Source organism: Bacillus sp. 5B6 (assembly GCF_000259405.1).
Lineage (GTDB): Bacteria > Bacillota > Bacilli > Bacillales > Bacillaceae > Bacillus > Bacillus velezensis.
Window position 1 is genome coordinate 2540531 of sequence record NZ_AJST01000001.1, and the last position, 57671, is coordinate 2598201.

The following is a 57671-nucleotide window of genomic DNA, read 5'->3' on the forward strand; positions in this document are numbered from 1 at the left end:
TTATTTTTCCGAGCATGTCTCCGAAGCCTGCGGCTGTCATTGAACGGGGCGCTTCTTTTAATACATTCGTATCGGCAAATAAGGCGATCGGCGCTTTCGTTTGGATCGTCGTTTTGATTCCGTTTAATATGAGCGGCGCTCCCGCCGATGTAAAACCGTCGACTGACGGAGCGGTGGGGAATGATATAAACGGCAATCCGCGCTGATAAGCGGCAAACCGCGTAATATCGTGAATCGTTCCTGAACCTGCTGCAATGATGACATCCGTCTCTTCCGCGAGATTGATCAGCGTATAGACCAGTGTCCTCTCATCAGCCGCGGCGGCCCCGGCTTCATGCTCCGGAATGATGACTTTTGACGCTTTGATCCCGCCTGCCCTCAATTCGTCCGCAAGCAGACGTCCCGCCGCCTCGTAAGTGTTCCGGTCACAGACGATGACCGGATGATTCCAGCATTTTTTTTGCAGAAATCTGAGAAGCTCTTCTTTTGCATTCGCCCCGATCACGATATCTTCTATTTGAATCGGTGAGCGGCTGGCCCCTTCCTTGTCAAACTCGGATTGAATGTCCTCAGGAGAACGTTTCATAAAAGGATTCCCTCCTTCGCTAATCCTGTCAGGTCTTTAATAGAATCAAGGACGATGTCAGGTTCATATAGACGGGGCTCCCCAAGTTTGGCCGACCCCGTCAGAACCAATACGCTTTTCATTCCGTACAGCCTGCCCATTGCGATATCAGATTCGAGGCTGTCTCCGATAATGGCGCATTCCTCAGGGGGAAGTCCGAGCGCTTCACATGCCGCCTCAGCCATCAGCCAAGACGGTTTGCCGATGACAAGCTCCGTTTTTGCTCCGGCGGATGCTTCAATGGCCCCGATCATTCCCGCGACGTCCATGGCATGGCCGCCTTCATTCGGAAAGGAGCGGTCCCGGTTCGTGGCGATGATGCGCGCGCCGGAGGAAGCCGCCTTAAAAGCGAGATTCAGATCCTCATAGGTGACGGTTTCATGCAGGGAGATGACAAGCCAGTCTGCCGCCTGCGGGTTTTGCGCCAGGGCGACACCCGCTAAAGCGAGTTCATCAGTCAGCCCTTTCTCTCCTAACACCCACACCTTTGACATAGGATAATGCTTCTTTAAAAATGATGCCGTCACACTGGAGGACAGCACGATGTTCCGTTCATACGTGCGGATACCGGCACCCAGCAGTTTCTTTCGGCACATTGCTCTTGATAGATTGCCGCGGTTGCTTAAAAAGACAACGGCTTTGCCCAGTGACTGAAGGGTATGAACGGCTTCTTTTGCGCCGTCAATCAGCTCCCGCCCCCTGAATACGGTTCCGTCTAAATCAATCAGAAACCCGGCTGCGTCAAGTTTGGCCATAATAAGCATTCGCCCCGTGTTTTCTGTAAAAATGCTTATCATGCAGCACTCTGTCGATCGGACTGAGCTGTTTGTTCAGCATAAGCGAATGGTAGGCCATTTCCGCTACCGTTTCGAGCACAACGGCGTTATGCAGGGCATTCAGCGCGTCCGTTCCCCAGCAGAACGGGCCGTGGCTGTGGACGAGGACACCCGGATTTTGTTCATACGGTTCGTTTTGAAAGGTTTCGGCTATGACTTTGCCTGTATGATATTCGTAATCTTTCACAATTTCTTCTTCATACATTTCCCTCGTACAGGGTATAGCGCTTTCAAAGTAATCCGCGTGAGTCGTTCCGAGAGCGGGTATGTCTCTTCCGGACTGTGCCCAGCTCGTCGCCCAGCGGGAGTGCGTATGAACGATTCCGCCGATAGCCGGAAACGCTTTATACAGATAAAGATGGGTCGGCGTGTCAGAAGACGGTTTCAGCGAGCCTTCGAGAATGTCTCCGTCCTCATTCAGGACGACCAGTTTGTCAGCGGTCAGCTCACTGTAATCGACACCGCTCGGTTTAATGACGATTCTCCCGCTCTCTCTGTCGATGCCGCTGACATTCCCCCATGTAAACGTGACAAGGTTATGTTCCTCAAGCTTCAGGTTGGCAGCGAGCACTTCTTCTTTTAACGCTTCAAGCATGGCGGCTCCCTCCTTTCGCAAAATCACGGTTTTTAATGGCTTTCAGGCGTTTCATGACATTGTTTTCTTTGCCGAAGTAGTGTACGAGCTCTTTATATTCCGCATATAAGCTGTCATAAATCTCAGCTCTTTCCCGGTTCGGGGCATAAAAGCCGTCTTTTAATTTCCCCATATGCGCACATGCTTCAGCAATATTGGAGAAGCCCCCGTTTTCCCGTCCCGCGGCGAGCGCTCCGAAAATCGCGGAGCCCAGTGCAGGCGCCTGCGGAGACCCGGATAATTTAATATCCATATTTGTGACGTCTGCATAAATCTGCATGACAAACGGATTTTTTTCGGCGATTCCTCCGGCTGCGTAAAGCTCTTCGACCGGAACGCCGTTTTCCCGAAACGTTTCGATAATCATCCTCGTTCCGAACGCTGTCGCTTCAATCAATGCCCTGTAGATTTCTTCCGGCTTCGTGTGCAGCGTCATGCCGAGCATCATGCCCGTCAAATCGGCGTCCACCAAGGTTGACCGGTTTCCGTTCCACCAGTCAAGCGCGAGAAGGCCGCTTTCCCCGGGAACAAGTTCAGCTGCTTTTTTGCTGAGCAGCTCGTGAATGTCTATTTGTTTATCCTCAGCTTCCTTCTCATAGTCTCTCGGAACACACGTTTTGACGAACCATTCAAAGTGGTCGCCGACACAGGACTGCCCCGCTTCATATCCCGCATATCCGGGCAAGATACCGTTATTGACGACCCCGCACATACCGGGGACGATATGTTCTTCGTCGCCGAGCAGCACATGGCAGGTAGACGTTCCCATGATCATCAGCATTTTCCCCGGCTCTGTAATACCGACCGCGGGCACTGACACGTGAGCGTCGACATTGGCGACGGCAACGGCCGTCCCCGGCAGAAGCCCGGTCAGCTCCGCCATTTTTTCGGTCAAACCTCCTGCTTTTTCCCCGACTGAATAAATGGAGCCGCTTAATTTATCCTTTGTAATCGTTTTCATTAACGGGTTGAGCCTTTCGAAAAAATGATCCGGCGGATACCCCGTATCCTCATTCCAGATTGCTTTGTAGCCGGCCGTGCAGTTGCTTCGCTTCAATGAACCGCACAATTGATAGACGATCCAGTCTGCCGCTTCCACAATCTGATCTGCCGCCTTGTATATATGCGGCGCTTCTTCCGCGATTTGCATGATTTTCGGGATCATCCATTCGGAAGAAATTTTACCGCCGTATCTTTTAAGGAATGTTTCATTTGTGTCTTCGGCAATCGTGTTCAAACGGTCTGCATGTTTTTGAGCCGCATGATGCTTCCACAGCTTCACATAACTGTGGGGCTCCCGTTCAAATTCCGGCAACATACAAAGCGGCTGCCCCGCGCCGTCTATTGGCAAAATCGTGCAGGCGGTAAAATCAATTCCTATGCCGATCACGTCTTTTGGATCAGCGCCCGCCTGCTCAAGCAGGTTCGGAATCGCCGTTTCCAGAACTTCGATATAATCGGCAGGATGCTGAAGCGCCCAGTCCCGAGGAAGTTTTTCACCCGTCTTCGGCAGCGTGCGGTCGATGACGGCATGAGTATATTCTTTTACCGCAGACGCGATTTCTTCGCCCGTGCGGACATTGACAAGCACCGCCCGGCCGGACAATGTGCCGAAATCAACACCAATCGTATACGCCATATTAATTCCCTCCCAGCCGGTATAATGCGTCGTTCCATTTCAGCTCTTTTTTCAGCTCATGAATTTCGGTATCGCGTGAAATAAAGATGCTTTCAATGCCTGCCATCTCAGCCCAGTCAAGCATCTGTTCAGCCGTAAGCCGGAAGGACATACAAGTATGATGGGCGCCTCCCGCCAAAATCCATGCTTCCGCAGCTGTTTTCAGCGATGGCTCCGGCTTCCACAGCACCCGCGCCACAGGGAGATTCGGCATATCATGATCAATTTCCCTGCCTTCCGCTTCATTCAGAATGAGACGGAATCGCCCGCCGATATCAATGATGCTGGCGATGATGGCTGAACCGCCGATTCCGTTAAAGACCAACCGGGCCGGATCTTCCTTCCCTCCGATTGAGAGAGGATGGACTTCGATTTTCGGCTGATCAAGGGCGATCGTCGGACATACTTCAAGCATATGTGATCCGAGAATCATCGCACGCCCCGGTTCAAAATGGTACGTATAATCTTCCATGAAGGAGGTTTGTTCTCCGTCCGCCATTATTTTCATCATTCGCACAAGGGCAGCCGTTTTCCAATCGCCTTCGCCGGCAAATCCGTACCCTTTTTCCATGAGACGCTGAACGGCAAGACCCGGAAGCTGCTTCATTCCGTGCAAAACTTCAAAGGAGGTCGAAAACGCTGTATATCCGCCCCGTTCGAGAAAGGCCGTTAATCCGAGTTCAATTTTCGCCTGTTCTTTAATGGAAGCAACTTTTGCTTCATCCCGTTTTGTTTCGTCGCTGATGACATACAAGTTGTCGTATTCCTCATAAAGCGCCTCAATTTCTGCGTCGGTGACGTTGTTCATCACCTCGGTAAGATCGCCGATTCCGTACCCGTCAACCTGCCAGCCGAATTGAATGTGGGCGCCGACTTTGTCTCCGTCAGTAACCGCAACATTCCGCATATTGTCGCCGAACCGGGCTACTTTAATATTCCTGCTTTCATTCCAAGCGGCAGCCGTGTTCATCCATTGCGAAATGTCATGTTTGACTTCCTCATCATCCCAATAGCCTGCGATGACTTTTCTCGTCTGCCCCATTCTTGACTGGATATATCCGTATTCCCGGTCTCCGTGAGCGGATTGGTTGCTGTTCATAAAGTCCATATCAATCGTTTCCCACGGGATGTCGCGATGATACTGGGTATGCAGATGAAGCATCGGCTTTTGAAAAGCGGAAAGACCTTCAATCCACATTTTCGCAGGGGAAAATGTATGCATCCACGTCACGACCCCGGCACAGTTTTCTTGATACTGCGCTTCCCGCAAAACCTCTCTGATTGTTTCAGATGACGTGACAACCGGTTTATGCCTGATCTTGTATCTTGATGACACCCCGCTGAGGCCGTCACATATTCCCTTTGCGTGTTTATCGACAAGCTGTAGCGTTTCCTCTCCGTATAAGTGCTGGCTTCCCGTTACAAACCAAAATTCATATTCTTTGTTCTGAAGCACATTCATTTCCCCTTCCCATCAAAATAAAGCGCTTGCATTTTTTAAAAATATACGTACGAATATAAACCACAAAACTTTAATCCTTTTATTTGTACGAACAATTTTATTATAGTTAAGGAGGAATCAAACTGTCAATCTTTTATTGCAAGTAAAAAAGCCGGACACACATGCCCGGCTGCTCAATTAATAGGAAGGCCAGCCTGAACTCCAATCGATATCATTGATGAGCATCTTCGGAATTCCGCTGTTTTCGGCATCATACGCATGACGCACTAAAATATTACCGTTCACAATGTCTTGACCGCCCGGGCCTTTCCAGCGGTCATTACCGGAGTCAAGAATCGTCCCTCCGCCTTCTGACATGCTTTTCCCGCTTTTATCGAGATATGGGCCGGTGATGCTTTTGCTTCTTCCATAAGCGATTTTGTACGTACTATTCACGCCTGAACAGCATTTATCAAACGACACCATTAAGTAATAGTAGCCGTTCTGGTAGGTGATGGCCGGCGCTTCCAAAGCTCCGCCGTTATTCGGTCTGGCAGCGATGGAATAAAGTGATCCCGTCGGTTTCATTGTATTTTTATCAAGCTTTGTCAGCTTAATGCCGCTCCAAAAAGAACCGAAGGCAAGCCAAGGGTTTCCGTCTTTATCAATTGTCAGCTCCGGATCAATTGCATTGTAGTTATTGGCGCTTGTTGAACGGATGACGAGCCCTTCGTCCTTCCAGTTTCCCGAACTGAGGCTTGCAGATGATGCAAGACCGATCGCGGAGGTATTTTTGCCGAATGAAGAAACGGCATAATAGAGCCAATACTTTCCGTTAAAATATTGAACATCGGGGGCCCATTGATTCAGCCCGTAATTCGGCACATAATTGCCCCACCATGACAGCGGGGAAGTAAAAATTGATTTCTGAACGGTCCATACGCCGCCGCTGCCCGCCTTTAAGACGCGAAGCCCCCTCTCCCCTTCCAAACCGGTTCCGAAAGCGTACCACGTGTTTCCTTCCTTCGCCATTGTCGGATCGTGAAGCAATTCATTTGATGCCCCCCAAAACGCGGCAGATGCCGGAGATGAAGACATCAGCAGCAGCCCGGCTGTAACGGCTGCGCACGAAAAGCGGATCATGCGTCTGAATCTGTTTTTCATTTGTAAATCCTCCCCTTTTTAAAGCGCTTTCAAAAACGTGTTGTCAGATTTTTCTATGTCTTCTCTTATTGTAGACGCAGGGCTCATATTTGTACAGATAAAAAAAAGAATCTGCTTAAAAAAGCAGATTCTTCCGTATCTTTATTGATAAGTAATACGGTCAACCGTTTCCCGGTCTAATTTTTTAATCACTTCTGTGATCAATTTTACCGTATTCTCATAATCATCCCGATGCAAAATAGCGGCATGAGTGTGAATGTAGCGCGTCGCGATCGTAATGGACAGCGCCGGCACTCCGTTTGCGGTTAAATGAATGGAACCTGAATCCGTGCCCCCTCCGGCAATGGAATCGAACTGATACGGAATTCCCGCTTCTTCCGCCGTGTTCACGACAAGGTCGCGCAGCCCTTTGTGAGATACCATTGATGCGTCATACAGAATAATTTGCGGCCCTTCGCCGATTTTGCTTTGCGCCTCTTTTTCAGAAATTCCCGGTGTATCTCCGGCAATTCCGACATCCACACCGAACGCGATATCAGGCTGGATCGTATGTGCCGCTGTTTTCGCCCCGCGCAGCCCGACTTCTTCTTGAACGGTTCCGACCCCGTATACTTCATTGGGGTGATCACTGTTTTTCAGATTTTTTAATACATCGATGGCAATCGCACAGCCGATACGGTTGTCCCATGCTTTCGCCAATAAATGCTTTTCATTGTTCATCACTGTAAATTCAAAATACGGCACAATCTGGTCACCCGGAAGAACGCCCCATTCCATTGCTTCTTCAAGGCTGGACGCCCCGATATCGATGAACATCTCTTTAATATCGGCGGCTTTTTTTCTGGCGTCAGGAGGCAGAATGTGAGGCGGTTTCGAACCGATGATCCCCGTGATGTCCCCTTTTTTTGTCACGACGGTGACGCGCTGGGCCAGCATGACCTGAGACCACCAGCCGCCGACGGTTTGAAAGCGGAGAAAGCCTTTATCAGTGATTTGCGTCACCATAAAACCGACTTCGTCTAAATGCCCTGAGATCATGATTTTCGGACCGTTTTCTTTGCCGGTTTTTTTTGCGATTAAGCTTCCCAGCCGGTCTGTTGTGACATCATCGGCAAATGGTTCTATGTATGATTTCATCACTTGTCTGACTTCTCTCTCATTTCCCGGTATCCCTTTTGCATCCGTTAACGCTTTCAGCATGGTGAGCGTTTCATCTAATTTTGTCATCAATAAACCTCCTTTTTTTCACTACCCTTCTTATTATACAAAACCAATGCTGAAGCATACGATTAATTCGCCTGAAAAACGGGTAAATGTTTTTATCTATTTCTTTTAAAAAAATGAAACCTTTTGTTTTGTTTTTCGTATTACATCAGATCATGACAAAGGTGAGGAGGTGCCTTCACACATATGGCCATTACAGTATTGAGGATTGTCTTGCTTGCACTTCTTATTTATTTTATTTACATGTGCGTCAAATTCTACGCAAACCCGAAAAGAAGGCTCAGACTGGCGCAATCAAAAGAGAATTTTTATTTTATTGACGAACAGAAAAACACGCGAAAAAATCTCCAGCTTACTTATAAAGGAGTGCTCTTTGAAGGAGAAAAGCATATCCCTTCCAAAGATCATCCGCTGTTTATCCATACAATATTTGTATGGACCGAAAATCCGGAAAAGCTGAACCGCTTTTCTGCAGGTGATTTTGAAGAAGTCGAAAAAAAGGTATTGGAGCGGTATCCGAATTGCAAGATTGATTGGGACCAGCCCATCAAAAAAGCGAAAAAAGCAGGCGAGCGATAAGCTCTCCTGCTTTTTATGTTTTATACATCAAATACATCAGCACAAGGGCGGCTTCAGTGAGAAAAAGCAGCGGCACCCCGTATAAAAAGGATTTGTGTTTCGTCTTATGCCTGAAGGTGCGCATGCCGATCCATACGCCGAGTGAGCCGAACATGGCGGCTGTGAGCCATATTCGTTTCTCTGATATTCTCCACCTGTGCGCCTTTGCTCTTCTTTTATCAGCGCCCATGATCCAAAAGCCGTATCCGTTTATCAATACGGCGTAAATGAAGAGAGCCATTGATTGTCACCCTTTACGTAAAAAAACCGCTCCCGGAAAGAGAGCGGCTTTTTCAACTTACTTGTCTAACTGAGCTTTAGCAGCATCAGCAAGCTGATTGAAAGCAGTAAGATCGTTTACAGCAAGATCAGCAAGCATTTTGCGGTTTACTTCGATGCCTGAAAGCTTAAGACCGTGCATTAAACGGCTGTAAGAAAGACCGTTCATACGTGCAGCAGCGTTGATACGAGTGATCCAAAGCTTACGGAAATCACGTTTTTTCTGACGGCGGTCACGGAATGCATAGTTTCCTGATTTCATGACCTGCTGGTTTGCTACTTTGTATAATCTATGTTTTGAACCGAAATAACCTTTTGCTAATTTAAGAACCTTTTTACGACGCTGACGCGACACAGTTCCGCCTTTTACTCTTGGCATTATATTTCCCTCCTAATTGTTCCTTGTCCGATTACTTGATGTTGGCAAGCTGTTGTTTGATACGTTTGAAGTCTCCTGCGCTTACAATAGCACCCTTGCGAAGCTTACGCTTTTGCTTTTGGGATTTGTTGGCGAATAAGTGACTTGTGTATGCATGAGAACGTTTTAACTTCCCAGAACCTGTCTTTTTAAAACGTTTAGCAGATCCGCGGTGAGTTTTCATTTTTGGCATGGGATTTCCTCCTTATTGCTTTTCGTTTTTCGGCGCGAGCATTAAGAACATGCTGCGGCCGTCCATTTTTGGTTTTGTTTCGACTGTCGCAACTTCCGCACATGCTTCAGAGAAACGGTCCAATACGCGCTGGCCGATTTCTTTATGAGTGATTGCGCGCCCTTTAAAGCGGATAGAAGCTTTCACTTTATCGCCTTTTTCAAGGAATTTAATCGCATTGCGCAATTTCGTGTTAAAGTCATGCTCATCGATCGTCGGACTTAATCTAACTTCTTTTAAGTTAATGATTTTTTGATTTTTGCGTGCTTCTTTGTCCTTTTTCTGCTGCTCGAATCTGAACTTACCGTAGTCCATGATGCGGCAGACAGGCGGTTTTGCATTTGCTGCAACTAACACAAGGTCAAGATTTGCGCGGCCGGCGATTTCAAGTGCTTCCTGACGGGACTTGATGCCGAGCTGATCGCCATTTTGTCCGATCAGACGAACTTCACGTGCACGGATACCCTCATTAACCAATTGATCTTTGCTAATAATGAGCCACCTCCATAGTTTCTTCGAATTGATTCACAACGCTTTTTGACTGCATTCTGCAGGCAAACAAAAAGTGCGGGCATGACAACACACCCACACTACGAACATCTGCATAAATAAAAATGTACGGTCAACCTGCCAACTACATGAATGTGTCAATCAGGTGAGAAGCGGGTGCCTCTGCTTGTGATTTATATTCAATTCAATAACTATTCTACACAATACCGGATCATTAGTCAAGAATGACTTCTCCGGATCAACTTTTTCATTTTAACACGATGCCGGGGCGAGCGCAAGGAAAAATGTGAAATTTCGTTCTTTGCCGCCCGCAGATGCTGCCGGACAATAAAAAACCCGGGTCTATGACCCGGGTTTATCCTCCGATGAGCTGAACGAATACCGGAATGACCAGCACTGTCACCACTCCTACGACGACAACCGCGATACTTGCCATTGCCGCTTCTACTTCCCCCATCTCAATACCGACCGCAACACCGAGTGCGTGTCCTGATGTGCCGAGAGCCAGTCCTTTAGAGATTGGGTGCTTTACTTTAAACAGTTTTAAGAATAGAGCACCCAGAGCATAGACGATAACGGCGTTGAAAATAACGGCGAAAGCGGTGATATCGGTGATGCCGCCGATTCCTTTTGACAGCGGAAGGGCAATTGCCGTTGTCGCCGCCTGCGGAAGCATGCTTTTCATAACGGCCGCGTCAAGATGAATGCCTTTTGCGATCAAATAGACAATCGTCACTGAGCAGATAGAGCCGACAATGATAGAAGACATGATCTGCCACCAGTATTTTTTCAGTTTGTCACGCTGTTTGTATAAAGGGATGGCAAAAGCGATCGTCGCGGGCTCCAGGAAGAATTTAATAATGTCTCCTCCGTTTTTATAATCTTCATATGAAAAACCGCCGAGCTTCAGAAAAAGGATTCCAAGCACCATCGCGACAAACAGCGGGGTGAAGAGGAAAAAGCCTCTCGTTTTTTTAAATAAATACGTGCCGATGCCAAAGGCCGCAAGTGAAACGACAATACCGAAATATGGACTCATCCGATTTCCCTCCTAATGCTGCACAAGTTCTTTTTCCTGATTGGAACGGCGCACCGTTTGTTTTTCAGGAGCAGTCTTCTGACGTTTTTGGCTGACAGACAAGATCAGCTGAGAAAAAAGGCCCGTCGCCCCTAACAGAATGATGGTGGCGAGTAAGATGACGAGTGCGATCTGCACGCCGTACTGCTGCATGACGCCAAGTGAATTCATCACGGAGATGCCCGACGGGACAAATAAAAATCCGATCAGTGACGTTAATGATGTTCCCAGCGTTTCTACTTGTTCAAGCTTAATCACTTTCAGGCATAAGAGGACAAATAATAACACCAAACCTACTACGGAAGCGGGTATAGGAATGGGGACAATCGCTGCAATCCCATTAGATATGAGCATAATTACGGCAAAAATAAATGCTTGTGTCAGAAATCCGTACACTTTTTTCGCACTCATTTTCTTCACCTCTTTCTCTTTGTTAGTTCCATTATAAAAGAGAAATCGATTTTTAAAGCGCTTTCATAATAAACGGCTGAATATTCATTCTGAAATGCAAAAAACGGCTGCTGAAATGCAAAAGCCGCCTCATATAATATGAAGCAGCTTTTTTAAGTCCTTGGCGTATGTACGGCTGACGGGAATTTTAGAGCCGTCTTTTAAGATAAGATTGTACGTCGAATTAAACCAAGGATGAATTTCCGTAATATGCTCCGTATTCACGATGAACGCGCGGTGCACTCTCAAGAAACCCGTCTCAGGCAGTTTTTTCTCAATGACCGCCAAAGTTTCATGAACGGAATAAGACGCGGCAAACGTTTTGACGGAAACGTGTCCGTCCTCCATGCCGGCGAAAATAATATCCTTCGTATCTAAAATGACAATAGATTCACCGGCTGATACAGCCAGTTTATGCGCTCCGGCTGCGGACGGCTGCTCTGAGACGGCTCCTGCCCTGTCCTGCTTCACTCTTTTAAACTTTCTGATCGTCTGGCGCACTCTTTCTTCATCAAAAGGCTTCGTTAAATAATCGAGCGCGTCGACTTCAAAGGCTTTTAAAGCAAATTGGTCATACGCCGTCGCAAAAACGACGGCCGGCGGATTTTTCATGTTTTTCAGCCGTTTGGCAATGTCAAATCCGTTTTCTCCTGACAAATCAACGTCCAAAAACAGCAGATCCGGTTTTTGATCCATCATACTGTCAAAAGCGGATTCAATATTTTCAGCTTCGTTTATGTCACTTACTTCATTCGTCCGTTTCAGCAAATAAGCTAATTCATCTCTTGCCAGCATTTCATCATCAACGATTAACACCTTCAGCATGTTCTTCTCCTTTAGTCATCAGTTTCAAAGGCAGCTCAAATGATACGTCCGTACCTTTGCCGGCCTCACTTTCCAATCGCAGGGCTGCTTTGGGGCCGAACAGCCCGATCAGCCGCTGATTTAAATTGTAAAGCGCGGTTCCCGTCCCTTCTTTAGACGGGAGCGGACGGTTTCCGAGCACGGACAGCAATTCCGGATCAATTCCCCGCCCGTTATCTCCAACCCGCATTAAAACCGATTGACCGGCGGATACCACGCTGACATTGACGGCACAGCTGTCCTGCTTTCTTGAAAATGCATGGCGGAGCGCATTTTCGACGAGGATCTGCAGCACAAAAGGAGGAATTTCGATGTCCTCCAAACCGCGTTCGATTTCAAGGCTGATTTTATATTTCCCGGGAAAACGGGCCTGCTCCAATGATAAATATGCCTGCAGATGGTTTAGTTCTTTAGAAAGCGGGATGAGCAGCTGCCTTGCCCCCTGCAGATTGGAACGGAAATAGACGCTGAGCTGCAGGAGAAGCTTTCGTGTTTTTTCCACATCCGTACGGCAAAGAGCAGAAATCGTATTGATCGCATTAAACAGAAAATGCGGATTGACCTGTGCTTGAAGCGCCTTTATTTCTGCGTCTTTCAGCAATTTGCTCTGCAGTTCCGCCTCGCCGAGTTCAAGCTGGGTGGAAAACAGCATGGCGAGTCCTTCTGCAAGCTCTTCTTCAACCCGGCTTAAACCTGACGGGCTTTTAAAGTACATTTTCAGCGTCCCGATCGTTTTGCCGTTTGACGTCAGCGGCAATACAATCGCCGCATGCAGCGGACAAGGATCGTGCGTGCATTCAATTTCTTCCTTTGATGTCGCTTTCATAATATGACCCGTTTTAATGACGCGCTTTGACAATCCGGTGATCAGGCTTTCAGACGGAATATGATGGTCGGCACCCGCGCCGACGTGCGCCAAAATCTTTTCGTTATCCGTAAGCGATACCGCGTCCGTTCCTGTTTGCCTGTGAATGATGGCGGCGACGCTTTTGCATGAGCTTTCATTCAGCCCCTGGCGGAAAAACGGAAGCGTCTGATCGGCAATCATCAGCACCCTATGGGTTTCAAGGGCTCTCGCCCGTTCTTCCTTCCTGATAATCGACTGAATGATCGAAAGAAAAATAAAAGTCCCTGACCCGTTTACCAATATCATCGGGATGCCGATGATGCTCACAAGCGTCCAAGCATCAGAAAACGGCTTGGCCATCAAGAGGATGAGCAGCATTTGCAGTGATTCCATCCCGAGTCCGACAAGCGCGGCCACCCGCGGTGTCGGCATCGCATAGCGTTTTCTGAAATACCGTCCGATCCAGCCGGACAAAATGCCCGCTAAAACGGATGAGACGGCACAGCTGACTGCGGTCGCGCCGCCGAGTGATAGACGATGCAGGCCGGCCAGTATGCCGACGCCGATCCCCACATACGGGCCGCCTAAGAGTCCGCCGATTTCAACGCCCATAATTCTTGTATTGGCAATTGAACCGGACGGATTAATTTGAAACACCCAGTCATTATTCATGATTGTATTCCGCTGAATTTCTATTCCCGTATAGTTGCTGATGATACTGAACAGCGAGAAAATTGAAATCAGCACCGCTTTGCCTTTATAGCTCTCAGGCTGCTGGAGCGCCTGTCTGAACAATCTGGTATGAGCCAGAACAAATCCCAATATGACGATAATTCCGACTCTCTCCAGCATCATGATGATCAAATGCAGCATACTTTTCACCTGTTCTTTCAAATTTTATTTTATCACGTTTTAGAGCCTGAGACAGAATCTGACACAAACCTGCCTGTTTTTTTCAAATCATCTGAAAACAAATCTTTCACAGTCTATATATCTATTGTAGAATAAACGGGAGCCTTGCGGCAGAGAGTTTCAGAATATAACAAAGAGGAGAAGATCATGAAAGCCGTATTTTTTGATTTGGACGATACACTGTTATGGGATGAAAAAAGCGTCAGAACAACATTCAGAGAAACATGTTTACAAGCGGAAAAAAAATATGGCCTTGACCCGCATACATTTGAAGAGGCGGTTCGGAAAGCGGCACGGGAATTGTATATGTCATACGAAACCTATCCTTATACGGTCATGATCGGCATTAATCCGTTTGAAGGATTGTGGGCGAATTTTTCCGAGCCGGTCAGCGAAGGATTTAAACAGCTGAATCGGATTGCGCCGGAATACAGACGAAACGCCTGGACGAACGGCTTAAAAAGCGTCGGTATAGACGATGCGGCTTACGGCGAATATTTGGCGGAATTTTTCGCGGCGGAACGCAGACAGCGTCCGTACGTGTATGATGAAACGTTTGCGGTGCTTGATAAGCTGAAAGGTGTTTATGAATTGCTTCTGCTGACAAACGGCGATCCCAGCCTGCAGAAAGAAAAACTCGCCGGCGTTCCTGAGCTCGCGCCTTATTTTAATGAAATCGTCATCTCAGGCGCTTTCGGAAAAGGGAAACCCGACGCCTCCATATTCGAACATTGCCTCGGCCTCCTGAACCTGAAAAAAGAAGACGCCATTATGGTCGGAGATAACCTCAATACTGATATATTGGGAGCGAAACGGGCAGGTATTACAACAGTCTGGGTAAACCGGACGCAAAAGAAAAATGATACGGACATTGCGCCTGATTACGTGATCAGCGATCTTCACGAGCTGTTTGCGATTATAGAGAAACAAAAAGAAAGATAATTTTATACGCAAAAAAACCCCATTCTGAATGAACGGGGTTTTTTGTATTTCCGATTATTTTTTCGCTTCGGCTACAGCCTTTTTCACAAAATCATCCAATGAGACGGTTTCTGATTTCTGCTCGCCGTATTTCCGGACGTTTACCGCGCCGTTTTCCGCTTCTTGGTCACCGACCACAAGCATGTACGGGATTTTTTGCATTTGCGCTTCACGGATTTTATAGCCGATTTTTTCGTCCCGGCTGTCAAGCTCGACACGCAGGCCTTCACGCTGCAGACGCTCCTGCACTTTTTTCGCATAGTCAAGATGCACGGACGGTGATACAGGAATGACTTGGAACTGCACCGGCGCAAGCCATGTCGGAAGGGCGCCTTTGTGCTCTTCGATTAAGAAAGCAACGAAACGCTCCATCGTTGACACGACGCCGCGGTGAATAACGACAGGACGGTGCTGTTTGCCGTCTTCCCCGACGTAAGTGAGATCAAAGCGTTCCGGAAGAAGGAAGTCAAGCTGTACAGTTGACAATGTCTCTTCTTTGCCGATCGCCGTTTTCACCTGCACGTCAAGCTTAGGGCCGTAAAACGCCGCTTCGCCTTCCGCTTCATAATAGTCATGGCCGATTTCGTCCATTGCCGCCTTCAGCATGGATTGCGCTTTGTTCCACATCTCATCATCATCAAAATATTTTTCCGTGTCTTCAGGATCGCGGTAAGACAGGCGGAATGTGTAATCACTCAGGCCGAAGTCTTCGTATACGTCTTGAATCAAACGGACCGTGCGGATGAATTCTTCTTTAATCTGGTCAGGGCGGACGAAAATGTGCGCGTCATTTAACGTCATGCCGCGTACGCGCTGAAGACCTGAAAGCGCCCCGGACATTTCATATCGATGCATCGTTCCGAGCTCTGCGATGCGGATCGGAAGCTCGCGGTAGCTGTGAATGTCCTGTTTGTAAATCATCATATGGTGAGGACAGTTCATCGGACGGAGCACGAGTGTTTCATTGTCCATTTCCATCGGCGGGAACATGCCCTCCTGATAATGTTCCCAGTGCCCTGATGTTTCGTACAGGTCTTTGCTTCCGAGAACAGGCGTATAGACGTGCTCATAACCGAGGCTCAGCTCTTTATCCACAATGTAGCGCTCGATCACGCGGCGGATGGTTGCGCCTTTCGGCAGCCAGAGCGGCAGGCCTTGTCCGACTTTTTGAGAGTTGGCGAACAATTTTAATTCTTTGCCAAGTTTTCGGTGGTCACGCTCTTTCGCTTCTTCAAGCATCCGCAAATGCTCTTTCAAGTCATCCTTTTTAAAGAAGGCTGTGCCGTAAATGCGCTGAAGCATTTGGTTTTTGCTGTCGCCGCGCCAGTATGCGCCCGCAAGGCTCAGCAGCTTAAATTCTTTAATTTTGCCTGTAGACGGCACGTGCACGCCGCGGCACAGGTCAAAAAATTCGCCCTGCTCATAAATGGAGACCGTTTCGTCTTCTGGGATGGCATCCAGCAGTTCAAGCTTCAGATTATCGCCGATTTCCGCAAACATGGCTTTTGCTTCATCACGGCTCACTTCTTTTCGGATAATCGGCAGATTTTCACCGACGATGCGTTTCATTTCTTTTTCAATCTTCGGAAGGTCATCCGGCGTCAGCGCCTGCTCCATTTCAACGTCATAATAGAACCCGTTTTCAATGACGGGGCCGACACCGAATTTCACATCTTTATAAATGCGCTTAATCGCCTGGGCCAATAAATGCGCCGTGCTGTGCCGCATGATGTTCAAGCCTTCTTCTGTGCCTTCTGTAATGATTTCTACGGCACCGTCCTCTTGAATCGGCGTTCTTAAATCAATTTCCTGTCCGTTCAGTTTTCCGGCTAAAGACTTTTTCTTTAATCCCGGACTGATGGATGCCGCGATATCTTCTGTTGTTGTTCCTTTCGGAAATTCCTTTACCGCTCCGTCCGGAAATGTGATGTTGATCATATCTGACATCTTCGTCACTCCTTTTTTTATGCAAATCAAAAACCCCGCCCCCTATGAAAGGGACGAGGTTAAATAAACGGAATCGTGGTTCCACCCTTTTTTCCGCGCAGCCGATTGTTTCGGCACCTGCGGCTCTAAACTCTGTAACGGGAGTTCCCGTCAGCTATTACTGGCGCTTCTTCCGGCGTTCACAGCTGAAGTTCAAAGGCGGTAAAGACAATGATCCATAGCTGGAAAGCTTTCAGCCTAGGGCTCTCCTCTCTTATAAAGCCGGTATCAATGCTTCATGTCCTTATCAATACGTGTAGCAATCATTAATCTTTTATGTATTATAAAATGTCTGTGAGAAAAATGCAACTCGGTTTTCCGTCTGATTTCGCACAGACAGCCCTGCCGCCTACACAAGGCCGTCCGTGCGGCTATCCTTCCGTCTTCTCGGCTGCAAACGCGCCCAGCGGAAAAAGGCGCACCCTCTCCTGAAACACGTTTTGAATCGTTCTGGACATCATATGCTCCGGTTTGTCCGTATACAGTTCTACCGTCTCAGGCGCAATGGAGATCAGCGGCGCAAGGAGATGGGAATCTATATACATCGGGTGCTCCCGCACAAACCGTCTGTCTATGTATTTTTTCTGTTCCCGTTCTGACAAATAGCGCAGCTCCCACAGCGTAAAAGCCCGGTCATGTATGATGCGGACTTTCTTCATCCGCGGCGGATTGGATGTCACATAATCTCTCAGAGACTGAATAAAGTTTTGATATTCCTGTTCCATCCGGTATTCATCTATCGCGGCCTCCGCGTATTCTCTGAGCCGCTCATAATACCTGCCGAGCCGGAACGTCTGAAACGAACGCACGGAAAAAACACCCGCATCAAGTGAAATCGTCCGGAGCGCATCTGAAATAAACTGTGTGCGCGGCTCTTTCTTCGGCTCGAACGGATGATCATCCAACTCTCCTTCCATAATGCTGTGTGCAAGCTGAAGGATTTGCTGCTGTTCATCCTGATCGGTGAAGCAGTATGCATCCTCAATAAGCGAAAGCATATGCTCGTCTTCTTTGCATTCCAAAAAAAACCTGACAAGTATCGGCTCAATAAAGCGCTGAACGCAAAAAGCCGTTTCAGACCTTGCGATTCCGACTTTTTTTGTGCCTTCACGGACAATAAAATGTCTCCGGTCGTCCGATTGCTGAATGAGATGTAAAAAAGCGGCGGTATCGTGGTCATCTTCAAAGATCACTTCAAGCATATTTGTCCCCCCTTACGGCATCTGTTACAAGTATATGGGGGATGTTTTTAAAATAGACGTAAAGGTTAGCTTTCACCGCCGAACAAATGGCGCACCTTCTTTTTAAATATAACGGGAAGCGATAAAAATGCGATGTAAAGACAGATCACGCCGAGTACGGTCAGCACATTGCCGGACATAAAGCTCGCGCCAAGCACATTCAGGACGATCGTCCCCGGAATGATGCCCGCTGCGGTAGCCAAAAAATACGTCATCGGCCTGACTTTCGATAGGCCCGCGGCATAGCTGATCACATCAAAGTTAACAGGCAGAATGCGCAGGATAAAAATATAAAAGAAGCCATTGGTTTTCATCTGCTTTTGAATAGCTTCCATTTTTCCATGACGGCTTTTCTCATTAAAGGCAAACAGCCACGCCGCAAAAAAAGAGGCGGCGGCAGCGCCCATTGAGCCCGCCAGCGTATACACGGTGCCGAAAAACGGGCCGAACGCCAATCCTCCGGCGACGGAAACGATTGATACGGGAAACAGCACAAAAGGCCTGACGATGGAAATTCCGATAAACACAAGCGGCGCAAAAACACCAAACGATAATACCCACAGCCGGATCTCCTTAGGCGACAGATTCAGATATTTGCGGTTTGCCCACAGCAAAAGGCCCGCTCCCGCCGCAGCCGCAGCCCAAGTGACAGCCTTCTTATTCCTCATCCCCTCAAATCCTTCCCATTGGACGCCGGCATCATGAACGGCGGCGGTTTTCCCCGTCAAGACGGACGGGCGAAGCCAAATATAAAATCCGCTCCATCAGTCTTGCCGCTTTTACTTCTTCCTTTTCTCCCCGCTGTGAATACGTAAAATGATGCTTCAGCTCGTCTGGTGAAAAATTAGACGAGAAGAAAGTGGGAAGCTGCTGGCTCATTCTGTGCTGAAGCACGGTGCCGATGACCTCATCTCTGACCCAGCTTGTCATTGACTCCGCTCCGATGTCATCAAGCATCAGTACGGGCGTCGTTTTCACCATATTCAGTTTCGCCTCCAACGACTGATCCTGGAGCGAGTTTTTCAGCTCTCTGACAAATTCGGGAACATATACGATCATTGATGAATACTCTTTTTCCGCCAGTTCGTTGGCAATGGCGGCTAAAATAAATGTCTTTCCGATTCCGAATTTTCCGTACAGGTACAGCCCTTTGCCTTTTCCCGTTTCATTATAGCTCTTCAGAAAATCCGTCACATGCTGGAAGATGCCGAGTCTGCTCGGATCGGTAATGTCGATCTGCTGAAACGTCGCGCCGAGAAGATCCTGCTGGATATACATGCTCTTCATCAGGGACTTTTGCCTTTTCTGGCGGTCGAGCTTTCTCTTTTCCGGACATTCGTAATATTCAATATCAATGGAACGCCCGTTGATCACAAGCTTCGGATGATAGCCTTCAAGCAGGCTGTTCGTCCGGCTGTCTTTCGAGCAGAAGGCGCACTGTTTGCTTTGCTGAACGAATTCGTACAGTTTATTTAACCCTCTGTCAATCATGCTTTGATTGATTACATCTTTCTGTTCCTTCAAAAAAGCCTGGACGTCTTCGTCGGCCATGACTTGCTGCTGCATTCGTTCCAGGCGTTTTTGAAAGTCAGGTCTTTTCGTCACGCCTTCTAAGGATCGGCTGATCGGTTCCATTCAATATCACCCCGCTTCTCTGTCTCAATAGGCAGAGTATTTTTTCAGTTTTTTCATTTCTTCCATCATTTTTTTCTTCTGTTCCTCAAGATCCTGCGCGGAAAGAGCCGGCTGTTCTTGTTTCTTCCCGGTTTCTTCTTCTTTCATCCAATCAGGACGCTTTTCTTCCCGGACGGTTTTTTTGCCGCGCGCCGCGCCGTTTGTTTTGCCGTCCGCCCAATCAAGATATTGCCTGTGCTCTTCTATTGCGAGCTTCATTGCTTCCCGTACCGTTTTGACTTTCTTTCTGGCCCAGTGGGCGGCGATTTTTTGGATATAGTTTTTGGACAGCTTCATATCCGTTTTCAGCATGACATAATAAATCAGCACATTGGTGACGCCGGGCTCAAGCTTTTGTTCGAACATAATATCGGCGATAATCTGCAAGTCGGCTTTTGACGGCTCGGTCCCGTCCGCAATGTCCTGAAGAAGCTTTCTCGGTGATATGGTCTCAAGCTGTGCGATGAGTTCGCCGTTCAATGAATCGTCCTTTTCCGTCCGGTTTTCTCTCAAGGTGACAGGCTGTGTTTTATCAATCAGTTCCGGAAGATTCCCGCTTCTTTCAATTTGGTACCAGTCGCTGGCCGCTTTCCTCAGCGCTTCGGCCGTTATCGTATCCTGTTCATTAATTGCGGTCATGACGACGTGCTGCATGGAGATAGGATCTATTCCGTATAAATATGAAAGCTTTTTAATGCTCTCCCGCACATCCTGTGTGATAGATTTTCGCGGTATCATCGTTTCTGACAGTCCCGCCATGAAAAGCTCAAAATCAAACACTTCCTCCGTCACCGTATAGGAAGGCGCTTGTCCGACAGACGCCGTCTCATAGTCCTCGGGGAGCTTCATCGCCTCTTCCATATCAGGCGTCATTTTCCATTCACTCGGCTGAAAAGAGGCAAAGGCGTGATTAAACGGACGGGTAATTTCCCTTGCACCCGCGCCGACGGAAGGATGCGTGTAAAATTGTCTCAGCTGCTGGTATTTCGTTTTACCGACTCTGTTATAAAGAAAGACATTCAGCATGCCGTCTTCAAAAAAATCATTCGGTCTGAGCGGGGGAAGCAGCTCGTAAATAAACATCCGCTCTTTTTGCTCGGACTCCCGGATATACACTTTCAGCAGCCCGATTCCTTCAAGCTTTCCCTGTTCATGATGAATCTTTTTTAAATTTGACTGCATCATGCCCATCAGCTGCCTGTGCGTGGATTCCGCTCCCCACAAGCGGTTCTGCTCAAGCTCCCCCCATAAGGTCATATAAAGGGAGAATGCAAAAGAACCGATCAGCGGCTGGTACAGATGTGTCAAAACCTGTCTGTCGACATCCTGAAGAAGCGAACGGCTTTTGACCGTATAAGGATCTACAGGCAATACGTCATTCCAATAGTCAGCCATGATTCTCAAACCTTCCGATATGTTTCTACTCTCATTTTACACCGTTTCTGCGATCTATCAAATGCCAATTTTGCTCATGAGAAAAGAGCCAGACTCATTCTCTTAGCTCTCTCAGCGTTCTTTCTTTATTAAATCTTTCAATTCATCGATAAACACGTTTATATCCTTAAACTGCCGGTAGACGGAGGCAAAGCGGACATAAGACACCTCATCGATTTTCGCCAGACGGTCCATTACCATTTCTCCGACAAGTTCGCTTTTGACTTCAGATACACCTTGGTTTCTCAGCTCTTTTTCAATGTCAAAACACATGTCTTCCAATGTTTTTAAAGGAACGGGCCTTTTTTCACAAGCTTTAATTAACCCGCGCAGCATTTTTTCACGGCTGAATTCTTCCCGGACGCCTTCTTTTTTCACGACGATCAGAGGCATCTCTTCAAACTTCTCAAATGTAGTGAAGCGGTAATGGCAGGCTTCGCATTCCCGCCTTCTGCGGATTGATTTCCCTTCGTCCGCAGGCCGTGAATCAAGTACGCGGGAACCGTTATGCTGGCATGAAGGACATTTCAAATTGGATCAGCTCCCATCTGTTTCGTTGCTGTAATGCGGTTCGCAAGCTTCCGGTAAATGCCCGCCAACGTTTCTAGGATGAGCCTATTTGTTGGGAGAGCCGATAGACCGGCCTTATCTTTTCTATTTTACAAAAAAAATGCTTAAAGAAAAAGCAATGCTGTTTTTTTACATTAGAAAAGGAGCATCAGCTTCAAAGCGCGTAATGGCTTTTTCAGCTTAGCTCCCTTGTGTTTGCGTTTTGAAAATTACAGTACTTTCGCTTGTGCCTGTTTAATCTGTACAGGCCCCATTCCTCTCGGTATTTCAATGTTTTCTCTTGTATCTGCATGTAATGCGTCCGCAATGTAATCCGCAGCCACATTAGGATCCAGGTCTCCACAAGTATAAACATCAATGCTTGCATATCCGTGTTCAGGAAAACTGTGAATCGTTAAATGTGACTCAGAGATAATAACGACTCCGCTTACGCCTTGCGGTGCAAATTTGTGAAATGCGACCTCGCGCACTTCAGCTCCTGATTTCAAAGCAGCATTTACAAACGTTTTTTCAATAAAATCCATGTCATTGAGCTTATCAAAATCGCATCCCCACAGCTCGGAGATGACGTGACGCCCCATTGTTTCCATAATCATGGACCCCCCTTAACAAGAATTAAAAAAGTGAATTTCCGAGAACTGACCCGGCCATTTACCACGGGGGAAAGTTAGTCCGGAGAGGTCCTAACCCTTTAAGTAATTCCGAAGCAGTCACGAGCAAGAAGTTCACGAAAGATAGTATACTGTGTTTAAGTTTATTTTGCAAGGTGTGTTTTTTGCGAATATGCCGTTAAGGGTTTTTTTCTAACAAATGTCCATGATCTTTAGTCTACACAGCTGACGGGTGTTTCATTCGCGCGGCGACATGACGGATAAGATCAACGACCCGGCAGGAATATCCCCATTCATTGTCATACCAGGCGAGCACCTTTACTTTTCGGTCTTCCATCACCATCGTTGTCAGTCCGTCGATGATCGCAGAGTGTGAATTCGTATTATAATCCGAAGAAACGAGCGGCTCATCCGAATAATCAAGAATTCCGTACATCGACGTTTTTGCGGCTCTTTGGAAAGCGGCGTTCACTTGCTCGGCCGACACATCTGTTTTCAGATCGCAGACAAGGTCCACTAATGACACATTCGGAACGGGAACACGCAAAGCAAGACCGTGAAGTTTTCCTTTCAAATGAGGCAGCACGAGCGACAGCGCTTTGGCGGCGCCTGTAGAAGTCGGAATGATGGATTCTCCGCACGCTCTCGCCCTCCGCAGATCTTTATGCGGATTGTCGATATTTTTTTGATCATTCGTGTAAGCGTGAACAGTCGTCATCAGGCCGCTTTCAATCCCGAATTCCTGATCAAGCACTTTGACGACCGGCGCAAGACAGTTTGTCGTGCAGGATGCATTTGAAATAATGACATGTTCATCGGGATTGAACTGCTCTTCATTTACTCCCATGACAATGGTAACGTCTTCATTTTTGCCCGGAGCCGTTAAAATAACTTTTTTCGCCCCTGCTTCAATATGGCTCATTGCTTTTTCTTTTGAATTAAATTTCCCCGTTGCCTCTACGACGATGTCTATTCCGCATTCTTTCCACGGAAGCTCTCTCGGGTCCCGGCGATTGAACAGCATAATATGTTTTCCGTTGACGATCAGGCTGTCGTCGGAGGTCTCAACTTCTTGATCGTATTTGCCGTGAATTGTGTCATACTTTATCAAATGAGCAAGCGTTTCCGGGGGATAGCTTGCATTAATGGCTGTTATTTGAATTTGATCATCTTCCATTGCTTTTCTGAACACCATTCTTCCGATTCTTCCAAACCCGTTGATTGCTACTTTTACCTTCATGCTCAGGTCACCCCTTTTTAATATGCCACTCTAATTTACCTTTATTTATATATAGTATAACACATTAAAAGAAATCCGCCAGTACAACTTGATAAAAATCCACCCTTATACCGATCAATATGTTGTTCAATCGGTTTTTTTGCATATAAAATGATCTTTCTTCCATAAAAAAAAGCAGGATCAGCGTCTCAGGCTGCCTGCTTTTTTCTTATATTTGTCCCGGTTCTTTGAATTTGTCATTTAAAATGCTGTCCTCTAAAACGGAAGACACCTCGCCGTACCGTTTAGCAATATGCATCGCGCCCCAGTCGCACAGCGCGTTTAAAATTCTTTCCAGACTGTGCCCGTATTCACTCAGCTCGTATTCCACTTTCGGCGGCACCTGATTGTACACAAACCGGTTGATGACGCCGTCAGCTTCCAGCTCCCGCAATTGCTGTGTCAGCATCTTCTGGGTGATGTCCGGCATAAGCCGCTTCAATTCGCTTGTCCGTTTTTTCCCGCGCATGAGGTGGCAGAGGATCACACACTTCCATTTTCCGCCGATCACTTCAAGCGCCGCCTCTACGGATATATTGTATTTTTTCTTCAGCAACGGTAATTCCTCCTCATCTATAGGAACTAAAAAGTGCCTATGGCACTTAAAAGTACGTTCTTTTCAATGACACTTCTATCGATCATAATGACATTTGCCGGCTGAAAAGGAATGTACTCTTATACTTATATCGTTTACCCGGCATCATTTCAACCATACATTATCGTTCAAGGAGGAAAACAGATGTCTTCACATCGCCAAAGCTATTTACCAGCGCTGCTGGCATTAGCCGTCAGCGCTTTTGCGATCGGCACAACCGAATTTATCAGTGTCGGGCTGCTGCCGCTTATATCTCAAGATCTGCATATATCTGTCACAACGGCGGGGCTTACCGTTTCCATGTATGCTCTGGGCGTGACATTCGGCGCGCCGGTTTTAACATCTCTCACATCCGGCATGTCACGGAAAACGCTGCTGCTCTGGGTGATGTTAATTTTCATCGCCGGAAATACACTCGCAGCGAGCGCTTCCTCAATCGGCGTCTTACTGGCGGCACGGGTCATTTCGGCTTTTTCCCACGGCATTTTCATGTCAATCGGGGCAACAATCGCCGCCAATATCGTGCCGGAGCATAAAAGAGCAAGCGCGATTTCCATTATGTTTACGGGGCTGACGGTGGCTACGGTGACCGGCGTTCCGTTCGGCACCTATCTCGGCCAGCAATTCGGATGGAGAATCGCCTTTGCCGTCATTGTGGCGGTAGGAATCATCGCATTCCTCACAAACGCGCTTCTCGTTCCGTCACATTTGCGTAAAGGGACGAAAACCGCATTTTCCGAGCAGGTCAAACTCGTCACAAACGGCCGGTTATTGCTTTTATTTATTATTACCGCGTTAGGCTACGGCGGAACGTTTGTCGTGTTTACGTATTTATCTCCGCTTCTTCAGGAGGTAACCGGTTTCCAGAAAGAAACCGTCGCGGCCATCCTGCTCATTTACGGAATTGCGATTGCCATCGGAAACATGATTGGCGGCCGTTTATCAAACCGGAATCCGCTGAAAGCCTTGTTTTATATGTTCATTGTCCAGGCTGCTGTGCTGTTTCTTCTGACTTTTACCGCGCCGTTTAAAACAGCCGGGCTGATCACCATTATTTTCATGGGGCTGTTGGCGTTTATGAATGTGCCGGGGCTTCAGGTATATGTCGTGATGCTGAGTGAACGTTTTGCGCCAAGCGCCGTTGATACAGCATCAGCCTTAAACATCGCGGCATTCAATGCCGGAATCGCGATCGGCTCGTTTGCCGGCGGAATCATTACAGACTCAATCGGAATCATTCATACCGCTTGGATCGGGGCGCTGATGGTGCTCAGCGCGGTCGTATTAACCGGATGGAGCAGGAAGCTTGAAAAGCGGGATCGCACTGCTCTTGAAAGGAGGTGAGTTTTTCTTCAGCGCATTTTGATTGTTTCAACAGACAACTAATAGGAGGAATATATACATGACAACACATTTACAAGCAAAAGCAACATTGCATAACGGAGTAGAGATGCCTTGGTTCGGCATCGGCGTTTTCAAAGTAGAGGAAGGCGCGGAACTCGTCAACGCGGTGAAAACGGCATTGGTGCACGGCTATCGCAGCGTCGATACCGCCGCGATTTACGGAAATGAAGAAGGTGTCGGCGAAGGCATCCGCCAAGGACTGCAAGAAGCGGGATTAAAACGTGAAGACATTTTTGTCACGTCAAAAGTATGGAATGCCGATTTAGGATATGAAGAAACGTTAAAAGCGTTTGACACAAGCTTAGAAAAACTCGGTTTAGATTATTTGGATTTATATTTGATTCATTGGCCTGTCGAAGGAAAGTACATCGATGCGTGGCGGGCGCTCGAAACCCTCTACAGGGATGGACGCATTAAGGCGATCGGGGTCAGCAATTTCCAAATTCACCATCTGAAACATCTCATGAAAGAAACGGAAATCAAGCCGATGATCAACCAGGTGGAGTACCACCCGCGTCTGACACAGAAAGAACTGCTTGCTTTCTGCACTGAACAAGGCATTCAGCTTGAAGCGTGGTCGCCATTGATGCAAGGGCAGCTGCTTGATCATCCCGTCTTACAGGAGATCGCTGAGAAGTACGGCAAATCAGCCGCTCAAGTGATTTTGCGCTGGGATTTGCAAAACGGTGTCATCACCATTCCGAAATCAACTAAAAAACACCGTATTGAAGAGAATGCAAATGTCTTTGATTTCGAACTGTCAGCTGACGATATGAAGCGGATTGATGATCTGAACGAAAACCTCCGTGTCGGTCCGGACCCTGACAATTTTGATTTTTAACCAGAAAAACACCGTTCGGCTTTCCGAACGGTGTTTGTTTATGCCCAGCCGCTCAATACTTCCTCAAGCTGGTGCTTTGTATATTCAAGACTGCCGCTGTTATCAATGACGGCGTCAGCTTTTTTTGTTTTGTCCGCTAAAGGCATTTGCGACGTTATCCGGCTCATCGCTTCTTCTTCTGTAAGGGAATTCCGATCCATCAGCCGTTTGAGCTGAATGTCTGCCGGTACGGTGACGACGAGCACCTTACCGACAAGATAATCAAGCCCGCTTTCATACAAAAGCGGTATATCCAAAACGACGAACTGCTCTTTTCGCGCAACGGCTTCATCCCGCTGTTTCAGCATTTCCGCACGTACCGCCGGATGAACGATCTGATTCAGCTTCAGACGCTTCTGTTCGTCAGTGAAAACGATAGAACCGAGTTTTTTTCTGTCAATATCGCCATTTTCCAGCAGGATGTCTTTTCCGAATGCTTCCACAATTTGTCCGTAAGCCGGCATTCCTTTTTCCACCGCCTGTTTTGCGATGACATCCGCATCAATGACTGTTATTTTTTTGTCGGCCAGCATACGCGCTACCGTGCTTTTGCCGCTTGCGATGCCTCCCGTTAAACCGATGACCAAGCTCAAAAAGCCCACTCCTTCTTACATTTTCCAAATCCCGATGATAATCAGCAGGACTCCCGGCAAAAATGTCATTTTATCTATCCAATTCCATCTTGAGAGCAAATGCCCCGCGTTTATGCCGAGTGAAACAAACAGCGAGCTCATCAGCCCGACAGTCACGCTCATCATAACCGGAGAAAAGCCGAGAATGGCCGCTCCCAGCCCGGCGCCAAACGCGTCAATGGATAAGGCGATACCGAGCAGAAGCGCCTCGACTCCGTTAATGGTTCCGGATTGATCAATATCGGCGCTGGTCGGTTTTTTCAAAATGTGAATCACGATGCCGAGCGATTTCACTTCAAGATTAAGTAACGTTTTTTCATGCAATAAGTAATCCGGCTCTTTAGCCGGTTTGAAAAATTGCCAGATGACCCATGCCCCGATTCCGATTAAGATCAGCCCGCCCAGTTTTTCCGTGACGGATACGGGAAAAATCTTTGTCAGAAAATGGCCGATCAGCATGGATATAAACATCACAGAGGCTGAACAGCAAGCGATCACGGCAATCGCTTTGAACGGGATTTTCATTTTTCTCAAACCATACGTAAACCCGACTGAAAAACTGTCCAAGCTGACAGCAAAAGCCAAAAGCAGCAAAGAAACAATCTCCATATCCGTTTCTCCCTTTCTCTTGATCGGCAATTGTGACATATGCCTATTGGGTGAATCACAATATATATATGGAGAAAGGTCATCAACTGTGTTAGAAAAAAGTCATTCTGCTGCCGCCTGCTTGAACAGCTTCAGTTCATGATTTTTTTTGGCAGCGGGCGCAAAAATGCGTACCCCTTCCGCCGACCACGATTTTAGAAATCATCGTGCCGCACGTTTTGCACGGTTCATCCTTTTTGCCGTATACGTAATGTTTGAGCTGAAACATTCCGATCTCCCCTTGAGAATTGATATAAGACCGGACGGTGCTCCCGCCCGCGTCAATCGCTTCCTGAAGGGTGTCTTTAATTTCTGTATGAAGCGTTTTTATCTGCCCGTCTGACAGACTGTTCGCTTTTGTCTCAGGATGAATACGCGCCCGGAATAAAGCTTCATCGACATAAATATTGCCGAGGCCGACGACCGCTTTTTGGTCGAGCAGGGCTGTTTTCACCGCGCGGTTCGTTTTTGCAAGCCGCTCTTTTAAATAAGCAGCGGTAAATGCTTCATCATCGGGTTCGGGCCCGAGCTGTGAAAGCGGTAATGCATTTTGTTCCTCTCCCGGCGCAAACAAATGCATCGTGCCGAATTTCCGGACATCCCGGTAGCGGAGCTGTGTTCCGTCCGTCATGTGAAACACGACATGCACATGTTTATCGTCAGGCTCATCGGCCTGATGAAGACCGTATTTCCCTTCCATCCGCAGGTGGGACACCATGACATAATGATCCAGATGGAAAAGCAAAAACTTTCCCCTTCTTCCGATGGATCGGATGGTTTCTCCTGCAATCTGCCGCGCAAATTCCTCCGGCTCGGCGGGTTTTTTGATGATATTCGGCCATCTGATATCCGCCGATTCAATCGTTTTCCCCTTCACAAGACCGGTCAGAGTGCGCCGGACCGTTTCAACTTCTGGTAATTCCGGCACAATCATCACTTCCTTTTTCTCTGTTTATTTTGCATCGTACCAAGACGGCCCTGAAGCATAATCCGCCTTCAGCGGCACGTCTAATGTCAAAGCATGCTCCATCACTTCAGGAACCAGCTTCTCTAATATTTCAATTTCTTCCTTAGGCGCTTCAAAAATCAATTCATCGTGCACCTGAAGCAGCAGTCGCGCCTTCAGGTTTTTCTCTTTTAGCTCAGCTGCCATGTCAATCATGGCTTTTTTAATAATATCGGCGGCGCTTCCCTGAATCGGCGTATTCATGGCCGTCCGTTCCGCAAAGCTCCGCAGGTTGAAGTTGCGGCTTGTCAGCTCAGGAATATAGCGGCGGCGCTGCATAAGTGTCGTGACATATCCTTTTTGCTTCGCTTCCTGCACCGATTCTTCCATATATGCCTTGACGCCTGGGAAGCTCTCCAAATAGCGGTCTATAAAAGCGCCCGCTTCTTTCCGGGTGATGCCGAGGTTTTGTGACAGCCCGTAATCACTGATGCCGTAAACAATGCCGAAATTGACGGCCTTTGCCTGGCGGCGCATCGCTTGTGTCACTTCATCTTCACTGACATGAAACACGTCCATGGCGGTTTTTGTGTGAATGTCCATGTCATTCGTAAACGCTTCGATCAGATTTTCATCTTTTGAAATATGCGCAAGCACCCTTAATTCAATTTGTGAATAATCGGCGGCGAAAATAAGCCAGTCCGGTTCGGACGGTACGAAAGCCTGACGGATTTTCCGCCCTTCCTCCAGCCGGATCGGAATATTTTGCAGGTTCGGATCCGTTGAGCTGAGGCGTCCGGTTTGAGTCAACGCCTGATTGAACCGTGTATGCACCTTATGAGAATCCTTGCGCGTGACTTTCAGCAACCCTTCTATATAAGTCGATTGAAGCTTGCCGATTTGTCTGTATTGCAGGATATAAGCGACGATATCATGTTTGTCGGCGAGCTTTTCCAGGACATCAGCTGAAGTGGAATAGCCTGTTTTTGTTTTCTTTACTGGCGGCAGGCCGAGCTTGTCAAACAGAATGACGCCGAGCTGTTTTGGTGAATTGATGTTAAACGGCTCACCGGCGATGTCATGGATTTTTTCTTCATATTCTTTCAGCTTCGCCTTGAGCTCTTCGCCCATTCGCTTCAGTCTTTCAACATCCACTTTGACGCCCATTGATTCCATTTCTCCGAGAATAAGCGCAAGCGGGAGTTCGAGATCTTCATAAAGCTCAAGCTGATTATTTTCTTCCAAAGCGTCAAGCAATTTGTCACGAAGGCTGTTAACGGCAGACGCTTTCCGCGCGAGATGATCGGCAAGCTCTTTTTCAGCCGGAACGGCGCGCTTTGCGCCTTTTCCGTATACCGCTTCATCCTTTGAAACGATATTCAGCCCGTATTCTTTCGCTACACTCGCGACATCGTCGTACGAATTGCCCGGGTTTATAATGTAGGCAGCAAGAAGCGCGTCAAATTCCGTTCCCTTCAGCTCAATTCCCTGCCAGCGCAAAGCGACGACGGAACGTTTGCTGTCGAACACCCATTTTTTCATCGATTCATCTTCAGCCCAAGATTTAAAAGCTTCAGACTGAATGGCGATTTCTTTCGGAATATAATAAAGACCTGTTTCATTCACGATGGAAAAGCCAAGGATCGGTTCTTCGTGATAGTTATCACCGATTTGTTCGACGACCAAAGCGGACGGCGAAACGAGCATATCTTCGGTGATTTCTTCTGCTGTTTCGACATTGATGTCTTCAAAATTTTCTTCCGCCGTTTCCCCGCTTTCTTCACCGAGCCGCTCAAGAAGCGTATTAAAACCGAGGTCTTTAAAAATGGCAACAACTTGTTCACGGTCAAACCCTTTGTAATCTAAATCTTCGGGCTTGACTTCAATCGGCGCATTTGTCATAATCGTCGCCAGCTCTTTGCTCATCAGGGCTTGTTCCTTATATTCTTCAAGCTTTTCTTTTAATTTTTTTCCGCTGACTTCATCAATGGAATCAAGCAGTTTCTCAACCGAATGGAACTGCTTTAAGAGCTTAATCGCGGTTTTTTCTCCGACGCCGGGGACGCCCGGTATATTATCGGATGAATCCCCCATTAATCCCTTCATATCAATGATTTGCAAAGGGGTCAGACCGTACTTTTCTTGCACGTGCTCCGGCGTGTAATCTTCCACGTCGGTAATGCCTTTTCTCGTAATGGCAACGGTCGTTTTCCCGGTTGCAAGCTGGGTTAAGTCCTTGTCCCCCGACACTACCTTTACTTCGAAGCCGTCTTTTTCAGCAGATACGGCAAGGGTGCCGATAATATCGTCCGCTTCATATTCAGGAAGCTCGTAGCGGCTGATGTTATAGGCATCAAGGAGCTCGCGGATGAACGGCATCTGTTCTGAAAGCTCCGGCGGCGTTTTTTGTCTTCCGCCTTTATATTCTTTAAACGTGCTGTGGCGGAAAGTGGTTTTTCCCGCATCAAAAGCCACCAGCATGTGGGTCGGCTTTTCATCTTCCAGCATTTTCATTAAAATCATCGCAAACCCGTATACGGCATTTGTATGAATGCCTTTTTCATTGCTTAAAAGCGGCAATGCAAAAAACGCCCGGTATGCCAGACTGTTTCCGTCGACAAGCACTAATTTTTTTCGTTCCGTCATTCAATATCCTCCTAAGAGCAAAAGCTCGTCATTCCTCTATTTTTTAATCTCACAGCTTCTCTTATTTTAACAAAGTTCAATTTGAAAGGAAAATGAGTGAACCCTGCGAAAACGCAAAAAAGGACGGGAACAAGAAAACACGTTCCCGCCGTCAAAATTGGCTCCTTGGATGAAGGGGTTCTGTTATATCCTAACAAGATAGGTTTAACAGGTCATGAAGAAATTGTTAATCCTTTGTAAAGCTGATCACGCTTCCGGCTGCCGCTTCAGCGTCACGGTAAATACAGTCCCCTGCCCGGGTTCGCTTGTGACCTCGATTTTACCTTCATGGGCTTCTATTAAGTGCTTCACGATGGCGAGGCCGAGCCCGGTTCCTCCCGAGTTGCGGCTTCTGTCTTTATCCACGCGGTAGAATCTCTCAAATATCCGCGGGATCTCTTCCTTCTGAATGCCGATTCCCGTATCGGACACTTTGATATCGACAACGGTTTCTTTCACATGTACCGAAATCCCCACCGTCCCTTTTTCAGGCGTGTAGGTCAGGGCATTGTTCGCCAGATTCAAAAATACCTGCTTCAGCCTGTGCGCGTCACCCGTCACAAAAATCGGCTCTTCCGGGAGATCGAGCTGAAAGCTGATGCCTTTTTCCTCAGCCTTATGCCGCAAAAGCGCTTCAATTTCATGCAGAATTTTTGCGGCGTCAAAGGACTCTACGCGCATCGTAAAGTTTTGCTGCTCCATCTTAGATAAATCCAGTAAATCCTGCACGAGAGATTGGAGCCGCTCACTTTCTTTCAGAATGATAGACAGAAAGTCTGAAAGCGCCTTTTCGTCTTTCATCGCTCCGTCTAACAGTGTTTCCGTAAATCCTTTAATCGAGGTGATCGGTGTTTTCAGTTCATGGGAGACATTGGCGACGAAGTCCTTTCTCATCTGCTCCAATTTTTTAATTTCCGTCATATCGTGAAAGACGAGGACGATGCCCTTCCATTCATCGTCAGGGCCCATGATCGGAACGCCGTCAACTTCAAAGTAGCGCCGCTCAATGTTGATGGGAAGTCTGAGCAGCTGGCATTTTTTCGTCTCCGTCATAAAAATGTCTTCGACAAGCCGAATGATCTCCTCATGTTCAAACGCATCATGGTAAAGGCGCCGAAGCAGACGTTCAGGCTTTGTATGAAACTGCTTCGTGTATGACCGGTTCACGAGATTGATAAAACCTCTCCCGTCTATTAAAATCAAACCGGATCCGATATTTTCAATAACGGTTAACAGACGATCGCGCTGCATATCCTGCGTTCTCGTCATTTCCATTAAATCGACCGCCAGGCTGTTCATCGCACGCCCAAGACGGTCCGACCGCCTTGCGTAGCCGCTGTAGGAGCGGGCGTCGTAATTCCCTTTGGACAGCTCCGTCGCCACCTTTGTCGCGGCGTCGATTGATTTTTTGTAACGGGACGTCATGTTTGTATAAAAGAAAACGATAATGATAAAAGCGGTACAAAGACTTGCTGCCAGCATGCCCCACATTTCTCCGGTAACGCTTGAACCGCCGTTGATCTCCGAGGAAACGAGTACATACCCCGCAATTTTCCCGGCGTCATTTTTTACGGCAGTGCCGCGGATGACTTTGCTTTTCGACTGTACGGCTTCCTCGCTTTTATTGTGAGAAATGAACTCCTTTACGGCTGAATCATCAGCACGACTGCCGGAATGATATACGGCGTCACCCTTCTCGTTGAGCACGGCGACGTTTATACCGAGGGTGCGGCCGGCGTCACGAACTACCGTTTCATTGCTTTTATTGCCGATTCGGCCGGTGTCAAGAAGGCCCGCTATGTATACCGATTCCTTTTTCAGCTGATCCGCCGTTCTTTCTTCAGCGGATGAAGAAATAAGCTGCTGTAAAAAAAGGCCGAGAACACTGAAAACCAATATGATACATACAACGAGTAAAGCGAACAGACGCACACGGACTTTATTCATTCATTTTTGGCTCCTCCAGTTTATACCCCAAACCTCTGATTGTTTTAATATAGATGGGTTTTTTGGTATTTGATTCGATTTTGTCGCGCAGATGACTGATATGAACGTCAACAATCCGGGTATCCCCGGCAAAATCATAGTTCCAGACCGCGCTCAGCAGAAGATCTCTCGTCAGCACTCTTCCCTTATGTTTTCCTAAATACAGAAGCAGTTCAAATTCTTTAGGCGTCAATTCCAGCTGTTCTGACTTGAAGTACGCTTCGTAATGCTCCGGAAGAATTTTCAGCTCGCCGATGAGAATCTGCCCGTCCTTTTCCTCTTCTCTGCCTTGTGACAGCGAAGAAATGTCAGCCCTTCTTAAAATGGCTTTCACCCGCGCAGTGACTTCCCGCGGACTGAACGGCTTTGTCATGTAATCATCCGCTCCGAGCTCCAGTCCCAGCACCTTATCAAACTCCTCATCTTTTGCTGTCAGCATCAAGATCGGAACCATCATTTTCTGCTGTCTGAGCTGTTTACAGACGTCGATTCCGTCCACTTTCGGCAGCATGACATCCAGTACGATTAAATCCGGATTTTCGTTCTCTGCCTGCTCCAGAGCCTCTTCGCCGTCTGATGCGGTAATGACATCATAGCCGGACCGTTCCAGATTATACTGTAAAAGAGTAACGATAGATTGTTCATCATCTACAACTAAAATTTTTTTGTTCATGCTGCGCCCTCCGCTGTCTATTTTCCCCGACATCCAATTTTCTCTATTTTATGTGCTGCATATCACTTTATGATTTCATTTTATCCAATACTGCCCGTTCAGACAATTCGCCTTTTTGATCATTTTCAGAGAAAGGATCGCTCAGGGAAAAAGAAAACGCTTTCATTAATTGTAAAAAGAGGAAGGCTTCTGATTCGGAAGCCTTCCCTTTTTTCTTATGACAATACTTTCATCACGTTTTTGACAGATTCAACTGATTTACTCAGCTGCGCTTTTTCATATTCTGTCAGTTCAAGCTCGATGATTTGCTCTAGGCCGTTTCCTCCGATAATCGTCGGTACGCCTAAGTAAATGCCTTCATGACCGTATTCGCCTTCTAAGTAAGCGATGGTCGGAAGCACGCGGCGCTGATCTTTCAAAATGGCTTCTACCATTTCAGTCAGTGACGCAGCAGGCGCGTAGTAGGCGCTTCCGTTTCCGAGAAGGTTGACGATTTCCCCGCCGCCTTTTCTTGTGCGTTCTACAATCGCATCAAGACGGTCTTTCGGGATAAGCGTTTCAAGCGGAATGCCGCCCGCATAGGAATAACGGACGAGAGGAACCATGTCGTCACCGTGTCCGCCAAGAACAAAACCGGTCACATCTTTTACAGACAGGTTTAATTCTTCAGCGACGAATGTTCTGAATCGCGCAGTGTCAAGCACTCCGGATTGTCCGATGACGCGTTCTTTCGGGAAGCCTGATTCTTTGTACACCGCATATGTCATCGCATCAACAGGGTTTGTCAATACAACGATAATGCAGTCAGGAGAATATTTCACGATCTCACGTGTGACGCTTCTCATGATTTTTTCGTTTGTAGATACGAGATCATCACGGCTCATGCCCGGTTTTCTCGCAATTCCGGCTGTGATGACGACGATATCAGAACCGGCTGTGTCCTCGTAGTTGGACGTGCCTGTGATTTTCGCGTCAAATCCTTGAACCGGACTTGCTTCGAGCATGTCTAGCGCTTTTCCTTTTGTCGGGTTTTCTAATTGCGGAATATCAACGAGCACAACGTCCGCAAGCTCTTTTTGAGCTGTAAGAAAGGCTGTTGTCGCTCCCGTAAATCCTGCTCCGATAACAGAAACTTTACTGCGTGTTTTTCCCATGATTCTCTTCTCCTTTTTTGGCTTCATTAGAAGTCTGCTTTAGGTTCAGTCCATGTTTTTGATTAGCTCTTCACCAAACTCTGAACATTTCACTTCAGTTGCACCGTCCATTAATCTAGCAAAATCGTACGTTACTACTTTTGAAGCAATCGTTTTTTCCATAGATTTAATGATCAAGTCAGCAGCCTCATTCCAGTTCAGGTGTTCAAGAAGAAGCACTCCTGAAAGGATGACGGATGACGGGTTGACTTTGTCAAGGCCGGCATACTTAGGAGCCGTTCCGTGAGTCGCTTCGAAAATCGCATGCCCTGTTTCATAGTTGATGTTCGCTCCCGGCGCGATTCCGATTCCGCCTACCTGAGCGGCAAGCGCATCAGAGATATAGTCTCCGTTTAAGTTCATTGTCGCCACGACGTCGAATTCGCTCGGACGGGTTAAGATCTGTTGAAGGAAAATATCAGCGATGCTGTCTTTGACGATGATTTTTCCTGCCGCTTCCGCTTCGCTCTGCGCTTTATCAGCCGCTTCTTTTCCGTCTTTTTCGACAATGCGGTCATATTCAGCCCAAGTGAATACTTTATCTCCGTATTCTCTTTCGGCAAGCTCGTAGCCCCAGTTTTTAAATGCCCCTTCAGTGAACTTCATGATGTTTCCTTTGTGGACAAGCGTGACAGACTTACGGCCGTTTTCGATCGCATACTCAATGGCAGCTCTGACTAAGCGGCTTGTGCCTTCTTCAGAAACAGGTTTGATGCCGATTCCTGACGTTTCAGGGAAACGGATTTTGTTAACACCCATTTCATTTTGCAGGAAGCTGATCAGCTTTTCAACCTCTTCAGAACCTTTCGCATACTCAATTCCGGCGTAAATATCTTCCGTATTCTCGCGGAAAATGACCATATCCGTATCTTCAGGACGTTTGACCGGGGAAGGCACTCCCGTGAAATATCTGACAGGGCGCAGGCACGTAAACAAATCAAGCTCCTGTCTCAGCGCCACGTTCAGAGAACGGATACCGCCGCCGACCGGTGTCGTCAGAGGACCTTTGATGGCGATGAAGTACTCTCTGATGTCTTCCAGCGTTTCGGCAGGAAGCCACTCACCTGTTTTATTATAAGCCTTTTCACCGGCATAAACTTCTTTCCACGTGATTTTTTTCTCGCCTTTATATGCTTTTTCAACAGCGGCTTCCAATACTTTAGAAGCGGCGTTCCAAATATCAGGGCCTGTGCCGTCGCCTTCAATAAACGGGATAATCGGATTATTTGGTACGTTTAATACTCCATTAGAGACTGTAATTTTTTCACCTTGTGACACAATATTACCTCCCAGTATGTAATTCATATTTAGAAAACATTTTATTTTTCTTGTATAGAAAATAAAATGACTTTTCTCAAGATTCTATCAAAATTGTAAACCAATCCGGGCTTGATTAACAAGAGGCTAACGACATGAAAATCACCAGCCTCTCGTTTGATCAGGCTCTTTCATCAATCGGAACAAAAGTCTGCTTATCCGGACCCGTGTAATCAGCGCGCGGGCGGATGAGGCGGTTGTTATCGTACTGTTCAAGAATATGGGCGATCCATCCTGACATTCTGCTGACCGCAAAGATCGGCGTGAACAGATCGTGATCAATGCCGAGACTGTGGTATACAGATGCGGAATAGAAATCAACGTTAGGCGGGAGTTTTTTCTCCGACGTCACGATTTCTTCGACACGGATTGACATGTCGTACCATTTGCTTTCACCCGTCAGATTCGTCAGGCGTTTGCTCATTTCTTTTAAGTGTTTGGCGCGCGGGTCTCCATGCTTATACACACGGTGTCCGAAGCCCATTACTTTTTCCTTTTTCTCCATTTTGCTGCGGATATAAGGCTCGGCGTTTTCCACTTCGCCGATTTCTGTCAGCATTTTCATGACGGCTTCATTGGCTCCGCCGTGAAGCGGTCCTTTTAAAGCGCCGATGGCGGCAGTGATGCCTGAGTAAATATCAGATAAGGTGGCGACACATACTCTCGCCGTAAATGTTGATGCGTTCAGCTCATGATCCGCATGAAGAATGAGCGCTTTGTTAAACGCTTCCACTTCGATCGGAGAAGGCTCTTCACCGTTTAAGGTGTAAAGGAAGTTCTCCGCGATTCCGTACTCTTCCTTCGGTTCAACAGGATCAAGTCCTTTGCGGATTCTTGAGAAAGCGGCGACAATGCCCGGCACTTTCGCCTGCAGACGGATGGCTTTTCTGTAGTTCGCTTCCGGATTCATAACATCGGCTTCACTGTCAGTCAGACCGAGTAATGAAATCGCCGTCCGGAGCGCAGCCATTGGATGTACGTTATTGAGGGGATAGGATTTGAAGTGCTCAATGATTTCTTGTGGAACGGCAGCTTCTTTCGCAAGCTGTTTTTTCAGTTCAGCAAGTTCCGTTTTATTCGGCAGGCGCAGATGCCACAGCAAATAAATGATTTCTTCAAAACTTGCATTCTCTGTCAAGTCGTCAATATCGTACCCTACATATGTAAGGGTATCGTCGATAATAGAGCTTACAGATGATGTTGTTGCTACAACCCCTTCAAGACCGCGTGTTGCTGTCATATTCAACCTCTCCTTTTCAATCAAAATTCCCCTTTAAAGAGTATATAAAACATACGGCTTACTTAAAATGAGTCATGCAAACAATCCCTTTCCCCTTTAAGAAAATGCTTACATTTCACTGGTTGCGGTTACATAACCGATATGCTTATAGAGGAACATAACAAATTCTTATAAGCTTATTTAAGTTTAAGCCTATTCTTATTATAAACAATAATCTGATTAATTTGTAGACTTTTAACTAAAAATGTTTTAAAAGCCCTATATATCAAGGTTTTGCGTTGATAAATTTAATCGCTTGCTTTCAGGCGCTTTGTAAAACCATGTATTCTCATGTTTTCATTTGGGGGAGTTTTGGAGGAGACTTTAAATGGACAGGCGCGACAAATTCCCCCTCCTTCTTTACCGGAGAAGAGGGTTATTTTGTTTACTCGACTGAATCAATGTTCAGATCAGCTTCAGAAATCCATGTCTTGGTTTTAGTTGGCTCCACGCACATAGACTGGAATCGTTTGACTGCATTTGCTGTTTTCGGGCCGTAAATATCCTCATCAAACCGTTCATCAATTGAAACTGACTCATTTACTGATGTAAGTGAATTTAAATAAATTGCAGAAAAACCCTCCTCATCTCGAGAAGGGCTCGATTTCTACTTCTTTTTCTCTAAATCAGTCCGAAGAAACAAACTGATGCCGCTCAACTTTAAATCGAAGGGCTTCATCGGGCTCTCCAACTATTTTCCCCTATGCTTTTCTTTTGCTTTTTGTTTTCTGATTAAATATTTTTGTTCCTTTATTTTTTCTCTTTGTTTTCTATTCAGTTGTTTTTTCTTTTCTTTTCTTGCTTCAAGCTCCTGTTTTATCGCTTTTTGTGCCTTAGTTGATATCCCGATATTTTTCATCTCTTTAGAAGCTTGCCGTTGCAATCTTTTTGGGTTTAATTTCTTAGATTTTGCTTTAACACAAACCCCTTCTTGTTCAGTGTGGGAGAGAGTCTGTAAAAGTTGATTATTAACAAAATGCATTATTTCTGAATCCTTTGGCTCTTGTCCAAACAAATGACGAATTGCTCTTAATTTCCCATCATTCACAACTTCAATGACTCCTACCCAAAACTGACCATCGTAGTAAACCGTTAATTTCATAACGATTCCCTCCTCCTAAATTTACTGAAGAATGATGGACATCCCGAGGAGGGGAAGGTTACTGACATTTTAAATCATGCATCCGGACTACCAACCGAATTGTGTTTTTTCATTCTCATTATAAATTTAACAAACTTTCAAATTGAAGGAAAGGGTCTCCGCTTATTTTGACAACACTTCAAGTTTTGCTTTGGTATCAGCGCATAAATTCCATCAGCTTTTAATCCATTCATCAATTGGAATTACTGCAATCGCTGTTTTCGCTCCATGTGCGCCGTCAATCCCGAAGTTCTTTGTTACATGGTAAGCCACTTCATTCATCGGAATAATGCAAATGGCATTTGTCTGAACTACAAAATGCGCAAGTGCAAACTCTAATTTTCTCCACAAAAAAAAGCAGCTTTACGCCGCTTTTTTACTTTACGAGGTGAATATTTTAACGATTTGCATGGCCAAGTAGGCGATTCCGGCGCCGATTAACGGGCCTACGGCGACGCCTCCGAAAAGCGCGACGGCAAGTATCGTGCCGATGACCAGCGCCGTTGTAATATGAGGATCGTTTTCCAATAAGGTGAGACCGTTTTTGGCGATTAAAGCAACCCCGATCCCGGCACCGAGAGCGATCCACGCATAATATGATTTCATCGCTTCTCCGAGCTGTTTAAAACCGATATCACCTGTGGCAATCGGCACTAAAACGGCGATTGTAATGACGGTGACCCCCCAGTTGATGCCTTTTGACTGAATAACCGGAAATAGTTTCTGATCAAGACCGACAGCTTTTATCACAATGAGAAAGCCGACGGCAAAAAGCAATGACTGATTTTTGGCTACCAACGCGATGGCCAGCAATAATAGTAAAAATAAATTCGCCTGGGTAAACATCCTGAAAGCACCTTCTTTCATCATATCTGTATTCATATCCTTTTTTTTGACGAATAAACTAATGTAATAGGACGTGCCGACCGAGAGGAGGATCGATGTGAACCCGCACTACGCAACTGTTTTTTTCCGCGCGCTGTTTGTACTCGCTGCGGCCGGCGGCGCTTTAGCGGCCGGTTACGCCTCATTTCCGTTAACTTATCCGTTTCTGATCGCCCTTATTCTGTCATCAGCGATCATTCCCGTTGTTGACTGGGTGGACAAACTGACGGGGATGCCCCGGTCAGTCAATACAGTCATTGTCCTGGTCTTCTTTTTGCTTATTCTCCTTGGCGCGGCGACATTTCTCGTTGCGGAAATCATTTCGGGAACCGCCTATCTGGCCAAAACGCTCCCTCCTCATATCAGCGCCTTTATGACGTATTGTGAAGAGCTGTTCACTTCCCGCATTCAGCCATTGTACCACGAGCTGACCGTCCTATTTAACGGACTGGAAACCAATCAGCAAGCATCCATCGTGACGCATATTCAGACCCTCGGTGATACAGCCGCTAAAAATGCGGGGCTGATGCTTTCACATCTTTTGGAGCTGGTGCCGAAATGGATTGCCTTCCTTCCCAATACAGCTGCCGTCTTCATTTTCGCAATGCTGGCGACTTTTTTTATGACGAAGGACTGGCATAAGCTGAAGGCGCTGCTTTATTCCATTCTTCCGGAACGGGTTTCGGCAAACGCCAAGGCCGTGTCGGGAGAGCTGAAAAAAGCGATGGCAGGTTTCATTAAGGCGCAGGCCGTGCTCATACTTTTCACGATGATTATTGTCTTTATCGGACTTTTTCTTCTAGGGATTGAGCATGCGGCAACCATCGCCTTTTTTATCGGCCTGGTGGACCTTCTCCCGTATCTCGGCGCCGGGTCGGTCTTTGTTCCCTGGATTATGTATTTGGCCATTGCCGGTCAGCTTCCTCAAGCGATCGGTCTCGGTGTTTTATATATTGTCGTTCTCATTCAGCGCCAGCTGACGGAGCCGAAAATTTTAAGCAAGTCAATCGGACTTGATCCGCTTGCGACCTTAATCGCCCTGTTTGCCGGCTTTAAACTGTTCGGAATTTTAGGACTGGCTGCGGGGCCCGCGCTGCTCGTTTTCATTCAGGCCTTTATCACAACGGGCGCTTTAAAAGAAATATGGGCCTATATTACTGTTCAATCCAAATAAAAACAGCAGCCCTGTAAGAAGGCTGCCGTTTTTATTTGATAATGATCCGCTTGTTTTTTGACATTCCTCTCAGCCATTTGAACAAAAGCGGCTTCATGCGGTTCCGAGTGAACGGAATCAGAAGACAGGCCCCTGCAATATCGGACAGAAAACCCGGAAGCATCAAAAGCAGGCCTCCGAAAAAGACGCATATTCCATCAAGAAGCGCTTCCCCCGGCATTTTGCCGTGCTGCAGGTCGCGCATTACCCGATGATACACATCGGTTCCCTGTCTTTTTGCCACCAAGGCGCCTAATACGCCTGTCAAAATGATGAGAAGGAAGGTCGGAAAAACACCGAGCCATTTTCCCCCCAGCAGAAACAAGCCGATTTCAATTGCCGGACACACGATAAACAGTAAGAATAACACTCTCATTTTTCTGCCCTCCCGCCCTTCTAAAAGCGCGTCACCGCCCGCATGGGAATAGGAAAATCAGCCTAAAGACAAAAGAGAAGGGAGAACCCCCCTCTCTTTTTTAAAGCTGTTTAAAGAACGCTTGCGCGGCCTTCATACACAGCGCCGCGGGCAGCGTCAACTGTGATAACCTGTCCTTCTGTTAAAACTGAAGTTGCGTTCTCCAGACCGACGATAACCGGAATGCCCAAGCTTAAACCGACAACGGCTGCATGGCTTGTCAGACCGCCTTCTTCAGTGATGAGCGCTGATGCTTTTTCAAGTGAAGCGATCATGTCGCGGTCAGTGCTTGAAGCAACCAATACTGCACCGTCTGTCATTTTTTGTTCAGCTTCTTTCGCATTTTTTGCAACAACGACCGGCCCGAATGCAGATTTGCGTCCGATGCCTTGCCCTTTCGCGATAATGCTGCCGACAGTGTGGACTTTCATCAGATTCGTCGTGCCTGATTCACCGACAGAACCTGCTGTAATGACAATCAGATCACCGCGTTTCACGATGCCGCTGTCAAGTGATTTTTGAACCGCGTCTTCAAGCATTTCATCGGTTGAAGTCGCGTTTTGGCCGCTTGCCGGGAATACACCGAATACAAGGCCGAGTTTGCGTGATACAGACTCATTGACCGTAACGGCTACAATCGGAGCCTGCGGACGGTATTTGGCGATCATACGCGCCGTATGGCCGCTTTCTGTAGGGGTAACGATAGCTGCCGCACTCAGATTGATCGCCGTGTGCGCAACTGATTGGCCGATCGCATCGGTAATCGTCATGCCGACCTGATCTCTGCGTTTAGACAGAATTTCTTTGTAGTTCAGAGATTCTTCCGTGCGTGTGGCGATGTTAAACATTGTTTGAACCGCTTCAACAGGATATTGTCCCGCAGCCGTCTCACCGGAAAGCATGATGGCATCTGTGCCGTCGAAAATGGCGTTGGCAACGTCACTTGCTTCAGCGCGTGTCGGACGAGGGTTGCGCTGCATGCTGTCAAGCATTTGTGTCGCAGTAATAACCGGTTTGCCGAGCGCGTTGCATTTTTTGATCATTTCTTTTTGCACGAGCGGCACTTCTTCGGCCGGAATCTCTACGCCGAGGTCTCCGCGCGCTACCATTAAGCCGTCAGATACTTCCAGGATCGCATCCAGGTTGTCCACGCCTTCCTGGTTCTCGATCTTAGGAATGATTTGAATGTCAGACGCGTTATGCTCTTCAAGCAGTTCGCGGATTTCCAGGACATCCGTAGAACGGCGTACAAATGACGCAGCAATGAAATCAACGCCTTGCTCGATACCGAATACGATGTCTTTGGCGTCTTTTTCAGTAATTCCGGGAAGGTTGACGCTGACGCCGGGAACGTTTACGCCTTTTTTATTTTTCAGCGTGCCGCTGTTTAAGATTTTTGTTTTGATTTCGTGTTTTTCCGGATTTGATTCTAGCACTTCCAATCCGATTAAACCGTCATCCAACAGGATGATAGACCCTGCTGACACGTCGTCTGCCAGGCCTTCATAAGAAACTGAGAATTTTTCAAGCGTTCCTAGCACCTGTTTCGTAGAAACGATAATTTCATTTCCCGCCTGAAGCTCAAGCGCGCCGTTTTCCATATCGTGCGTACGGATTTCCGGACCTTTTGTATCGAGGAGAATCCCCACGTTTTTGCCGAGCTTTTTGCTTGCTTCTCTGATGTTTTTGATTCTTGCGCCGTGCTCTTCGAAATCACCGTGTGAAAAATTCAGACGAGCAACGTTCATACCCGCTTCCATCAATTTTGTCAGCATTTCTACACTTTCACTGGCCGGACCGATTGTACAAACGATTTTTGTTTTTTTCAACTCGTTCACTTCCTTCTGAAATCTTCAGCTTCTTCCGCCTTAAATAGACAGTTCTTTTGAAAGCTGATACATGTTTGGTTCAACAGTATGTTTTGATTCTAAAATTTCTATAATATCATGGTCTACAAGCTTGTTGTTTTGTATACCTACGCAGCGTCCGCCTTTTCCTTTAAGCAGAAGCTCAACCGCGTAAGCGCCGAGGCGGCTTGCAAGAACCCGGTCAGAAGCGCTTGGAGATCCGCCGCGCTGGATGTGCCCTAAAACGGATACCCGTGTTTCAAGGTTCGTTTCTTCTTCGATGCGTTTTCCGAATTCAACTCCGCTGCCTACCCCTTCTGCAACGATGATGATACTGTGTTTTTTGCCGCGGTCGTGCCCTCTCTTCAAACGGCCGATAATTTCCTGCATATCGTAGTCCGCTTCAGGAATTAAAATTGATTCCGCTCCGCCTGCAAGACCTGCCCATAAAGCAATGTCGCCCGCGTGGCGCCCCATCACTTCAATAACGTATGTACGCTCATGAGACGTAGCGGTGTCACGGATTTTATCAATCGCATCAATTACGGTGTTTAGCGCCGTATCAAATCCGATCGTAAAATCAGTTCCCGGGATGTCATTATCTATCGTACCCGGTACACCCACACACGGAAACCCGTGTTCCGTTAATTTTTTCGCACCCATGTATGAACCGTCTCCGCCGATGACGACAAGACCTTCAATGCCGAGTTTCTTTAAATTTTCGATTCCTTTTTCACGGCCTTCAACTGTTTTGAATTCAGGACATCTGGCCGTATACAGCTTTGTTCCGCCGCGGTGGATGATGTCACCGACCGAACCAAGCTCCAGTTTCTCTATTTTTCCGCTGATTAATCCTGAATAACCGTTATAAATTCCGTACACTTCGACGTCGTGGTAGATAGCTTTCCGCACAACCGCGCGCACCGCAGCGTTCATACCCGGGGAATCCCCGCCGCTCGTTAAAACTCCTATACGCTTCATTTCCTATTCACCTCAGCAACATATATATGTTAAACATATCATGATCATTGCCCTAAAACAATGAAAAGGGACGCCTGAGCTCCCATGAAACCTTACCTATTATACAATTAAATAAATTGTTTTTAAATAAAATTTAAGGAATATCACAAAAATCACAAAAAATAAACGTGAGCCATAGGCTTCACGTCTATTCAGTTTACCCCGATATATTGATCCTCAACCGAAACTTTCCCGATTGCTTTATATTTTTCATAGCGCTGTGAGATCAATTCTTCGGCGTTCAATTGAAGAAGAGATTTTAACGTTTCTTTAAGAATACCGTCAATATAGCCCGCCTGCTGCTTGATATCATGGTGAGCTCCGCCCTTCACTTCTTTAATCATATCATCAATAATTCCTAATTCTAATAAATCGGGCGCAGTAATCTTCATGGTTTCGGCCGCTTTTTTCGCAAGGCTGGAGTCTTTCCACAAAATGGACGCGGCTCCTTCAGGAGAAATAACGGAATACGTCGAGTTCTCAAGCATCAGCATGCGGTTGCCCACACCTAACGCAAGCGCGCCTCCGCTGCCGCCTTCCCCGATGACGATACAAACGACAGGCACTGTCAGGCCGGCCATCTCGAACAGGTTCTTGGCGATGGCTTCACTTTGTCCCCGTTCCTCCGCCGCTTTACCCGGGTACGCTCCCTTCGTGTCGATGAAGCAGATAATCGGGCGGTTGAACTTATCCGCCTGCTTCATGAGACGAAGCGCTTTGCGGTAGCCCTCAGGGTGAGGCATCCCGAAATTACGGACAAGGTTTTCTTTCGTGTCTTTTCCGCGCTGATGTCCGATAACGGTGACCGGCATGCCGTGATATTTAGCGACTCCGCCGACAATCGCCGCATCGTCTCCGTATGTTCTGTCTCCGTGGCACTCAAAAAAGTCGGTAAACAGGTATTGAATGTAATCAAGCGTCGTCGGCCGGTCGGGAAGGCGTGCGATCTGCACTCTGTCCCACGGCTTCAGGTTTTTATAAATCTCATCCTGGAGCTTGCTGAGCCGGTCTTCAAGCCTTGCGATTTCAGCGCTTAAATCCATCTCCGAATCTTGGGTGAATTTTTTCAGTTCGGCGATTTTCGTCTGCAGTTCAATCACTGGTTTTTCAAATTCTAATCTTGCAGCCACTCATGCTCACCTCCTGTTTGGTGCATGTCCAGCAGAAATGCGAGTTTGTCTTTCATGTCGTTTCGGTGAATCACCGCATCAAGCTGGCCGTGCTTTAATAAAAATTCCGCCGTCTGGAAATCTTCCGGCAGTTTTTCCCCGATCGTCTGTTCAATAATACGTCTTCCGGCAAATCCGATCAAGGCGCCCGGTTCAGCGAAATTATAATCACCGAGAGACGCGAAACTGGCCGATACGCCGCCTGTCGTCGGATGGGTCATGACAGAAATAATCAGTCCCTGCTCCTCACTGAACAGTTTTAATGCAGAGCTTGTCTTGGCCATTTGCATAAGGCTTAAGACCCCCTCCTGCATACGTGCGCCGCCGGAAGCGGTAAAGATGATAAACGGGACTTTTTCCTCTTTTGCTTTTTCAATTGCAAGCGTGATTTTTTCGCCGACAACCGAACCCATGCTGCCCATTCGGAATGTTGAATCCATGATCGCGATCACGGCAGGGAATCCGCTGATGGTTCCTTTTCCGGTAACCACCGCTTCATTCAGCGATGTTTTCTCACGGTCTTTTTCGATTTTTTCTAAGTATTCCGGGAAACCGAGCGGGTTTTCAGATATCATTCCCTGGTTGAATTCTTCGAATGAATCTTCATCCAGGAGGCTTTCAATGCGCTGCTTTGCATTCATCGGGAAATGGTGCCCGCAGTTCATGCAGACGCGCAGGTTTTTATCTAACTCTTTTGTGAGCATGATTTTTTTACATTTGGAGCACTTTGTCATAATGCCTTCCGGAACATCATGTTTTGCCTGCTCAGACGGCACGGAAGCATATTTTTTCTTTTTTGTGAATATATCCTTTAACAAATGATTACCTCCCTTTTGTGAAGGGTTCTCTTCACTGCATGTCTTCCGATTAGATAGACTTAATAATAACTTTACCGAAACTATTGTACTTTTTTTGTCAAACGGTGTCATCCTCCATTCGACATTTTTTGCTGCAAAACAGACGGAAACGGACGGATTTCATACCGTAAAAAGCGTTGTTCAGCCTTATCTGTCAGCGTTTTCAAAAGAAATAAGGATTCTGCTGAAATTTTTTTAAGACCTGCCCTTAAAAAAATGCCAGCAGTCCGTATATTGAACAGCAGCGCGTTGTTTTTTTCCAACGCGCTGCCATTTCATTTTTGTGTTATTATTCGCCGATAACCGTGAGCTGTCTTGTTTTTTCAGCCACTTCCTCAGGATCGACCGTAATTCTGGCGACGCCCGTTTCCATCGCTGCTTTCGCAACAGCTTTCGCAACGGCAGGAGCCACACGTTTGTCAAATGGAGCCGGGATGACATAATCAGCGCTTAATTCTTCCTCTGAAACAAGGGAAGCAATCGCTTCAACCGCAGCAATTTTCATTTCTTCGTTGATGTGAGTCGCGCGAACGTCAAGCGCCCCGCGGAAAATTCCAGGGAATGCCAGAACATTGTTAACCTGGTTCGGGAAATCAGAACGGCCTGTTCCGATTACGCTTGCGCCGGCTGCGCGCGCGTCTTCAGGCATGATTTCCGGATTCGGGTTGGCCATTGCGAAGATAATCGGATCTTTCGCCATGCTCTCCACCATTTCTTTCGTCAGCGCGCCTTCGACTGATACGCCGATAAAGACGTCTGCATCTTTAATGACATCCTGCAGGGAACCGTCGTTGCGGTCTTGGTTTGTAAACTTCGCCACTTCGTTTTTCACTGCGTTCATGCCGGCCGGACGCCCTTCGTAAATCGCCCCTTTAGAGTCGCACATTACGATGTCGCGTACGCCGAAATGGTAAAGAAGCTTGATGATCGCGATGCCTGCCGCTCCCGCTCCGTTTGCCACAACTTTAATGGATGACATGGATTTTCCTGATAATTTCAGCGCATTTACAAGTCCGGCAACGGTTACGATGGCAGTGCCGTGCTGATCATCGTGGAAAACCGGAATGTTTGTTTCTTTTTTCAGGCGCTCTTCGATAATGAAGCAGTTTGGCGCCGCAATATCTTCAAGGTTGACACCGCCGAATGTCGGTGCAAGCAGCTTCACAGTGTCAATGATTTTGTCCACATCGTTTGTGTCAAGCGCGATCGGGAATGCATCCACGCCCGCGAAACTTTTGAACAGCACCGCTTTCCCTTCCATGACCGGAAGTGAAGCTTCAGGCCCGATATTACCGAGACCGAGAACGGCTGATCCGTCTGTTACGACTGCTACCATGTTCCCCTTCATTGTATAATCATATACTTTATTTTTATCGTCATAAATCTCTTTACAAGGCTCAGCTACTCCGGGAGAATAGGCAAGGCTTAAGTCGTCTGCATTTCTGACTTCTACCTTTGCTTTTGATTCCAACTTCCCTTGATTTACTTTGTGTAAATGTAACGCTTCTTCTCTTAATGACATTCTAAACACTCCTTTTAAGTACTTTGTTACATATTCTGCCGCATAGACTGGTACAATCGCTGGAGGTGAAAAATTTCAGAATCTTTAAATAAGATAGCACAATTGTTTCAATTGTATAACAAAATGATTATTGTTACCACTATTTTAACACGACGTTTTCGCGGCCCAGCAGCTCTTTTAAACGGTATAGCGCCTGATGGTCCGCCTGAATATGAAAAGTATCCGGCAGCCTGATCGTCTGCTTGTCTTTTTCATAATAAAGATAAACGCCGGTTTCCCCTTTATGCTCCAGTAAAATACGCTTCATCTTTTCCAAAAACTCCTGATTGTGCCGGCTGCCTTCGATTTTGATGTAAACAGACGGCGCTCTGTCTGCCTCCGTCTGCTCAAGAAGAGAGGCGGATGACATGATGAATTGTGTCTTCTCCTGACGCTCTTCCATTTTTCCGGCGGCGAATAAAAGCGCGCCTTCTTTTAACAGCGGAGACAGCCTTCTATATTGGTCAGGAAACACGACGGCTTCCATTTCTCCCGTTTCATCGCTTAATGTGAGAAACGCCATATGCTGACCTGTCTTTGTCCGAATCGTTTTGATGCCCGCGAGCAAAGCTCCGATTGACAGCTGCCCCTTCGGCATCTGCCGCGCTGCTGTGATCGCTTGCGCCCCCCGTTTTTTCAGGAGATCCCTGAAAGCAGACAAAGGGTGGCTTGAGAAATAAACACCGAGAGCTTCTTTTTCGAACCGAAGCTTGTCCACGAGCGGAAATTCCTCAGCCTCTACATATTTGGGCTTAATGGAGAACGATTCTTCCAAAAACAATCCCATTTGGTCATCGTCTGCACGAAAAAGTTCAGCGTGCTCTAAAGCCACATCAACGGAGGCCAGCAAGGCGGCGCGATTTTGATTGAATTCGTCCATGGCGCCAGAAAATATAAGCGCTTCGATGGTTTTCCGATTCACGCTTTTTGCGGGTACGCGAAAGCAGAAATCGAAAAGATCCTCGAACGGTTTATGTGTTCTTGCTTTATAAATATCTTTCACTGCCGAGACACCTACGTTTTTAACGGCCCGCAAACTGTATCTGACGGCTCCGTTTTCCGGCGCAAACGGAAAACCGCTTTTGTTTATTGACGGCGGAAGGACTTGAATCCCGCTCCCCTTCGCTTCATGCAGATATTGCGATATTTTGTCCTCATTGCCGATGACACTCGTCAACAGCCCGCACATAAAATATAACGGATAATGCGCTTTTAAATAGGCGAGCTGATAGCCGATCATGCTGTATGCGACAGCATGGCTTCTGTTGAATCCGTAGTTAGCGAATTTTACAATCAGATCGTAGACCTCGTTTGCAGTGACTACAGAATACTCCTTTTTTATGCACCCTTCAACAAAATGGCTTCGCTCTCTGTCCAGAATGTCCTTTTGCTTTTTGCTGACAGCCCGTCTGAGCAGATCCGCTTCACCTAATGAAAACCCTGCCATGCGCGAGGCGATCATCATTATCTGTTCTTGATAGACGATGACGCCGTAAGTGTCACTGAGAATATTTCTTACGTCCTCGTGCGGCACTTCCACACGCGCCCGCCCGTGCTTCCGGTCGATAAATAACGGAATATTTTCCATCGGCCCCGGCCTGTAAAGCGCGTTAACCGCGACAATGTCTTCCAGTCTTGACGGCTTCAGGCGCTTCAGCACGTTTCTCATTCCTGATGATTCCAGTTGGAAAATACCCGTCGTATCACCGTTTGACAATAGTGAGAACGTTTTTTCATCCTGATAAGAAATCTCGGAAAAATCAATTTTCGTATTCGTTTCTTTTTCAATCATCGTTTTAATGGATTCAATAAGCGTCAGGTTGCGCAAACCTAAAAAGTCCATTTTTAAAAGACCGAGATCTTCCAAGTGATCCATCGCATACTGCGTTAAATACACGCCGTCATGCCCTTCTTGAAGAGGGACAACTTCCGAAAGCGGCTCTTTACTGAGAACGACCCCGGCCGCGTGTGTTGACGTGTGCCGCGGAAGGCCTTCAATTTTCCTTGCGATCTGAAACACTTTATGAAGAACGGCGGATTCGGACAGCCGCCTGTTCAGCTGAGCGGACTGCCGCCTCGCCTCCTCAAGCGTCATTCCCGGTTTTGACGGAATCAGGCGGGCAAGCTGGTCGGCTTCTTTCGGGCTGATTCCGAACACTCTCCCGGTATCCCTTAACGCCGCCTTTGCGGCCAATGTCCCGAAGGTGATAATCTGGGCGACGTGCATGGCCCCGTACTTATTTTGTACATACTGAATGACCTCATCCCTTCTCGTATCAGGGAAATCGATATCAATATCCGGCATGCTGATCCGCTCGGGATTAAGAAATCTCTCAAACAGCAGAGAATGTTTAAGCGGATCCACGTCGGTAATGAAAAGGGAGTAAGCGACAAGCGAGCCTGCCGCGGACCCCCTTCCCGGGCCTGTCACAATGCCCTTTTCATGCGCGTACTTCATAAAGTCCCATACGATGAGAAAATAATCACTGAATTTCATGCGCCTGATGACGTCCAGCTCATATTCAAGCCGGCGGACAGCGCGCTCATCAGGAGTGCCGAAACGGAGGCGCAGCCCCTCATGACAGATCCCCGCCAAATAGTCATCGGCTGATTTGCCGTCCGGTGCCGGAAAAGACGGAAGCTGTGTCTGTCCAAGGCTGACATCGACCCGGCATTGCCGGGCGATACGCGCGGCTGCTTCAATCGCTTCCGGATGCCGCGTGTAAAGCTCTTCCATTTCTCCAGGCGTCCTCAAGTATAAGTCCGGCAGATCCCCGCTCTGATCCTCCCACTTCTCTCCGGCTTTAATAGCGCACAGACAGCGGTACGCATCTTGATCTTCTTTCTTGATATAACGGACATCCCCCGCAGCGCAGACAGCGATTTCCGTTTCGGCTGACAGGCGGAGAATCTCTTCTGATAACGTCTCATGTCCTTTAAACGGCTGGTACCCTAAATAAAAACGGCCGTCTCCGAACAGCTCCCGGAATCCTTCGGCAGCCCGGACCGCTTCTTCAAATTTCCCGGTTTGAAGAAGGCTTTCAATGTAGCCGTTTTCACCGGGCGTAATGGCGATCAGCCCCTCACGATAGCTCTTCATCCATTTTCGCTTCATGCCGCCCTTTGCCATGGATTGCAGCGCACTTGAGATTTTCACCAGGTTCTGATAGCCGGTGTTTGTCTCTGCTAAAAGAATGAGCGGGTGTGCTTCAAGCTCCGTATCGTCCGTGTATATAGAAGCCGTCAGACCGATAATCGGCTTAATTCCGTTTGATTTGCATGCTTTATAAAACTCAATGGCGCCGTACATCACATTTTCGTCCGTCAGCGCCAATGATGAATATCCGAGTTCCTTCGCTTGAGTAACAAGCTCTTTTACAGAAGCGGCGCTGTTTAACAGGCTGTAGCCGCTATGTACTTGCAGGTGAACAAAAGACAATGCCGCCACTCCTTTCCCATACGTTCATTTTGCCTTTCTACATTATAAGACGGGTTTTCTTAAGAAACAAATGTTCTTTTTTTGACTCATCATCATACTTGTCCGTTTCGCTCAATATGATAGAAAAGTGAGGTGGTGTATATATGGATCAGGAAGCCGGATTTATGGCGAATTTCATCAGCAGTTATTTTATCGCCCTCGGTGTGTTGCTCGGCGGCGCGCTGATCGGCGGCCTCGGAGCTTATTTATCAGGCGAGCCTCCGCTGACAGCGATCACAAAATTGGCGAACAGACTGAAGATCTGGGCGCTTGTCGCGGCCATCGGGGGAACATTTGACGCGGTATACAGTTTCGAGCGGGGGCTGTTTGAAGGCAACACGCGCGACATCTTCAAACAGCTTCTTTTAATTATTTCAGCAATGGGCGGCGCGCAGACCGGCTGGCTGATTATTTCATGGCTGACCCAGGAGAATATGTCATCATGAGAATTCCCGAGTATTATAAAAAACCGGGATGGCAGCGTTTTTTTGCAGGAATGATGTGCGGAGCCATCGTCAGCTGGCTGTTCTTTCTGTTTACATACGGAACGTTTCAGGAAGAACAGGTGACGTTAATTGAAAAGCAGCGTGAGCACGCGCGGGATTTAAAAAACCAAATCTCCATCTATCAGAAGGATCTTCATAAATTAAATGAGGATAATAAGCAAAGACTTCTCATCCAAAGTGTTGATGTGAAGCTGATCAATGGGGAAAAATACAGAATCGCCCAGCCCGATAAGATGAAATTTGAGGAACAGGTGAAAGACAATATTTCTGAAGTCATCACAAAGGATATTGAAAGCGTGTATAAAACAAAGGAACTTTTAAAACGGACGATCGAAAACAAAATATACACCATAAATGAGAAGGAATTTAAAGCTGAAGTAAAGGAACTGACGATTTATACGAGATTGTCTGTCGAAATTCATATTTCTTTTGCGACGTAATTATGTCATTTTTAAAAAATTTCCATAGACCTGTCGCTTTTTTCTCCGCTTTTTTATAAACTGTAGATGAGACATTTTCAATGATTCTGAAGGGAGGAAGGGAAAATGGAGGTTTTTAGTGAACGCCGCTTGGCAAAAGATCATGCAGCCCGAATCAGACAAGGCTATTCCGCATATGCAGAAACAGACACACTCGCTTCCCTCATAAAAAAAGAACTCCAAATCTGTAATCTCCGCGTCTACGAAGACCTGACTGATTTCGGCTGCTGGTTCATCCCCATGACAGATGAACACTAAGAAAGAGGGTCTCCCCTCTACTTGTGTTCGTTACATACCTCTTCCAGATCAGCAAGAATCTGATCGGTTTCATCCCAGCTGAAGATGGATGCGCCGGCCGCAAGCGGATGTCCGCCGCCATTGTATTTCCGGGCAATTCCGTTGATGACCGGACCTTTTGAACGGAACCGGACTCTGATTTGATCGTCTTCTTCTACGAAAAACACCCAAGCGCGGATACCCGAAATATTTCCGAGTGTTCCGACAAGCTGCGACGCTTCAGAAGCGGTGGTTCCATATGTCTCCAGAATGTCTTTTTTAATGAAAACGGAAGCGACGCCGTTTTCAGACAGTGACACATTTTGATAAATAAAGCCATTAAGCTTCACCACATTTAATTTTGTTTCATACAATTGATTGAACAGCTCTGACGATGAAAATGGGAACTCAATGAGCTCTCCCGCGTATTTTAATGTCTTTTTTGTGGTGTTCGGGAATAAGAAACGCCCCGTATCACCGACGATACCCGCGTAGATCAGCTCAGCTGCTTTCGTATTCAGTTTCCAGCCGTGCTGCTTTCCTTCCAGGTACAGCTCATAGATCATTTCGCTTACGGAGCTTGCATTCGTATCGACCCATAACAGATCGCCATACGGATCTTCATTTGGATGGTGGTCTATTTTCATGAGCTTTGCACCGGAATGGTAGCGCTGATCGTCGACCCTGCCTTGGTTTGCGGTGTCGCACACGATGACAAGAGCATCTTTATAGGTTTCGTCATCCACCTCATCGAGGGAATATAAAAAAGACAAGGACGGCTCAGGCTGTCCGACGGCAAAAATATTTTTTTCGGGATACGTTTCCCGCAGGATTTCCGTAAGGCCGCACTGTGAACCGTAGGCGTCCGGGTCAGGCCTCACATGTCTATGTAAGATAATGGTGTCATATAATGATATGGTTCTGATCAGTTCGGATTTCATCGTTTTCTCCTTTTCGTTTTTATTCATTTAATCATACTCTTTATCCATGGAAAAGGAAAATCTTTCAGCAACGGTATAAACTGTTTTGCAAACTCATATAATGGAGGATTTCATTTATGCTGGTTTTTGTTTTTCTCATCGGGCTTTCTGCCTGCTTTTACGTGTATTACAAAGTAAAAGGAATCCAGACGAAACGGGCGCTGGAGAAGGAATGTTTTTCGGCTAAATCAAGTATGGCATTAGGCGCGCTGGTGCTTTTGTACGGAGTAAACCAAATGATTCTGTTTCACTCTGTCCTGACCCTGGTCATCGGCGGCGTCTTCATTTTAATCGGAGCAGGCAGCGCATGGGCCGGGTATAAAGCCTATAAGCATTATGAGCCCATCCATGCAAAGGAAGCGGAGAGGGACCACGCATAATGAATGCCAAGGGACCCGGGTGCGTCCCTTAACTTCTCTCCATCAGCTGCACCATGAGCATCGCTTTTGATACGATGCCGCTTTGGCTTGACACTTCCACTTCCATTTTTCCGAATTTCCGGCCCGCCTCTAAAATGCGCGGTTTCACTTCAATGACCGACTCCATCTGTACGGGCTTCAGGAAGAAAATCGTAATGCTTTCAATGACCAGCTCGCCGCGTTTGCGGGAGCGTAAAAATCGGCTGGCGGCCTGGGTTAAAATCGTCGTAAACACCCCGTAAGAAATCGTGCCGAGCTGATTGGTCATTTGCGGCGTGACTTCATATTGATAAACGGCCGGCGTTTTGTCATCTTCCTCTTCTTTAAATCCCCTTGAAACAATATCATCCAGCTTTTCCCCGACCTGAGGCTGCTTTTGAACCATTTGAAGCGCTTTTAAGACATCCTGGCGGCTGATCATTCCGATCAGTTTGTGATGCCCGTCTGTCACCGGAAGCACTTCAATTCCTTCCCAAACCATCATTTGAGCCGCTGAGGCGACAGATGTTTTCCCGATCACCGTGACAGGGTTTTTGGTCATTACTTTTTCAATCGGAACTGACCGGTCATGCCCCGCGATATCTTTCGATGTGAGGATTCCGTGGATTTTCATCTGCTGATCGATAACCGGGAAGCGGCCGTGTCCGGTTTCATAGTTTTTTTCGTACCATTTCTCCAGCTTATCCTTAGGGGACAGCGTCACTGTCCGATCTGCGGGCGTCAAAATGTCTTCCACGAGCACAATCTCTTTTTTTATGAGCTGATCATAGATCGCCCGGTTGATCATCGCGGCTACCGTAAAGGTATCGTAGCTCGTGGAGAGAATCGGAAGCTCAAGCATATCGGCCAGCTCGATAATGCTGTCGTCGGTATTAAACCCTCCTGTTACCAAAACAGCCGCGCCCGCTTCAAGCGCCTGGCGGTGGGCGTTGATTCGGTTCCCGACGATTAACAGGTTCCCCGCCGCCGTGTAACGCATCATCGCGTCAAGCTCCATCGCGCCGATCACAAACTTATTCAACGTTTTATGCAGACCGGCTTTTCCGCCGAGCACCTGGCCGTCTATCACATTGACGACCTCGGCGTATGTCAGCTTTTCAATATTTTCTTTTTTCTTCTGTTCAATCCGGATGGTCCCCACACGTTCAATAGTGGAAACGAATCCTTTGTTTTCAGCTTCCTTAATGGCTCTGTAAGCCGTTCCTTCACTGACTTTCATTTCTTTCGCAATTCTTCTGACCGAAATTTTTTCACCGACAGGAAGCGAATCTATGTATGATAGGATTTGTTCATGCTTTGTTGCCAAGCGTTTCACCTCTAAGGACAGTCTTCTGCTTTTATTATAAGGGTACGGGGGATTCATTCGCAATGAGACGCCCGAAAAAAGGCGGCATCACAAAAAGACCTTCTGAATGCTTGATTCAGAAGGTCTTTGACACATATGTCAGGCAAGCTCAATGGTCTCGCCGGCCGCCATGACTTTGCCGACGCCTCCGGGCAGACTTTCGGCGAAAGCGTCAGGGTCCTGTTCAATGACGGGAAATGTATTGTAATGAACGGGAACGACCTGTTTCGCTCTCAGCCACTCAGCCGCGAGTTTCGCATCTTCAGGCCCCATGGTGAAGTTATCACCGATCGGCAGAAACGCCAGGTCAATGTGATTCAGTTCCCCGATCAGTTTCATATCTGAGAACAGCGCCGTGTCCCCGGCGTGGAAAATCGTTTTGCCGTCAATCGTCAATAAAATCCCAGCCGGCATCCCCGTGTACGTAATGGTTTTGTTTTCTTCATCAGTGACCGCCGATCCGTGGAATGCCTGTGTCAGTTTCACTTTGCCGAAATCAAATTGGCGCGCCCCGCCGATATGCATCGGGTGGACCTTTAAACCTTTAAAGCCGAGATAAACGGCCAGCTCGTTCGGCGCAATGACGAGCGCATCGTTTTGTTTGGCGATCTGCTCTGTATCTCCGACATGGTCATTGTGTCCGTGAGTAAGCAGGATGACATCCGCTTTCACTTCTTCCGGTTTCAAATTTGTCAGACTGTTTCCGGTCAGAAACGGATCAAAAATAATGTTATGGGTTTTCGTTTCCACTTGAATGACAGAATGTCCGTGATAAGTCACTTTCATTGTTTTCACCTCATAAAAAATTAATATTTATCAAGTTCCCTTTTTGACAAACGAAAAAACTTACAGGGATTGATGCCTGTTAATCACATTCAGCCCGCCTGTTGCTTCAATGACCGTTCCGGTTACAAGATCGGAATCATCTTCACATAAAAAGGCGATGATTCTCGCAATGTCCTCTCCGGTTCCGGACCTGCCGATCGGCGTCTTTTCTTTGCCGATTTTCCGTCTTGCTTCCTCTATAGACGCTTCTTTCATATCTCCTACAATATCACCCGGGCAGACCATATTGGCCGTAATGCCTGATTCAGCTTCTTCAATCGCAATGGTTTTCGTTAACGAAGTCAATCCGACTTTAGCCGCTCCGAAAGCGGAACGGTGAAGCCAGCCGGGGGCATGGTCCGCTCCTTGAAAACCGTATGTAATAATCCGGCCGAACCGCTGCTGTCTCATGACCGGGATAACCGCTTTAAACAGATGGAAAACGGCGCTTAAATTCCCTTCAAGCATGTCATACCATTCGTCATCGGAATAATCGGCAAGCTTTTTGCGCTCAAATATGTACGGCCCGGCATTGTTAATCAGTATGTCAATCCTTCCAAACCGCTGAAGGGCTGCATCGGCGATCCGCATGAGATCTTCTTTCCGGGTTACATCGCCCTTAACGAATTGCAATCTGTCATGGCACCCGGGATAATCCGCCTTCAGACAGGCGACCGCTTCTTCGTCTTGTCTGTAATTCACTGTGACAGAAAAGCCTTTTTCCAGAAGCATTTCAGTCACTTTTCGGCCCAATCCCTTTGTACCGGCAGTGATTAGAGCATGTCGCACATTGAATACCCTCCCCAGGCAACGTTGCCGCTTCAATAAAATCAAGACGTTTCTCCCTCTACTTTACTATAAACAAACGGCAATATCACTTTTTTGCACTTCGTCCGCACGAAAAAAAAGCCGTCTTTACAGACAGCTTAATTTTCTGAAGGAGCAGAGGCTTCCTCCATGCCGACATAACCGCTTTCGTATGCCTCTGAGATGAGCCTGGCCGTTTCTTCACTTTCTTTTTCATCATAGATGTAACGGTCTTGTTCTTTGCGCATTCCTTCTACCTCCCATCTTTATAGATGTAGGGTGTCTGATATGACGGGAAAATATGAAGGAAATTTCAGCAAATTAAATGCCGGCGCAGGCTTTTGCTTTTACGAGCGCCTGTTCTACCTGCTGAAAACCCGTTCCGCCGGCGCTCATTCTTTTTTCAACCGCATGATGCGGATCGAGCACGGTATAGATGTCTTCTTCAAAGAGACTGCTGGCTTGAAGGAATTCTTCAAATGCCATATCACTTAAATAGATTCCTTTTTCAATGCAGCTGTACACAAGTTTGCCGACCACTTCATGCGCTTCTCTGAACGGCATGCCTTTTTTAGCTAAATAATCGGCAAGTTCCGTCGCGTTTGAAAAATCTTGTTTTGTCGC

General features: G+C 47.2%; 57 protein-coding genes and 1 other annotated feature (2 of these 58 running past the window's edge). Of the genes, 9 read left to right on the top strand and 48 right to left on the bottom strand.

Annotated elements, in window-relative coordinates:
- The 7 genes from MY7_RS11855 to MY7_RS11885 all read right to left on the bottom strand — a co-directional run.
- On the bottom strand, window positions 1–586 hold the start of the coding sequence (locus tag MY7_RS11855) for a sn-glycerol-1-phosphate dehydrogenase (protein WP_007612999.1). Its footprint begins 599 nt before the window's first position; the window shows 586 of its 1185 coding nt (coding positions 1–586); it begins with the start codon at window positions 584–586; its stop codon lies off the left edge, out of view.
- The gene (locus MY7_RS11860; protein WP_007613004.1) at window positions 583–1389 is read right to left on the bottom strand and encodes an HAD-IIA family hydrolase; all 807 of its coding nucleotides are present in this window, start codon (window positions 1387–1389) and stop codon (window positions 583–585) included. The genes MY7_RS11855 and MY7_RS11860 overlap by 4 nt, the downstream gene beginning before the upstream one ends.
- A complete protein-coding gene (araD, locus tag MY7_RS11865) occupies window positions 1367–2056 on the bottom strand; it encodes an L-ribulose-5-phosphate 4-epimerase (RefSeq protein ID WP_003152509.1) in 690 nt (229 codons plus the stop codon). The genes MY7_RS11860 and araD overlap by 23 nt, the downstream gene beginning before the upstream one ends.
- On the bottom strand, window positions 2049–3734 hold the full coding sequence (araB, locus tag MY7_RS11870; protein WP_007613007.1) for a ribulokinase: 1686 nt from the start codon (window positions 3732–3734) through the stop codon (window positions 2049–2051). The genes araD and araB overlap by 8 nt, the downstream gene beginning before the upstream one ends.
- 1 nt (window position 3735) lies before the next feature.
- Window positions 3736–5229 carry an L-arabinose isomerase gene (gene araA, locus MY7_RS11875; protein WP_007613009.1) on the bottom strand — a complete coding sequence of 498 codons (1494 nt, stop codon included), beginning with the start codon at window positions 5227–5229 and terminating at the stop codon, window positions 3736–3738.
- Window positions 5230–5412: 183 nt separating this feature from the next.
- Window positions 5413–6378 carry a glycoside hydrolase family 43 protein gene (locus MY7_RS11880; RefSeq protein WP_007613010.1) on the bottom strand — a complete coding sequence of 322 codons (966 nt, stop codon included), beginning with the start codon at window positions 6376–6378 and terminating at the stop codon, window positions 5413–5415.
- A 141-nt stretch (window positions 6379–6519) separates the two neighbouring features.
- Window positions 6520–7605, bottom strand: coding sequence for a M42 family metallopeptidase (locus MY7_RS11885; RefSeq protein ID WP_007613012.1), 1086 nt, complete (start codon window positions 7603–7605; stop codon window positions 6520–6522).
- Between the two features lie 183 nt (window positions 7606–7788).
- Between MY7_RS11885 and MY7_RS11890 the strand changes: the two genes are divergently transcribed.
- Window positions 7789–8181 (top strand): hypothetical protein, encoded by a 393-nt coding sequence (locus MY7_RS11890; protein ID WP_003152498.1) that lies wholly within the window; start codon window positions 7789–7791, stop codon window positions 8179–8181.
- A 13-nt stretch (window positions 8182–8194) separates the two neighbouring features.
- On the opposite strand, the gene MY7_RS11895 is transcribed toward MY7_RS11890, so the two are convergent.
- The 8 genes from MY7_RS11895 to MY7_RS11930 all read right to left on the bottom strand — a co-directional run bounded on the left by MY7_RS11895 (window position 8195) and on the right by MY7_RS11930 (window position 13771).
- Window positions 8195–8461, bottom strand: coding sequence for a DUF1294 domain-containing protein (locus MY7_RS11895; RefSeq protein ID WP_007613018.1), 267 nt, complete (start codon window positions 8459–8461; stop codon window positions 8195–8197).
- Window positions 8462–8518: 57 nt separating this feature from the next.
- Window positions 8519–8878, bottom strand: coding sequence for a 50S ribosomal protein L20 (gene rplT / locus MY7_RS11900; protein WP_007613019.1), 360 nt, complete (start codon window positions 8876–8878; stop codon window positions 8519–8521).
- 31 nt (window positions 8879–8909) lie between these two features.
- Window positions 8910–9110 (bottom strand): 50S ribosomal protein L35, encoded by a 201-nt coding sequence (gene rpmI / locus MY7_RS11905; RefSeq protein ID WP_003152493.1) that lies wholly within the window; start codon window positions 9108–9110, stop codon window positions 8910–8912.
- Window positions 9111–9122: 12 nt separating this feature from the next.
- Window positions 9123–9644 (bottom strand): translation initiation factor IF-3, encoded by a 522-nt coding sequence (infC, locus tag MY7_RS11910; protein ID WP_071543361.1) that lies wholly within the window; start codon window positions 9642–9644, stop codon window positions 9123–9125.
- 58 nt (window positions 9645–9702) lie between these two features.
- Window positions 9703–9833 (bottom strand) — a sequence feature (ribosomal protein L20 leader region).
- A gap of 181 nt (window positions 9834–10014) precedes the next feature.
- Complete coding sequence (lrgB, locus tag MY7_RS11915; protein WP_007613020.1) at window positions 10015–10698, bottom strand: antiholin-like protein LrgB; 684 nt, start codon at window positions 10696–10698, stop codon at window positions 10015–10017.
- Between the two features lie 12 nt (window positions 10699–10710).
- Complete coding sequence (lrgA, locus tag MY7_RS11920; protein WP_007613022.1) at window positions 10711–11148, bottom strand: antiholin-like murein hydrolase modulator LrgA; 438 nt, start codon at window positions 11146–11148, stop codon at window positions 10711–10713.
- A gap of 129 nt (window positions 11149–11277) precedes the next feature.
- A complete protein-coding gene (locus MY7_RS11925) occupies window positions 11278–12012 on the bottom strand; it encodes a LytR/AlgR family response regulator transcription factor (RefSeq protein WP_007613024.1) in 735 nt (244 codons plus the stop codon).
- Entirely contained in the window at window positions 11990–13771 is a 1782-nt protein-coding gene (locus MY7_RS11930) for a sensor histidine kinase (protein WP_007408090.1), read from the bottom strand. Before MY7_RS11930 ends, MY7_RS11925 begins: the two co-directional genes overlap by 23 nt.
- A gap of 186 nt (window positions 13772–13957) precedes the next feature.
- Here MY7_RS11930 and MY7_RS11935 point away from each other — a divergent pair, with 186 nt between their 5' ends.
- On the top strand, window positions 13958–14752 hold the full coding sequence (locus MY7_RS11935; RefSeq protein ID WP_014418604.1) for an HAD family hydrolase: 795 nt from the start codon (window positions 13958–13960) through the stop codon (window positions 14750–14752).
- 54 nt (window positions 14753–14806) lie between these two features.
- Here the strand turns inward: MY7_RS11935 and thrS are convergent, their stop codons facing one another.
- From thrS to MY7_RS11980, 9 genes are all read right to left on the bottom strand, one after another.
- Window positions 14807–16738, bottom strand: a complete 1932-nt coding sequence (gene thrS / locus MY7_RS11940) for a threonine--tRNA ligase (RefSeq protein WP_007613029.1) — start codon at window positions 16736–16738, stop codon at window positions 14807–14809.
- 410 nt (window positions 16739–17148) lie between these two features.
- Window positions 17149–17979 carry a putative sporulation protein YtxC gene (ytxC, locus tag MY7_RS11945; RefSeq protein WP_007613032.1) on the bottom strand — a complete coding sequence of 277 codons (831 nt, stop codon included), beginning with the start codon at window positions 17977–17979 and terminating at the stop codon, window positions 17149–17151.
- Window positions 17980–18044: 65 nt separating this feature from the next.
- A complete protein-coding gene (locus MY7_RS11950; protein ID WP_029326038.1) occupies window positions 18045–18686 on the bottom strand; it encodes a TVP38/TMEM64 family protein in 642 nt (213 codons plus the stop codon).
- 31 nt (window positions 18687–18717) lie between these two features.
- Window positions 18718–19653 (bottom strand): primosomal protein DnaI, encoded by a 936-nt coding sequence (gene dnaI / locus MY7_RS11955; RefSeq protein ID WP_007408085.1) that lies wholly within the window; start codon window positions 19651–19653, stop codon window positions 18718–18720.
- Window positions 19654–19677: 24 nt separating this feature from the next.
- Entirely contained in the window at window positions 19678–21087 is a 1410-nt protein-coding gene (locus tag MY7_RS11960; RefSeq protein WP_007613035.1) for a replication initiation and membrane attachment family protein, read from the bottom strand.
- A 111-nt stretch (window positions 21088–21198) separates the two neighbouring features.
- Window positions 21199–21657: a transcriptional regulator NrdR gene (nrdR, locus tag MY7_RS11965; protein WP_003152473.1), complete on the bottom strand. Its 459-nt coding sequence runs from the start codon at window positions 21655–21657 to the stop codon at window positions 21199–21201.
- A 248-nt stretch (window positions 21658–21905) separates the two neighbouring features.
- Complete coding sequence (speD, locus tag MY7_RS11970; RefSeq protein WP_003152471.1) at window positions 21906–22286, bottom strand: adenosylmethionine decarboxylase; 381 nt, start codon at window positions 22284–22286, stop codon at window positions 21906–21908.
- A gap of 238 nt (window positions 22287–22524) precedes the next feature.
- Window positions 22525–23547: a glyceraldehyde-3-phosphate dehydrogenase gene (locus tag MY7_RS11975; RefSeq protein ID WP_007408083.1), complete on the bottom strand. Its 1023-nt coding sequence runs from the start codon at window positions 23545–23547 to the stop codon at window positions 22525–22527.
- Between the two features lie 208 nt (window positions 23548–23755).
- A complete protein-coding gene (locus tag MY7_RS11980; protein WP_007613040.1) occupies window positions 23756–24142 on the bottom strand; it encodes a winged helix-turn-helix transcriptional regulator in 387 nt (128 codons plus the stop codon).
- 183 nt (window positions 24143–24325) lie between these two features.
- Here MY7_RS11980 and MY7_RS11985 point away from each other — a divergent pair, with 183 nt between their 5' ends.
- Both MY7_RS11985 and MY7_RS11990 read left to right on the top strand, forming a co-directional pair.
- On the top strand, window positions 24326–25525 hold the full coding sequence (locus tag MY7_RS11985) for an MFS transporter (protein WP_029326037.1): 1200 nt from the start codon (window positions 24326–24328) through the stop codon (window positions 25523–25525).
- Between the two features lie 58 nt (window positions 25526–25583).
- Complete coding sequence (locus MY7_RS11990) at window positions 25584–26426, top strand: aldo/keto reductase (RefSeq protein ID WP_003152464.1); 843 nt, start codon at window positions 25584–25586, stop codon at window positions 26424–26426.
- Window positions 26427–26464: 38 nt separating this feature from the next.
- Here the strand turns inward: MY7_RS11990 and coaE are convergent, their stop codons facing one another.
- The 11 genes from coaE to MY7_RS12045 form a co-directional block, all read right to left on the bottom strand.
- Window positions 26465–27058, bottom strand: coding sequence for a dephospho-CoA kinase (gene coaE / locus MY7_RS11995; RefSeq protein ID WP_029326036.1), 594 nt, complete (start codon window positions 27056–27058; stop codon window positions 26465–26467).
- Window positions 27059–27073: 15 nt separating this feature from the next.
- Complete coding sequence (ytaF, locus tag MY7_RS12000; RefSeq protein WP_003152461.1) at window positions 27074–27706, bottom strand: sporulation membrane protein YtaF; 633 nt, start codon at window positions 27704–27706, stop codon at window positions 27074–27076.
- Window positions 27707–27842: 136 nt separating this feature from the next.
- Window positions 27843–28673, bottom strand: coding sequence for a DNA-formamidopyrimidine glycosylase (gene mutM / locus MY7_RS12005; RefSeq protein ID WP_025285093.1), 831 nt, complete (start codon window positions 28671–28673; stop codon window positions 27843–27845).
- A gap of 24 nt (window positions 28674–28697) precedes the next feature.
- Window positions 28698–31337 carry a DNA polymerase I gene (gene polA / locus MY7_RS12010; protein ID WP_007613049.1) on the bottom strand — a complete coding sequence of 880 codons (2640 nt, stop codon included), beginning with the start codon at window positions 31335–31337 and terminating at the stop codon, window positions 28698–28700.
- A gap of 246 nt (window positions 31338–31583) precedes the next feature.
- Window positions 31584–33323, bottom strand: coding sequence for a two-component system histidine kinase PnpS (pnpS, locus tag MY7_RS12015; protein ID WP_007613053.1), 1740 nt, complete (start codon window positions 33321–33323; stop codon window positions 31584–31586).
- Window positions 33316–34035 (bottom strand): response regulator transcription factor, encoded by a 720-nt coding sequence (locus MY7_RS12020; RefSeq protein ID WP_014418615.1) that lies wholly within the window; start codon window positions 34033–34035, stop codon window positions 33316–33318. The genes pnpS and MY7_RS12020 overlap by 8 nt, the downstream gene beginning before the upstream one ends.
- A 215-nt stretch (window positions 34036–34250) precedes the next feature.
- Window positions 34251–35189, bottom strand: coding sequence for a malate dehydrogenase (mdh, locus tag MY7_RS12025; RefSeq protein WP_029326035.1), 939 nt, complete (start codon window positions 35187–35189; stop codon window positions 34251–34253).
- Window positions 35190–35234: 45 nt separating this feature from the next.
- Entirely contained in the window at window positions 35235–36506 is a 1272-nt protein-coding gene (gene icd / locus MY7_RS12030) for an NADP-dependent isocitrate dehydrogenase (RefSeq protein WP_003152454.1), read from the bottom strand.
- A gap of 160 nt (window positions 36507–36666) precedes the next feature.
- Complete coding sequence (citZ, locus tag MY7_RS12035) at window positions 36667–37785, bottom strand: citrate synthase (protein ID WP_007613059.1); 1119 nt, start codon at window positions 37783–37785, stop codon at window positions 36667–36669.
- Between the two features lie 730 nt (window positions 37786–38515).
- On the bottom strand, window positions 38516–38926 hold the full coding sequence (locus tag MY7_RS12040) for a YjdF family protein (RefSeq protein ID WP_015240369.1): 411 nt from the start codon (window positions 38924–38926) through the stop codon (window positions 38516–38518).
- 420 nt (window positions 38927–39346) lie between these two features.
- Window positions 39347–39811, bottom strand: a complete 465-nt coding sequence (locus tag MY7_RS12045) for a DUF441 domain-containing protein (protein WP_029326034.1) — start codon at window positions 39809–39811, stop codon at window positions 39347–39349.
- Window positions 39812–39908: 97 nt separating this feature from the next.
- Between MY7_RS12045 and ytvI the strand changes: the two genes are divergently transcribed.
- Window positions 39909–41024, top strand: a complete 1116-nt coding sequence (ytvI, locus tag MY7_RS12050; protein WP_029326033.1) for a sporulation integral membrane protein YtvI — start codon at window positions 39909–39911, stop codon at window positions 41022–41024.
- 31 nt (window positions 41025–41055) lie between these two features.
- On the opposite strand, the gene MY7_RS12055 is transcribed toward ytvI, so the two are convergent.
- The 7 genes from MY7_RS12055 to dnaE all read right to left on the bottom strand — a co-directional run bounded on the left by MY7_RS12055 (window position 41056) and on the right by dnaE (window position 51371).
- Window positions 41056–41439, bottom strand: coding sequence for an FxsA family protein (locus tag MY7_RS12055; protein WP_007613075.1), 384 nt, complete (start codon window positions 41437–41439; stop codon window positions 41056–41058).
- Window positions 41440–41549: 110 nt separating this feature from the next.
- Entirely contained in the window at window positions 41550–43307 is a 1758-nt protein-coding gene (gene pyk, locus MY7_RS12060; protein WP_007613076.1) for a pyruvate kinase, read from the bottom strand.
- A gap of 39 nt (window positions 43308–43346) precedes the next feature.
- The gene (gene pfkA, locus MY7_RS12065; RefSeq protein WP_007408068.1) at window positions 43347–44306 is read right to left on the bottom strand and encodes a 6-phosphofructokinase; all 960 of its coding nucleotides are present in this window, start codon (window positions 44304–44306) and stop codon (window positions 43347–43349) included.
- Window positions 44307–44497: 191 nt separating this feature from the next.
- Complete coding sequence (gene accA / locus MY7_RS12070; RefSeq protein ID WP_007408067.1) at window positions 44498–45475, bottom strand: acetyl-CoA carboxylase carboxyl transferase subunit alpha; 978 nt, start codon at window positions 45473–45475, stop codon at window positions 44498–44500.
- The gene (accD, locus tag MY7_RS12075; RefSeq protein ID WP_007613077.1) at window positions 45460–46332 is read right to left on the bottom strand and encodes an acetyl-CoA carboxylase, carboxyltransferase subunit beta; all 873 of its coding nucleotides are present in this window, start codon (window positions 46330–46332) and stop codon (window positions 45460–45462) included. The genes accA and accD overlap by 16 nt, the downstream gene beginning before the upstream one ends.
- A gap of 328 nt (window positions 46333–46660) precedes the next feature.
- Window positions 46661–47893, bottom strand: a complete 1233-nt coding sequence (locus MY7_RS12085) for an NAD(P)-dependent malic enzyme (RefSeq protein ID WP_007613079.1) — start codon at window positions 47891–47893, stop codon at window positions 46661–46663.
- Window positions 47894–48032: 139 nt separating this feature from the next.
- The gene (gene dnaE / locus MY7_RS12090) at window positions 48033–51371 is read right to left on the bottom strand and encodes a DNA polymerase III subunit alpha (protein ID WP_007613080.1); all 3339 of its coding nucleotides are present in this window, start codon (window positions 51369–51371) and stop codon (window positions 48033–48035) included.
- A 143-nt stretch (window positions 51372–51514) separates the two neighbouring features.
- Here dnaE and MY7_RS12095 point away from each other — a divergent pair, with 143 nt between their 5' ends.
- The 3 genes from MY7_RS12095 to MY7_RS12105 all read left to right on the top strand — a co-directional run bounded on the left by MY7_RS12095 (window position 51515) and on the right by MY7_RS12105 (window position 52653).
- Complete coding sequence (locus MY7_RS12095; protein WP_003152438.1) at window positions 51515–51856, top strand: YtrH family sporulation protein; 342 nt, start codon at window positions 51515–51517, stop codon at window positions 51854–51856.
- Window positions 51853–52356, top strand: a complete 504-nt coding sequence (ytrI, locus tag MY7_RS12100; RefSeq protein WP_007408062.1) for a sporulation membrane protein YtrI — start codon at window positions 51853–51855, stop codon at window positions 52354–52356. The genes MY7_RS12095 and ytrI overlap by 4 nt, the downstream gene beginning before the upstream one ends.
- A 105-nt stretch (window positions 52357–52461) precedes the next feature.
- Window positions 52462–52653, top strand: coding sequence for a hypothetical protein (locus MY7_RS12105; RefSeq protein WP_029326032.1), 192 nt, complete (start codon window positions 52462–52464; stop codon window positions 52651–52653).
- A gap of 17 nt (window positions 52654–52670) precedes the next feature.
- Here MY7_RS12105 and MY7_RS12110 read toward each other — a convergent pair whose 3' ends face one another.
- Complete coding sequence (locus tag MY7_RS12110) at window positions 52671–53612, bottom strand: DHH family phosphoesterase (protein WP_003152435.1); 942 nt, start codon at window positions 53610–53612, stop codon at window positions 52671–52673.
- A 116-nt stretch (window positions 53613–53728) separates the two neighbouring features.
- Between MY7_RS12110 and MY7_RS12115 the strand changes: the two genes are divergently transcribed.
- Window positions 53729–54031 (top strand): YtpI family protein, encoded by a 303-nt coding sequence (locus MY7_RS12115; RefSeq protein ID WP_003152434.1) that lies wholly within the window; start codon window positions 53729–53731, stop codon window positions 54029–54031.
- 28 nt (window positions 54032–54059) lie between these two features.
- On the opposite strand, the gene MY7_RS12120 is transcribed toward MY7_RS12115, so the two are convergent.
- The 5 genes from MY7_RS12120 to argH all read right to left on the bottom strand — a co-directional run.
- Window positions 54060–55376 carry a CBS domain-containing protein gene (locus MY7_RS12120; RefSeq protein ID WP_007408058.1) on the bottom strand — a complete coding sequence of 439 codons (1317 nt, stop codon included), beginning with the start codon at window positions 55374–55376 and terminating at the stop codon, window positions 54060–54062.
- Between the two features lie 138 nt (window positions 55377–55514).
- Window positions 55515–56201, bottom strand: coding sequence for a metal-dependent hydrolase (locus tag MY7_RS12125; protein WP_007613083.1), 687 nt, complete (start codon window positions 56199–56201; stop codon window positions 55515–55517).
- A 60-nt stretch (window positions 56202–56261) separates the two neighbouring features.
- On the bottom strand, window positions 56262–57029 hold the full coding sequence (locus MY7_RS12130; RefSeq protein ID WP_007613084.1) for an SDR family oxidoreductase: 768 nt from the start codon (window positions 57027–57029) through the stop codon (window positions 56262–56264).
- A gap of 137 nt (window positions 57030–57166) precedes the next feature.
- A complete protein-coding gene (locus MY7_RS20035; RefSeq protein ID WP_007408056.1) occupies window positions 57167–57295 on the bottom strand; it encodes a hypothetical protein in 129 nt (42 codons plus the stop codon).
- A gap of 73 nt (window positions 57296–57368) precedes the next feature.
- A protein-coding gene (gene argH / locus MY7_RS12135) for an argininosuccinate lyase (RefSeq protein ID WP_007613085.1) crosses the window boundary here: on the bottom strand, window positions 57369–57671 show its 3' end. It continues 1074 nt past the right edge of the window; 303 of the gene's 1377 nt are visible here — the last part of the coding sequence; its start codon lies off the right edge, out of view; it ends in the stop codon at window positions 57369–57371.

Excerpts from the sequence above, each read along its gene's own strand:
- MY7_RS11860 (WP_007613004.1), bottom strand. The coding sequence starts at position 1,389 with ATGCTTATTATGGCCAAACTTGACGCAGCCGGGTTTCTGATTGATTTA.
- araD (WP_003152509.1), bottom strand. The coding sequence starts at position 2,056 with ATGCTTGAAGCGTTAAAAGAAGAAGTGCTCGCTGCCAACCTGAAGCTT.
- araB (WP_007613007.1), bottom strand. The coding sequence starts at position 3,734 with ATGGCGTATACGATTGGTGTTGATTTCGGCACATTGTCCGGCCGGGCG.
- MY7_RS11880 (WP_007613010.1), bottom strand. The coding sequence starts at position 6,378 with ATGAAAAACAGATTCAGACGCATGATCCGCTTTTCGTGCGCAGCCGTT.
- MY7_RS11885 (WP_007613012.1), bottom strand. The coding sequence starts at position 7,605 with ATGACAAAATTAGATGAAACGCTCACCATGCTGAAAGCGTTAACGGAT.
- MY7_RS11890 (WP_003152498.1), top strand. The coding sequence starts at position 7,789 with ATGGCCATTACAGTATTGAGGATTGTCTTGCTTGCACTTCTTATTTAT.
- MY7_RS11895 (WP_007613018.1), bottom strand. The coding sequence starts at position 8,461 with ATGGCTCTCTTCATTTACGCCGTATTGATAAACGGATACGGCTTTTGG.
- rplT (WP_007613019.1), bottom strand. The coding sequence starts at position 8,878 with ATGCCAAGAGTAAAAGGCGGAACTGTGTCGCGTCAGCGTCGTAAAAAG.
- rpmI (WP_003152493.1), bottom strand. The coding sequence starts at position 9,110 with ATGCCAAAAATGAAAACTCACCGCGGATCTGCTAAACGTTTTAAAAAG.
- lrgB (WP_007613020.1), bottom strand. The coding sequence starts at position 10,698 with ATGAGTCCATATTTCGGTATTGTCGTTTCACTTGCGGCCTTTGGCATC.
- lrgA (WP_007613022.1), bottom strand. The coding sequence starts at position 11,148 with ATGAGTGCGAAAAAAGTGTACGGATTTCTGACACAAGCATTTATTTTT.
- MY7_RS11925 (WP_007613024.1), bottom strand. The coding sequence starts at position 12,012 with ATGCTGAAGGTGTTAATCGTTGATGATGAAATGCTGGCAAGAGATGAA.
- MY7_RS11930 (WP_007408090.1), bottom strand. The coding sequence starts at position 13,771 with ATGCTGCATTTGATCATCATGATGCTGGAGAGAGTCGGAATTATCGTC.
- MY7_RS11935 (WP_014418604.1), top strand. The coding sequence starts at position 13,958 with ATGAAAGCCGTATTTTTTGATTTGGACGATACACTGTTATGGGATGAA.
- thrS (WP_007613029.1), bottom strand. The coding sequence starts at position 16,738 with ATGTCAGATATGATCAACATCACATTTCCGGACGGAGCGGTAAAGGAA.
- ytxC (WP_007613032.1), bottom strand. The coding sequence starts at position 17,979 with ATGCTTGAAGTGATCTTTGAAGATGACCACGATACCGCCGCTTTTTTA.
- MY7_RS11950 (WP_029326038.1), bottom strand. The coding sequence starts at position 18,686 with ATGAGGAATAAGAAGGCTGTCACTTGGGCTGCGGCTGCGGCGGGAGCG.
- dnaI (WP_007408085.1), bottom strand. The coding sequence starts at position 19,653 with ATGGAACCGATCAGCCGATCCTTAGAAGGCGTGACGAAAAGACCTGAC.
- MY7_RS11960 (WP_007613035.1), bottom strand. The coding sequence starts at position 21,087 with ATGGCTGACTATTGGAATGACGTATTGCCTGTAGATCCTTATACGGTC.
- speD (WP_003152471.1), bottom strand. The coding sequence starts at position 22,286 with ATGGAAACAATGGGGCGTCACGTCATCTCCGAGCTGTGGGGATGCGAT.
- MY7_RS11975 (WP_007408083.1), bottom strand. The coding sequence starts at position 23,547 with ATGAAGGTAAAAGTAGCAATCAACGGGTTTGGAAGAATCGGAAGAATG.
- MY7_RS11985 (WP_029326037.1), top strand. The coding sequence starts at position 24,326 with ATGTCTTCACATCGCCAAAGCTATTTACCAGCGCTGCTGGCATTAGCC.
- MY7_RS11990 (WP_003152464.1), top strand. The coding sequence starts at position 25,584 with ATGACAACACATTTACAAGCAAAAGCAACATTGCATAACGGAGTAGAG.
- ytaF (WP_003152461.1), bottom strand. The coding sequence starts at position 27,706 with ATGGAGATTGTTTCTTTGCTGCTTTTGGCTTTTGCTGTCAGCTTGGAC.
- polA (WP_007613049.1), bottom strand. The coding sequence starts at position 31,337 with ATGACGGAACGAAAAAAATTAGTGCTTGTCGACGGAAACAGTCTGGCA.
- pnpS (WP_007613053.1), bottom strand. The coding sequence starts at position 33,323 with ATGAATAAAGTCCGTGTGCGTCTGTTCGCTTTACTCGTTGTATGTATC.
- MY7_RS12020 (WP_014418615.1), bottom strand. The coding sequence starts at position 34,035 with ATGAACAAAAAAATTTTAGTTGTAGATGATGAACAATCTATCGTTACT.
- mdh (WP_029326035.1), bottom strand. The coding sequence starts at position 35,189 with ATGGGAAAAACACGCAGTAAAGTTTCTGTTATCGGAGCAGGATTTACG.
- citZ (WP_007613059.1), bottom strand. The coding sequence starts at position 37,785 with ATGACAGCAACACGCGGTCTTGAAGGGGTTGTAGCAACAACATCATCT.
- MY7_RS12040 (WP_015240369.1), bottom strand. The coding sequence starts at position 38,926 with ATGAAATTAACGGTTTACTACGATGGTCAGTTTTGGGTAGGAGTCATT.
- MY7_RS12045 (WP_029326034.1), bottom strand. The coding sequence starts at position 39,811 with ATGTTTACCCAGGCGAATTTATTTTTACTATTATTGCTGGCCATCGCG.
- MY7_RS12055 (WP_007613075.1), bottom strand. The coding sequence starts at position 41,439 with ATGAGAGTGTTATTCTTACTGTTTATCGTGTGTCCGGCAATTGAAATC.
- pfkA (WP_007408068.1), bottom strand. The coding sequence starts at position 44,306 with ATGAAGCGTATAGGAGTTTTAACGAGCGGCGGGGATTCCCCGGGTATG.
- MY7_RS12085 (WP_007613079.1), bottom strand. The coding sequence starts at position 47,893 with ATGTCATTAAGAGAAGAAGCGTTACATTTACACAAAGTAAATCAAGGG.
- MY7_RS12095 (WP_003152438.1), top strand. The coding sequence starts at position 51,515 with ATGGATCAGGAAGCCGGATTTATGGCGAATTTCATCAGCAGTTATTTT.
- ytrI (WP_007408062.1), top strand. The coding sequence starts at position 51,853 with ATGAGAATTCCCGAGTATTATAAAAAACCGGGATGGCAGCGTTTTTTT.
- MY7_RS12105 (WP_029326032.1), top strand. The coding sequence starts at position 52,462 with ATGGAGGTTTTTAGTGAACGCCGCTTGGCAAAAGATCATGCAGCCCGA.
- MY7_RS12110 (WP_003152435.1), bottom strand. The coding sequence starts at position 53,612 with ATGAAATCCGAACTGATCAGAACCATATCATTATATGACACCATTATC.
- MY7_RS12115 (WP_003152434.1), top strand. The coding sequence starts at position 53,729 with ATGCTGGTTTTTGTTTTTCTCATCGGGCTTTCTGCCTGCTTTTACGTG.
- MY7_RS12125 (WP_007613083.1), bottom strand. The coding sequence starts at position 56,201 with ATGAAAGTGACTTATCACGGACATTCTGTCATTCAAGTGGAAACGAAA.
- MY7_RS20035 (WP_007408056.1), bottom strand. The coding sequence starts at position 57,295 with ATGCGCAAAGAACAAGACCGTTACATCTATGATGAAAAAGAAAGTGAA.